General features: G+C 60.3%; 35 protein-coding genes, 2 tRNA genes and 1 other RNA gene (2 of these 38 cut by a window edge). 12 read left to right on the top strand and 26 right to left on the bottom strand.

Annotated elements, in window-relative coordinates; genetic code table 11:
* Together OHL14_RS15580 and OHL14_RS15575 are read right to left on the bottom strand one after the other, a co-directional pair.
* A protein-coding gene (locus OHL14_RS15580) for a pectinesterase family protein (protein ID WP_263380274.1) crosses the window boundary here: on the bottom strand, positions 1 to 3,903 show its beginning. The gene continues 8,175 nt to the left of window position 1, outside the view; 3,903 of the gene's 12,078 nt are visible here — the first part of the coding sequence; it begins with the start codon at positions 3,901 to 3,903; its stop codon lies off the left edge, out of view.
* 269 nt (positions 3,904 to 4,172) lie between these two features.
* Positions 4,173 to 7,952, bottom strand: coding sequence for a TonB-dependent receptor (locus OHL14_RS15575; RefSeq protein ID WP_263380273.1), 3,780 nt, complete (start codon positions 7,950 to 7,952; stop codon positions 4,173 to 4,175).
* A gap of 1,085 nt (positions 7,953 to 9,037) precedes the next feature.
* Between OHL14_RS15575 and OHL14_RS15570 the strand changes: the two genes are divergently transcribed.
* The 4 genes from OHL14_RS15570 (at position 9,038) to OHL14_RS15560 (ending at position 20,420) form a co-directional block, all read left to right on the top strand.
* Complete coding sequence (locus OHL14_RS15570) at positions 9,038 to 9,589, top strand: hypothetical protein (protein ID WP_263380272.1); 552 nt, start codon at positions 9,038 to 9,040, stop codon at positions 9,587 to 9,589.
* A gap of 20 nt (positions 9,590 to 9,609) precedes the next feature.
* Entirely contained in the window at positions 9,610 to 10,041 is a 432-nt protein-coding gene (locus OHL14_RS20265; RefSeq protein ID WP_396271402.1) for an NHL domain-containing protein, read from the top strand.
* 179 nt (positions 10,042 to 10,220) lie between these two features.
* Positions 10,221 to 19,802: an Ig-like domain repeat protein gene (locus OHL14_RS15565; protein ID WP_263380271.1), complete on the top strand. Its 9,582-nt coding sequence runs from the start codon at positions 10,221 to 10,223 to the stop codon at positions 19,800 to 19,802.
* A 12-nt stretch (positions 19,803 to 19,814) separates the two neighbouring features.
* Positions 19,815 to 20,420, top strand: a complete 606-nt coding sequence (locus OHL14_RS15560) for an outer membrane beta-barrel protein (protein WP_263380270.1) — start codon at positions 19,815 to 19,817, stop codon at positions 20,418 to 20,420.
* 115 nt (positions 20,421 to 20,535) lie between these two features.
* Here OHL14_RS15560 and ssrA read toward each other — a convergent pair.
* The 8 genes from ssrA to OHL14_RS15520 all read right to left on the bottom strand — a co-directional run bounded on the left by ssrA (position 20,536) and on the right by OHL14_RS15520 (position 26,008).
* Positions 20,536 to 20,889, bottom strand: a transfer-messenger RNA (tmRNA) gene (gene ssrA, locus OHL14_RS15555).
* A 155-nt stretch (positions 20,890 to 21,044) separates the two neighbouring features.
* Positions 21,045 to 21,464 (bottom strand): EamA family transporter, encoded by a 420-nt coding sequence (locus tag OHL14_RS15550; RefSeq protein WP_263380269.1) that lies wholly within the window; start codon positions 21,462 to 21,464, stop codon positions 21,045 to 21,047.
* A gap of 9 nt (positions 21,465 to 21,473) precedes the next feature.
* Complete coding sequence (locus tag OHL14_RS15545) at positions 21,474 to 21,923, bottom strand: CYCXC family (seleno)protein (RefSeq protein ID WP_263380268.1); 450 nt, start codon at positions 21,921 to 21,923, stop codon at positions 21,474 to 21,476.
* A complete protein-coding gene (locus OHL14_RS15540; RefSeq protein WP_263380267.1) occupies positions 21,920 to 22,531 on the bottom strand; it encodes a hypothetical protein in 612 nt (203 codons plus the stop codon). Before OHL14_RS15540 ends, OHL14_RS15545 begins: the two co-directional genes overlap by 4 nt.
* A gap of 316 nt (positions 22,532 to 22,847) precedes the next feature.
* A complete protein-coding gene (locus tag OHL14_RS15535; protein WP_263380266.1) occupies positions 22,848 to 23,309 on the bottom strand; it encodes a hypothetical protein in 462 nt (153 codons plus the stop codon).
* A 19-nt stretch (positions 23,310 to 23,328) separates the two neighbouring features.
* Positions 23,329 to 23,631 (bottom strand): 4a-hydroxytetrahydrobiopterin dehydratase, encoded by a 303-nt coding sequence (locus tag OHL14_RS15530; RefSeq protein ID WP_263380265.1) that lies wholly within the window; start codon positions 23,629 to 23,631, stop codon positions 23,329 to 23,331.
* A 2-nt stretch (positions 23,632 to 23,633) separates the two neighbouring features.
* Entirely contained in the window at positions 23,634 to 25,205 is a 1,572-nt protein-coding gene (gene glmU, locus OHL14_RS15525) for a bifunctional UDP-N-acetylglucosamine diphosphorylase/glucosamine-1-phosphate N-acetyltransferase GlmU (RefSeq protein ID WP_263380264.1), read from the bottom strand.
* Positions 25,206 to 25,375: 170 nt separating this feature from the next.
* A complete protein-coding gene (locus tag OHL14_RS15520) occupies positions 25,376 to 26,008 on the bottom strand; it encodes a TetR/AcrR family transcriptional regulator (protein WP_263380263.1) in 633 nt (210 codons plus the stop codon).
* A gap of 128 nt (positions 26,009 to 26,136) precedes the next feature.
* On the opposite strand from OHL14_RS15520, the gene OHL14_RS15515 reads away from it, so the two are divergent.
* Positions 26,137 to 27,012, top strand: coding sequence for an aldo/keto reductase family oxidoreductase (locus OHL14_RS15515; RefSeq protein ID WP_263380262.1), 876 nt, complete (start codon positions 26,137 to 26,139; stop codon positions 27,010 to 27,012).
* Between the two features lie 102 nt (positions 27,013 to 27,114).
* On the opposite strand, the gene OHL14_RS15510 is transcribed toward OHL14_RS15515, so the two are convergent.
* A complete protein-coding gene (locus OHL14_RS15510; protein ID WP_263380261.1) occupies positions 27,115 to 29,577 on the bottom strand; it encodes a RecQ family ATP-dependent DNA helicase in 2,463 nt (820 codons plus the stop codon).
* 235 nt (positions 29,578 to 29,812) lie between these two features.
* Between OHL14_RS15510 and OHL14_RS15505 the strand changes: the two genes are divergently transcribed.
* Positions 29,813 to 31,444: a S10 family peptidase gene (locus tag OHL14_RS15505; RefSeq protein WP_263380260.1), complete on the top strand. Its 1,632-nt coding sequence runs from the start codon at positions 29,813 to 29,815 to the stop codon at positions 31,442 to 31,444.
* Between the two features lie 191 nt (positions 31,445 to 31,635).
* On the opposite strand, the gene OHL14_RS15500 is transcribed toward OHL14_RS15505, so the two are convergent.
* The 3 genes from OHL14_RS15500 to OHL14_RS15490 form a co-directional block, all read right to left on the bottom strand.
* Positions 31,636 to 32,400 (bottom strand): TIGR03435 family protein, encoded by a 765-nt coding sequence (locus OHL14_RS15500; RefSeq protein ID WP_263380259.1) that lies wholly within the window; start codon positions 32,398 to 32,400, stop codon positions 31,636 to 31,638.
* Positions 32,401 to 32,496: 96 nt separating this feature from the next.
* A complete protein-coding gene (locus tag OHL14_RS15495; protein ID WP_263380258.1) occupies positions 32,497 to 33,270 on the bottom strand; it encodes a TIGR03435 family protein in 774 nt (257 codons plus the stop codon).
* Between the two features lie 165 nt (positions 33,271 to 33,435).
* Positions 33,436 to 36,078, bottom strand: coding sequence for a beta strand repeat-containing protein (locus OHL14_RS15490; protein ID WP_263380257.1), 2,643 nt, complete (start codon positions 36,076 to 36,078; stop codon positions 33,436 to 33,438).
* Between the two features lie 210 nt (positions 36,079 to 36,288).
* On the opposite strand from OHL14_RS15490, the gene OHL14_RS15485 reads away from it, so the two are divergent.
* A complete protein-coding gene (locus OHL14_RS15485) occupies positions 36,289 to 36,516 on the top strand; it encodes a hypothetical protein (protein ID WP_158822567.1) in 228 nt (75 codons plus the stop codon).
* A gap of 474 nt (positions 36,517 to 36,990) precedes the next feature.
* Complete coding sequence (gene ribB, locus OHL14_RS15480; RefSeq protein WP_263380256.1) at positions 36,991 to 38,184, top strand: 3,4-dihydroxy-2-butanone-4-phosphate synthase; 1,194 nt, start codon at positions 36,991 to 36,993, stop codon at positions 38,182 to 38,184.
* A gap of 14 nt (positions 38,185 to 38,198) precedes the next feature.
* Here the strand turns inward: ribB and OHL14_RS15475 are convergent, their stop codons facing one another.
* Both OHL14_RS15475 and OHL14_RS15470 read right to left on the bottom strand, forming a co-directional pair.
* A complete protein-coding gene (locus tag OHL14_RS15475; protein WP_263380255.1) occupies positions 38,199 to 44,039 on the bottom strand; it encodes a choice-of-anchor D domain-containing protein in 5,841 nt (1,946 codons plus the stop codon).
* A 236-nt stretch (positions 44,040 to 44,275) separates the two neighbouring features.
* Positions 44,276 to 44,905: an HAD family hydrolase gene (locus OHL14_RS15470; protein ID WP_263380254.1), complete on the bottom strand. Its 630-nt coding sequence runs from the start codon at positions 44,903 to 44,905 to the stop codon at positions 44,276 to 44,278.
* A gap of 61 nt (positions 44,906 to 44,966) precedes the next feature.
* On the opposite strand from OHL14_RS15470, the gene OHL14_RS15465 reads away from it, so the two are divergent.
* Positions 44,967 to 46,136 carry a pyridoxal phosphate-dependent aminotransferase gene (locus OHL14_RS15465; protein WP_263380253.1) on the top strand — a complete coding sequence of 390 codons (1,170 nt, stop codon included), beginning with the start codon at positions 44,967 to 44,969 and terminating at the stop codon, positions 46,134 to 46,136.
* A 3-nt stretch (positions 46,137 to 46,139) separates the two neighbouring features.
* Here the strand turns inward: OHL14_RS15465 and OHL14_RS15460 are convergent, their stop codons facing one another.
* The 3 genes from OHL14_RS15460 to OHL14_RS15450 all read right to left on the bottom strand — a co-directional run bounded on the left by OHL14_RS15460 (position 46,140) and on the right by OHL14_RS15450 (position 47,262).
* Positions 46,140 to 46,766: an MBL fold metallo-hydrolase gene (locus OHL14_RS15460; RefSeq protein WP_263380252.1), complete on the bottom strand. Its 627-nt coding sequence runs from the start codon at positions 46,764 to 46,766 to the stop codon at positions 46,140 to 46,142.
* Between the two features lie 71 nt (positions 46,767 to 46,837).
* Complete coding sequence (gene secG / locus OHL14_RS15455) at positions 46,838 to 47,128, bottom strand: preprotein translocase subunit SecG (protein ID WP_263380251.1); 291 nt, start codon at positions 47,126 to 47,128, stop codon at positions 46,838 to 46,840.
* Between the two features lie 49 nt (positions 47,129 to 47,177).
* Positions 47,178 to 47,262, bottom strand: a tRNA-Leu gene (locus OHL14_RS15450).
* A 102-nt stretch (positions 47,263 to 47,364) separates the two neighbouring features.
* On the opposite strand from OHL14_RS15450, the gene OHL14_RS15445 reads away from it, so the two are divergent.
* Entirely contained in the window at positions 47,365 to 48,312 is a 948-nt protein-coding gene (locus OHL14_RS15445) for an isoaspartyl peptidase/L-asparaginase family protein (RefSeq protein ID WP_263380250.1), read from the top strand.
* A 12-nt stretch (positions 48,313 to 48,324) separates the two neighbouring features.
* On the opposite strand, the gene OHL14_RS15440 is transcribed toward OHL14_RS15445, so the two are convergent.
* A complete protein-coding gene (locus OHL14_RS15440; RefSeq protein WP_263380249.1) occupies positions 48,325 to 49,020 on the bottom strand; it encodes an HAD family hydrolase in 696 nt (231 codons plus the stop codon).
* Between the two features lie 114 nt (positions 49,021 to 49,134).
* Here OHL14_RS15440 and OHL14_RS15435 point away from each other — a divergent pair, with 114 nt between their 5' ends.
* Positions 49,135 to 49,935, top strand: a complete 801-nt coding sequence (locus tag OHL14_RS15435) for a hypothetical protein (RefSeq protein WP_263380248.1) — start codon at positions 49,135 to 49,137, stop codon at positions 49,933 to 49,935.
* Here the strand turns inward: OHL14_RS15435 and OHL14_RS15430 are convergent.
* The 4 genes from OHL14_RS15430 to OHL14_RS15415 form a co-directional block, all read right to left on the bottom strand.
* Positions 49,932 to 52,310 (bottom strand): glycoside hydrolase family 31 protein, encoded by a 2,379-nt coding sequence (locus OHL14_RS15430; RefSeq protein ID WP_263380247.1) that lies wholly within the window; start codon positions 52,308 to 52,310, stop codon positions 49,932 to 49,934. The two genes, OHL14_RS15435 and OHL14_RS15430, sit on opposite strands and share 4 nt — an antisense overlap.
* 60 nt (positions 52,311 to 52,370) lie before the next feature.
* On the bottom strand, positions 52,371 to 52,649 hold the full coding sequence (locus OHL14_RS15425; protein ID WP_263380246.1) for a hypothetical protein: 279 nt from the start codon (positions 52,647 to 52,649) through the stop codon (positions 52,371 to 52,373).
* 125 nt (positions 52,650 to 52,774) lie between these two features.
* A tRNA-Ser gene (locus OHL14_RS15420) sits at positions 52,775 to 52,862 on the bottom strand.
* Positions 52,863 to 53,130: 268 nt separating this feature from the next.
* Entirely contained in the window at positions 53,131 to 55,734 is a 2,604-nt protein-coding gene (locus tag OHL14_RS15415; protein ID WP_263380245.1) for an aldo/keto reductase, read from the bottom strand.
* Between the two features lie 74 nt (positions 55,735 to 55,808).
* Between OHL14_RS15415 and OHL14_RS15410 the strand changes: the two genes are divergently transcribed.
* The gene (locus OHL14_RS15410) at positions 55,809 to 56,981 is read left to right on the top strand and encodes a glycosyltransferase family 4 protein (protein WP_263380244.1); all 1,173 of its coding nucleotides are present in this window, start codon (positions 55,809 to 55,811) and stop codon (positions 56,979 to 56,981) included.
* Here the strand turns inward: OHL14_RS15410 and thiS are convergent.
* Both thiS and thiD read right to left on the bottom strand, forming a co-directional pair.
* A complete protein-coding gene (gene thiS, locus OHL14_RS15405) occupies positions 56,978 to 57,205 on the bottom strand; it encodes a sulfur carrier protein ThiS (RefSeq protein WP_263380243.1) in 228 nt (75 codons plus the stop codon). The genes OHL14_RS15410 and thiS overlap by 4 nt on opposite strands.
* Before the next feature lie 10 nt (positions 57,206 to 57,215).
* On the bottom strand, positions 57,216 to 57,671 hold the 3' portion of the coding sequence (gene thiD / locus OHL14_RS15400; protein ID WP_263380242.1) for a bifunctional hydroxymethylpyrimidine kinase/phosphomethylpyrimidine kinase. The gene runs 339 nt beyond the window's last position; 456 of the gene's 795 nt are visible here — the last part of the coding sequence; the start codon falls outside the window, past its right edge; the stop codon is at positions 57,216 to 57,218.

The raw sequence follows: 57,671 nt of genomic DNA, 5'->3' as shown, positions 1-57,671 counted from the left end.
ATAGGTACCCGGCTTCAGATAGATTGCGCCGCCGGTAACAGGCAGCGCTGCCAGTGCTGCGGAAAGGCTCGTGTAGTTCCCAGTGCCGTCCGCTGCAACGACGTTGGTCGATGCACCCGCGCTTGGCGTCGCCGTCGCTTTCGTTACGGAGAAGCTGGTGATGGTCGCCGTGGACGGGGCGTAGTCGACAGAGTCGTTCGGGTAGAACGTGACCGCAAGCGCATAGCTCCCGATGCCGAGGTAACTTGATGCGTCGATGCCGGTCGCGGAACCACCTGCAGGAGTTGCGGTATAGACGTAGCTGCCTGCGATGGCCGGCATCACAGTAGCATCCAGCACACCGGTGCCGATGGCCTGGCTGACTTGCTGCGTCGTCGCGCTTGGCGTCCACGCCACAGAGGTCGGCACGGTCGCGATGGTAAAGCTCTGGGCTGTGCCAGAGTTCGAACCTGTGAAACTGCCGCTAGTGGCATACACCGCAGAGATGGTGTGGGAACCTGCAGTAAGCCCAGATAGAGTGACAGTCGCAACGCCATTGCTTCCGGAGGTCACCAATGTCGGGTTCGTCGTCGTAGAATCCACGGTGATGGCTACCGTTCCAGCAGGTGCAGCCGTACCGCTCGTGGGAGCGACTGTGACGGTGAATGTCACCTCCGTGCCGGTCGACGCATAGACGGGCACGGACGGGCTAGGAACGCTGACAGAGGTCGACGTCGCGACCGCGATACCCGAAAGGGTACCGGTCAAGGAAAGACTACCGAGTGTGGAAGACGACGGCAGAAAGCTGAGTGCATCGGTGACGCTACCGGAACCTCCGCCGACAAGCGTAGCTGAGAGTGTGCAGGCATCGCTGGCCGCAACCGCACCCAGAACGCTGTTTGTGAACGAGCAGCCATTAGATAAGCCCGCGACGACCGCGAAGTTTGTGGTGTTCGTCACCGGGTTCGAACCACTGGCGGCCTGATTGCCGACATCAGTCAGCGTGCCGGCGAAGGCTGTGCTTTCATCGGTGCCGAAGTTGTAGTTGACGGAGTTCCGCACCACCTCGGTCACGCTTGTGTTGTGCGCATCCGCGCTAAAGACGTCTCCCTTGCCATCCACTGCCAGGCCCACTGGAGTTGTAAGCCCGGTGAGGACGCTTACCGTCGTCGGGCCAGCGGTAGGTACCTCGATCACCGAAGCGCTAGCCTGATCTTGTACATAAACATCGCCCGCTGGATCGACAGCGACAGCGACGGGCGTGATGCCAGACAGCAACGTACTCTGCGTGTAGGCTCCAGTGACGCCGGGCGTCAGTTTATAGACAGCGCCTGCCGTCTTGTCCGCAACGTAGACGTTGCCGAGGCCATCAACCGCCAGCGAAACCGGATTGCTCAACCCAGTCACTACTGTTGTCTGGAACTGTGCCGTGTTTGCCACCTGCGAAAGGCGATATACGCTGGAGCCGCTTGCCTGGGAATCGGCGACGAAGAGATTCCCCGCCAGATCCACAGCAATTGCCTGTGGAGCCGCAGTACCTATGCCAGGTGTGTACGCAACCGTGGTCGCCGTCAGCGTCGAAGGCGCCGCTGCGGATGCCGGCGGGCCACTCACCTTCAACTCCTCGATAGTCGTCGTCCCCTTGCCAACGGCGAACACATCGCCAACCGCATCTACCGCAATTTGGCCAGGGTTTGTCGGCAGCGCTGTTGAGAGCGTATATGCAGCGCCACTGATCGATTCCACGATAGAGCCTGCCTGGCTGTCCATCGCGTAAACATTGCCCGCGCCATCCAGCGCTACGCCTGCAGGCACGATCGAACTGAAGACCGAGTTCGTCAACGGCGCAACCGCCGTGGCAACCCCTGCCTTCGTCGTCGAGGCATTGTCCAGCGCCAGTACGGAACCGGTCGCTGTACCGTTGAGCGCGACGTTGGCTATAGGGTTAGCCCAGGTGCCTGCAGGCAGCGCGATTGTCAACGTCGCCGACCGCGCACCAGCGGCAGAGGGAGTCGTCGTCACCGCAACGGTGCAATCGACCGAGAAGTCGCCGTTCTGCGCACAGGCAGGCGTCGCTGCTGTGAGATCTGCATTAGCCGAAAGCGTGGCCGTCGAGCCGGCTACCGTACCCGCTGCAGTCTGAGGCAGGTGGACCTGAAGCGTTTGGATCAGCGGCGTGCCCACGGTCTGTGCTGCAAGTCCCTGTGCCAGTATCTTGCGCACCAGCATGCCAGAGGTGTTGCTCGAAGCGTCATACAGATAGAGATTTCCCGAGCCGTCCGTCGCAATGCCAAGACCGTTATTGTTGGAGAACAGCGACTTCGCTGCCGGACACGCATCACTGTAAGCGCTGAGAGATTTCTGCCCACTGCTACCACTGCAGTAGCTACCAGCCGCAACATTCGTGCCCGAACTCAGCAGCAGACGAATGTACCCCGTATTGATGTCGTAAAACAGCACCTTGCTGGAATCGCCGATATAGACGTTGCCTTGCGGGCTGACGTCGAGCTTCGTCGTCGTGGTGTCCGAAACCGCCGTGTTCGTTCCCAGTGTCGGCGTCGCGCTAAGCGCAGTCGCTCCGCCACCGGCAAGCATGTAGATAAAACCTGGCTGAGGTGTCACACCCGTATTGTTGGTGCTGATCGCCTTCGCCATTGCTGCACCTGCCGTGCCTGCATTGGTGACGAAGAACACCCGCAGACCGTGAACCGGATCTGTGAAAAGCATGTTGCCCGCAGCATCAACACTCACGCCGCTGGTGTAGCCCGAAGATGCACTCACAGAGCTGAACTCGAATGGGCAGCCATCGCCGAGCGTATCAAGCGCCGTCCCCGTGTAAGCTGCGCCGTTCGTCGTGACCGAGCAGGACTGTGCCAGGGAAGTCGCGGTGCCACCCGTTCCCGTACCCGTTCCTGATGTGTTGACTACGGAGTACGCATAGCCCTGCGTCACTGACGCATAGTAAACACCCAGCGCCGCATACAGCGGATTCGTCCCGGTGAAATAGCTCGAGGTCTTAGGCCCGGCTACAACACGCGTCCTCGAAGAAGATGTATCCGCGAAGTAGACGTTGCCGTAGATATCTCCCCACGCACCCCGCGGAGCATCCACCTCGCCGCCGGCCGGCGAACAAGTGCCGACGCCAACCTGCGCCGCCTGGACATTGTCTGCACCGACTCCAGCCGTTGCGCCACCGCCGCTCGTGCCTACGCATCCCGCCACCAGTTCCATATAACCGATCTGCGCCGCCGAGCAGAGCGGGGAAGCCGTGCGGCACACAACGTGAACCAGGTTGTCGCTATACCCAGCCAGAAGCACGTTGCCATAGGGATCAATACCGATTCCGCGCTGTCCCTTGGTTACCGTCTGCGTCGCGGCAAGGCAGCCATCGCCTGCGGAGTCCTTCTTCGCCGAGCAGACTGCCCCATTGCCCGCCAGCGTCGTCATGATACCCGTGCTGCCATTCACCATGTGGATGATCGCATCCACATCATCGGCCACAAACACATTGCCGAACGCGTCCGCTACCACACCCCCGCGACCCGCTGCTCCAAAGATGCCATTCGTCGCAAGGCAGCCGTCACCGTAGGCATCGGTGGAGCGAACACCTGTCGCGAGGCCGGGGCACTGCGTACCGGAGGCCGCAGTCATCGGTGCGGACCCGGCGAGCGTAGTCATCGTGTACGGCAGCGCGATGGGAGATTGCGCCTCACCGGACAAAACAGCGATCAGCAGCAAGGACAAGATGGAAAAAACGCGGCGCGAAGTCAGCAGGAACATGGAAAACTCCAGACGCTCTTGTTGGTCATAGCTCAGTCCAAGACCACCCGCAGGAGAGAAGCCCCAGCGGAGATTTTGGCATTGCTGTAAAACAAGAATCGTGATCGGTCTGGCATCCTCCATGAACTCGCGAGGACTTGTCAAGCCATTTCCATGATCTGTATGACAGCTGTTTTTGCTGAAATAAGTTCTCTATAGGTATCAAATACGCCTTTATTTGGGGCGAAGACAAGGAGCTACAGCGACTCGGCCAGCTATGGCGGCCGCGCGTCTACCCTTTCGTTCTGACCGGACCTGCGTCGCATGCAGATGGCGCTGTTGGATAGCGATCAGATCAGGAAAGACGGGAGACAGCAGAAAGAGCCAGGGCGATTTCGCCCTGGCTCCCCGTCTACACCCGCCGCAACTCAACGCTAGAAGATGTACTTGCCCGAGAATTGCATCTGTCGCGGCTGCAAAAGTAATGCAGGAGTCGTGTTGCTGTTTAGATAGACCCCGAAATTCGGGCTCACACCGCTCGTCTGGACACTCGCAAAACGGTTCGTATTCAACACGTTGAACACCTCTGCCGAGATACGGAATTCCTGCTCTTTGAACGTGCGGAAACTCTTCGACAACCCATCGTCGATAGACAGGTAGCCGTCGGAACGGAAGTTGTTGCGCTGGCCGGATTCACCCACATATGCGGGCCGCAGGTTCGCGTTGGCCTGCGCCGAAGTGATGCCTTTCAGGGCTGTCTCCGTCTGTTCGGCCGCGATATAACGATGTCCGCCGGTTGGAATCGGTCCCGTCTGGACCATATTGCTGTTGAAGGCAAAGTTCGTGCCCCAGTTGTTCGAGTCAACCGCGCTGAACGGAAAACCCGAGCTGTAATGTACGACGCCATTCAGCTGGAAGCCATCAATCAGGCGATCCATCCAGGAGCCCGCATTGCTGAAGAACGGTTTGCCGCGACCAAACGGCAGAGGTGCAGTGTAGTTCGCTGTAATGTTATGCCGCACGTCGAAGTCCGATGGCGCGTACCACTGGTTCGGCGAAAAGGTGTTGATCACCGGGCTGCCGCCAGAACCATTTCGCTCAGGATCGGAACCTTCGTCGAGCGACTTCGAGAATGTATAGTTCACGTCATACTCAAGACCATAATGCAGTACCTGCCGCACCGAAAGTTGCAGTGCGTTATAGCTGCTGGTGCCGATCGTTGACTGCGCATAGACAGACGAAGTCTGCGGGAAAAAGAAGCGGAAGCTCTGTCCATTCGGCGACGCCGTCGGATCGGTGTCCGCCTGGAACAGGGCATTCGTCTCGTTTCCGCGGTTCGCAGCAAACACATCGTAATAAGCCTGAGCACCCGTGTAGTTCACACCCGAGACCGGGTCCTGATACGCAAAGTGCGGAAACACATTTTGGAAGAAGCCGCTGTTCTGAATCGCACCTACGGTCGTTCCCGCATCCACCATCTTGTCAAAGGCGGTTGCCGCTGCAAAGTATGTCTGGTTGCTGCCTGGGTCGTAGAAGTTGGTCGGCATCGCAACGTCGAGGTTCTGTACCAGGTGGCGGCCGAGGCGGCCCACATAGGAGGCCACGATATCGACGCTATGCGGTAGCTGGCGCTCCACAGTCAAGTTAAACGTCTCGGCGTAGGGCGTCTTCTGCTTATCGTTAATGCTGTAGTCGAAGGTGAAGGGGCTCTCCGCCGGCGTGAACGGCAGTGGCAATGCGCTTGTGGCTCCCTGCACGGAAGGTACATTGTGGTAGCCGGTGAAACGTGGGTTGGAGTTGATGTCCGTATACGTAGCCAGGTTCGTCTGCCCCAGTGAAAGCAGAGACTGTTGATTCGACTGGTAGGCATCGATCACACCGGCACCGAAGTGATCGTAGGAGATCGCAAAGCCGCCGCGAATCGATGTCTTGGCATCCGGGAACGCATAAGCAAAAGCGAGGCGCGGCGCGAAGTTGTACTTTTGCGGCGTCCAGAAGTTCGGCTGTCCGTTGGGCGAACCGGAGGCGCGGAAGCTGATGTCAGTGTCGTACGCAGAGCCCTTGGCCGCCGCACTAATACGGTCCGCGAGGAATGTGTTCAGTGATATGGTCGGTGCAATCTGCTGCCCGTCCTTCTCGTACGGCACGCCCAGATGCACATAGCGCAGACCGCCCGTTAGCGTCAGATGCGGGGTGACCTTCCACTGGTCTTGAACGTAGTATTCCTGCTCGACATTTTTATACGTGTGAGTCGGAATAACGCCAACGCCTTGCGGCACCAGCGAGTTGTTTTGCACCTTGAACTCTGTACCGGAGGTCGCCGTTTCCATCGCTCCGATGTTGGCGATGATGGCGTTGTTATACGAGCTGGCATAGGCATTTGCCACCTGGCCGCAATCCGCGCAGGAAAACGCACCGGGATCGTAGCTGCCGCCCTGGTTGGCAATCGCTGCCGTTGCCAGCAGATTCGGGCTCACTTGCGCCTCCGCCAGCAAGGGTGCATCGAAGTATTGGCCGTTAGAGAGCAGTGTGATGTTCACACCCGCCTGCACAATGTGGCGTCCATGAACATACGTAAAGTCATCGACGAAATTGCTCGTCTGCACCTTATACACCGTGCTGGTCGTCGCCGCCGTCAACGTGCTGAACGCTCCGAAGTTGACGAAGGGCTGGCTACCCGTTCCGCGACTCGCACTACCGAGGCTGGTGAAGCCATAGCGTGCGTTGTTCGTCATTCGGTCGTTGATGTTCCAGGTGTGCCCTGCGCTGATGCCCTTGTTGTTGCCGAAGACATTTGACGCAGCGGGCAGGCCAGGGAACTGCAGCGGCGTCGCCTGATTGTCACTCTGCAGGTTGCCGCGCACAAACAAAAGTTGCTTAGACGTGATGTTGTAATCGAGACGAACGATGTTCGTAATCTGATGAATGGGCGAAGGAGAGGTGAAGTTGTAGATGCCAGTGTTGTAGGGATCAGCCGCACCGGGAGCGTTCGCGAGAGGGAACTGCTTGAAGTACGCGATCGCGGCCGCATTCGTCGCCGGCGCATAGCAGGTCGTAGTAGCGCAGTTTGAGTCCGACGCACGCCCGTCGAGTTGGGCAATGTCCGTTGGCGTCAGCGTCTTCAATATCGTGCTGTTCTGGCAGCCGGGAGAAGTCGTCGGGCAGGCCTCATACACCACATTTCCCGTGTAGAGACCGCCGCCGCCGAACACCGAAGGAACGGTTTCACTCACCGGCACATCGCTCGCCTGCTTGAAGCCTTCATACGCACCGAAGAAGAACAGCTTGTCCTTCTTGATAGGCAGACCCAGCGAAGCGCCATAGGTGTGCTGCAACACCTTCGCCGCGATGTTGGGCGTTCCAGAGTTCAGCTGTCCCTGCTTGATGAACCAATTATTCGCCGTTGTCCCCGGATCTCGATAGTACTCATATGCGCTGCCATGAAAGTTGTTCGTACCGCTTCGCGTCACCAGCGAAACCTGCGCGCCGGAGGAACGACCCGCATCAGCGTTAGCATTCGTCGTCGTCACACGAAACTCTTCTACCGAGTCACGCGTGGACCGCAGCGCTCCGTTGAAAGCGTAGCCGAATACCTGATCGTTGTTATCTACACCATCCAGCGTAATGTTCGTCTGGTCCTGCCGAGCTCCATTAACAACGCCCGTACGGGGATCTGTATTCAGACCACCCGTCTGCGCTCCGCTATCGATTGCCAGAACACCCGGCTGAAGCGAGAGCAGGTAGGTCACATTGTTCGCCAGGTAGGGCAGATTCTGGACCTGCGCACTGTCGAAGGCCTTGCCCAGAGTCGCGTCGGTGGAGTTTAACTGCGCCAGCGTTGTCTCGACGTTCACGACCTCCGTAGTTCCGGCCTTCAGCTTGAAGTTCAAGATGCGCGGTGTCGCCACCAACAACTCTACCTTCTCCACCTCAGGCGAAAAGGCTGCGGCACTTACCGTCACGGTGTAACTGCCGGGGGTGACCTGATCAAAGCTGTACGCGCCACCCGAATCGGACTTCACCACCTTCACAAACCCGATGTCAGGCTTGCTCAACTCCACCGCCACCTCGGGAATTAACGCTCCCGTCGGATCGGTCACGATACCACTCAGGCGCGTCGTATTCGTCTGGGCAACGATCGTCGCGGGAACAAGAACCGCCAGTATAAGAGCGAAGATCAGAGGACAATACTGCCGAATCGGTCGAACGTGCATGGGATCTCCTGGAGATGAAGGACGAGGTGAAAATTGGTGGCGCTCGAATGGCATCGAGTCGGGAATCTCGTTATGTCAGAACGCCCGGCCTGCAATCGGGGGAGGCCGTCCGGTCTGCAAGAAGGCGCAGAAGCGTCACGCTTGGTCGATGTTCGAGGCAATTCCGCTGGATTCACGGGGAATCCAGGAATAAAGAGCTCACTCTCGCTTCTATCGTGGTTCGATTATGAGCACACGATCCTGACAAATCAACAGAACCGCCGCTCTCCTATGGGTTGCATAAGCAATCTCCATACCGGCCCCTTATCCGTTGACGGATCCTGCGCCAGGAGGGGTTGTGGGCTCATGTTTCGAGGGTCTCCGCCGATAGACACTCTTCAGACGAGAGCACTCCCCGACTAGGCTCAGTGGAAACTTTCGTCATGGATGGAAAGGGAAGTGTCTACTCGCGGGTCACGTTAGGTCGCCGAAACCCATGTCTTTCAGAAATCGCTCAGAGGAGAAGAATGACGAGCCCACGCTCTACGATCGAAAGGAAGACTCTGCGTCGAGATATCTAAAAATGCGAGCCCAAAATGGGCACGCGTTTTTATAGCTGTGGGCGTCGGTCATTTTCCAATGAAATTGATCTGAATCAATTTCTATAGTTCACAGATTGAGTACTGTCAGTTTTGCCAACCAGGAATAACGTGTAACACCTTCATAGGGATAACCCTTATGGGCATTTTTAGTAAGTTATTTTTTTATTCGTAAATCCAGAAGGTACAGGTACACGTTTCGACAATAGATTTTGCGAATAGTTTTTTTGGCTCAGATTCGAATGCTAGCGCCCTTTATCTCGCGATAAATAGTTGAGTTGGTTCACGCCTTTTCGAGCTTAGCCCGGTTGTTATACGTGGATTTATTTTACGTAGTTCTGACGTTGTATTTTGCACTTTCTTACATCGTTATGTTTGGACGCTTCAGCTATTAATTCGTTTCGCAAAAGTAAGTCGGTATTACTTTCGCAGGTGGGTGTCTAAGTCTAAAAACTGAATTCCTTGTTGTTCTTTTTGCCGTACTGCCGATCTGGAGATATCTACGCCATGCGGATTGCGCACTCTCTCAAGTCTCTTGCGTCTTATATCGATGCCCTGCTGGTCTCCTCGTTGACGACGAAACAGAGAGACATCTCACCTCTGGCGCTACCCCTTTCGGCACACAGCCTCGAACGTCCATCGCGCCATCCACAGCAGAACTGCGCCTTATGGGCGGACTCGTGCAGGACCGCGCTTCCGGAACCCGCGCCCCAGAACCTCGCCGCACGCGTCCTTCTATGGACCCTCTGCACCGGGCTGCTGATCGCATCGCTTCCACCGGCTGTTCTGGCGCAGAACATCGTCGTCGTGCCCACCATCCATACCATCGCTGGAAGCGGCACCACAGGCAACGGAGCCGATGGCATCCAGGCCACCCAGACGCAGATCAATAACGCGCAGGAGACGGCCATCGATCGCGCCGGCAATGTCTTCTTCAATGATTTCGGAACCAGCCGTGTGCGTCGCGTCGATGCCATCACCGGCATCGTAACCACCGTCGCGGCAACGGCACTTCTGGATATAACGGTGATAACAAGGCCGCTACATCTGCTGAGCTAAACTTTCCCGAGGGTCTTTCGATCGACTCCTCCGGCAACCTTTACGTCGCAGATAAGCAGAACTGCCGTATTCGAGAGGTTGTTGCTGCAACCGGCCTCATCAAGACCGTAGCTGGCAACGGCACCTGCGGGTATACCGGGGACGGCGCGGCCGCCACGTCCGCCCAGATCAACTTCGCCACCGGAGTCGCCATTGACTCGGTCGGCAATATCTACATTGCGGACCAGGGCAACGATCGCATTCGCAAGGTCACCCTTGCTACCGGGGTCATCAGTACGATTGCTGGAACAGGGACTGCGGGGTATAACGGCGACAATATCGCCGCTACCAGCGCTCAGCTTGAGTATCCCTTCGGCGTTCGGGTCGACCCCAAGAACAATATTACTTCTCGGATGAGGCTGGCTTCCGGATCCGTCGTATCGATGCCACTACCGGGACCATCACCACCGTAGCCGGAAATGGGACACAGGGGTTCACCGGTGATGGCGGCGCCGCAACCAGCGCTGAGATCAATACCGCCACCGCCAAAGGGGCAACCGGAGGCGCTTCGATCGATGTCGACCCTGTCGACGACCTCATCATCGCTGACAAATATAACGAGCGCATCCGCATCGTAAAGTCATCTACTGGAGTGATACAAAGCTCAGCCGGCAATGGCACCGCAGGATATACCGGAGACGGCGGACCCGCCATTCAGGCCGAGTTGAATCTGCCGCAAAAGCTGACCTATCTGCGAAAAACAGGTAGCTATCTCGAGTCGGAGTTCAGCGCGAGCGTCGTTCGAGAAATCGATCTGAATTTTCCCGTCTTTCCCACCACAGCTGTGGGTTCCACCAGCGCTGCGGTCACTTTATATATTCAGACGACGGCAGCAGTCGCAATCAACAGTGTTTCTGTCCCCACCTCACAGGGTGGGATACAGGAGTTTACAGTTGGAACCGTAGCAAACTGCACGCTGAGCACCACCGTCACCACACCCAACAACACGATTTGCCAGGTGCCAGTAACCTTCTCCCCCGAATACACGGGTGAGCGCGTGGCACGGCTACGGGTCGTTACGAGCACCGGCACGATAACCTTTCCCATAAGCGGCTACGCCACGGGTCCGCAGGTTGCGATCTCTCCTGGAACAACCTCCGCCTACGCAGGCACAGGGGCCTCCGGAAATTCGGGCAACGCTGCCGCGGCGACCGCGGCGACGCTTGCAACCCCCACAAAGTCAGCGATCGACTTCCAGGGCAATTTTTACATCGCCGATACGGCGAACAATGTCATCCGTAAGGTCACGGCTACTACGGGCGTCATCACCACCGTAGCGGGCAACGGCACCAAATGCGCGACGACAACGGCCGCTTGCGGAGACGGAGCTGCGGCAACCTCAGCCAACCTGAACGCACCGCTGGGCGTGGCCGTGGATGGCCTCGGGAATATTTACATCGCCGATACCGGCGACAACCGCATTCGTGTGGTGAACCAAATCACTGGCTTTATAAGCACCTTTGCGGGTACAGGCACAGCTTCCTATACGGGAGATCTGGGTCTGGCTGCAGCCGCGACCTTGAATGCCCCTGCTGGCGTGACCGTAGATGCCTTCGAAAACGTCTTCATTGTGGATACGGGCAACAACGCCATCCGACAAGTGGACACAGGTACGACCTTTATTAGCACTATCGCCGGTACAGGTACAAAGTGCACCTCTACAACAGCCACCTGCGGCGATGGCGGGGCTGCAACGGCTGCGACACTCAACGCACCTCAGTCGGTCGCAGCGGACCCATCCGATAACCTCTTCATCGCCGACACCGGCGACAACAGGATCCGCCTTCTTACCGCTTCTACCGGTATCTTGACGACCGTCGTGGGTACCGGAACCGCTGGTTATTCAGGTGATAAGGGAGTCGCCACCTCGGCGACTCTGAACACCCCCACCGACATCGACACAGACAGCGCGGACAATCTCTACATCGCGGATTCCGGTAACAACGCGATTCGTGTGGTCAGCGCTACCGCAAAGACGATCACCACCATCGCCGGCTCTGCTACTGCATGCAGTGCAGGCACCTCTGCCTGCGGTGATGGGAGTGCCTCGAGCCTCGCCACCTTCAACGCGCCCACCGGCATTATTCTCGACGGTGCAGACAATCTGTACATTACAGATTCCAAGGACAATCGTGTCCGCAAGATCAGCAGTACGGCCTCCACGCTGACCTTCGCCTCAACCACGATCGGCACCACCAGCTCAGACAGTCCGCGCACGATCAACGTCTTCAGCACAGGCACCACGACTGCCACCTTCCCCGTACCGTCTGCAGGCACCGATCCTTCTATCAGTACCGGGTTCAGTGTCTCGAATACCAGCACCTGCCCAAATCTCACTACCTCGAGCTCCACAGCTGGAACGCTCGCCTCCGGCTCCACCTGCGCCTACGGGATCAGCTTTGCACCCACGCAGATCGGCACCGTCACCGGCTCGATGAACGTTCAGGACAATAGCCTGAATGCCAGCCCTGCGACTCAGGTGGTCACGCTTAATGGCGTAGGTACCCAGGCCACCGCCTCGGTCGCGCTCACCTCCAGCGTGAACCCGAGCACCTACGGCCAGAGCACGACCTTCACCGTAACGCTTACCGGTGCCGATGGAACGCCGACCGCCGCGAGTGGAGTCCCGCTGACCTACACTCCGTCCGGTTCCACCACCGCCGTCTCGCTCGGCACAGCGACGGCGACCTCGACCGCAGGCGTCTACACCTTCACCACCTCGACACTCCCGGTGGGTACGGATAGCGTCGTCGCGACCTACGGCGGCAATACAAACTACGTTTCAGGCACGACCTCGAACACCGTGGCTCAGGTCGTCAACAAGGCCGTCGGCACCAACGACACACTCACCCTAAATCCGACGACCTCGACCTTCGGAGCGCCTGTTACTCTCACCGAGACCGTGTCCGCCGTCAACGGTGCTTGCCCCACCTCTACCGCCACGGCCACCTTCGTGGCCGGTGGTGTGACACTCGGCACCGCCACCTTCGTCGGATCTCCTGCTGGAAACCCCACCACCTGCGTCGCCACCATCACCACCACCGCGCTGCCGGTCGGTACCGACACCGTCACCGTGACCGCGCCCGCCGCGGGCAGCTTCGGTGCGATCTCCTCTACGACAACGGAGACGGTTGGAAGCGCCTCTGGCGCCGCCGACACTCTCACAGCGAACCCGACCAGCTCCACCTTCGGTTCGCCTGTCCAGTTGACCTTCACCGTACCGACGGTCGCCGGAGCCTCCGCTTCGCCGACGGGCACGGTTACCTTTACCAGTGGCGGCGTCACCCTTGGCACAGCGACGCTCTCCACCGTCGGTAGCGGCGCAAACGCCACCACTACCGCTACGTTGAGCACGTCGTCTCTACCTGTCGGCACCGACACGATCACCGCCACGTATCCTGGCAATGCCAACTACGCGGCTGCCAGCCCCTCACCCACCGCGACCGAAACAGTGACACCCGCCTCAGCCACCGGCACGCTCTCTGCAACGCCTGCCACCGGTGATACCTACGGTGCTCCGGTCACGCTTACCGAGACGATCGCTCCGATCAACGGCGTCTGCCCGACCTCTACGGTCACCTTCGCCAGCGGCGGCACGACGCTAGGCACGGGCACCTTCACGGGTATGCCTTCCACGAACCCGACCTCGTGTGTTGCGACCACGACGACGACGGTTCTGCCCGTCGGCACGGACTCCATCACGGCGACAGCTCCGGCGGGCGGCAGCTTCGGTGCCATCTCCTCTACGGCGAGTGAGGTTGTGGCAGCAGCGTCCGGCGCGAACGATACGCTGACCGCCAACCCGACGACCTCCGCCTACGGTTCCTCCGTCGTCCTCACCTTCACCGTACCGACCGTCGCCGGAGCCTCCGCCTCGCCGACCGGTACCGTCACCTTCACCAGTGGTGGCGTGACGCTCGGCACGGGCACGCTCTCGACCACCGGCACCGGCGCAAGCGCGGTCACCACCGCGACGCTCAGCACCTCGGCGCTGCCCGTTGGCACGGACACCATCACCGCAACCTATCCTGGCAACGCCAACTACGGGGCCGCCTCACCCGCTCCCACAGCCACTGAAACCGTGCTGCAGGGAACTGCGACCGGCACACTGACTGCGTCACCTGCGACGGGTGACACCTTCGGCGGGACTGTCACACTGACTGAAACCGTCGCTCCCATCAACGGTACCTGCCCGACCTCCACGGTGACCTTCGCGAGCGGTGGATCCACGCTCGGCACCGCCACCTTCACCGGCTCACCTGCCGCAAACCCGACCTCCTGCACCGCCACCACCTCGACGACAGCTCTGCCGGTCGGCACCAATACCATCACCGCCACCGCTCCGGCCGCTGGAAGCTTCAGCGCCGTCTCCTCCTCGACCTCGGAGACAGTCGGCGTGATCCCAAGCACCGGCGACAGCCTGGTCGCCAACCCGACCAGCTCCACCTTCGGCACCTCGGTGACGCTGACCTTCACCGTACCCACCGTCTCCGGAGCCACCGCTCCCACCGGCACCGTCACCTTCACCAGCGGCGGCGTTACGCTCGGCACGGGAACGCTCTCCACTACCGGCACCGGCGCGAGCGCCGTCACCACCGCCACGCTAAACACCTCGACTCTCCCCGTCGGCACCGACACCATCACCGCCAGCTACCCGGGTAACGCCAACTACGCCTCCGGCTCGGCTACGGCCACCGAGACAGTGACTCCCGCCAGTGGCTCCGGTACACTCACAGCCTCGCCTGCCACCGGTGACACCTTCGGTACGACCGTCACGCTCACCGAGACGGTTGCTCCCATCAACGGTGCCTGCCCCACAGCTACGGTGACCTTCGCTAGCGGAGGCACAACGCTCGGCACCGCAACCTTCACCGGAACGCCCGCCGCCAGCCCCACCTCCTGCGTAGCGACCGCGACGACGTCGGCTCTGCCCGTCGGAACTGACACCATCACCGCCACCGCACCGGCTGGCGGCAGCTTCGCAGCCATCTCGTCCTCCACCTCGGAGACGGTCGCTGCAGCTCCCAGCACCGGTGACAGCCTCACTCTCAACCCAACCAGCTCCACGTACGGAACCTCGGTCACGCTGACCTTCAGTATCCCGACCGTGACAGGCGCCACCGCCTCGCCGACCGGCATCGTCACCTTCACCAGCGGCGGCGTCACCCTGGGCACCGGCACACTCTCCACCACCGGCACCGGAGCCAGCGCCGTCACCACCGCCACGCTGAATACCTCAGTGCTGCCGGTCGGCACCGACACCGTCACCGCGACCTACCCCGGCAACGCGAACTACGCCTCCGGATCGGCCACGGCGACAGAAACCGTCGCTCCGGCCAGCGCCGCAGGTACCCTCACCGCGTCGCCAGCAACGGGCGTCACCTTTGGCTCAACCGTCACGCTGACTGAGACCATCGCTCCCATCAATGGCATGTGCCCGACGGCAGCAATCACCTTCGCCAGCAGCGGCACCACGCTCGGTACGGCCTCCTTCATCGGCTCGCCTGCCGGCAACCCGACTACTTGCACGGCCACCACCATCACCACCGCGCTCCCGGTAGGTACGGACGCCATCACCGCGATCGCTCCGGCCTCCGGAAGCTTCGACTCGATCTCGTCCTCCACGTCTGAGACCGTCGCTGCTGCACCTGGGGCAGGGGACACGCTCGTAGCCAACCCGACCAGCTCCACCTTCGGGACTTCGGTGTTGCTCACCTTCACCGTCCCGACCGTCTCTGGAGCTTCCGCTTCGCCGACCGGAACGGTGACCTTCACCAGCGGTGGAGTCACCCTCGGCACCGGTACGCTCTCCACCACCGGCACCGGCTCCAGTGCCGTCACCACCGCCACCCTTAACACCTCTGCACTGCCGGTAGGAACTGACACCGTCACCGCCAGCTACCCGGGTAACGCCAACTACGCCGCAGGTTCCGCCACGGCGACCGAGACCGTCACCCCTGCCAGCGCCACCGGAACGCTCATTGCCTCGCCAGCAACAGGTGATACCTTCGGTGCCTCTGTCACACTGACGGAGACGATCGCTCCCATCAACGGTGTCTGCCCCACCGCGACAGCAACGTTCGCGACCGGCGGCACCACCCTGGGTACCAGCGCCTTTAGCGGTGTACCTGCGACCAACCCGACAAGCTGCGTCGCCACCCTCACCACCACGGCGCTGCCGGTGGGCACAGATACCATTACCGCAACCGCTCCAGCTGCGGGCAGCTTCAGTGCGATCTCCTCCACCACCAACGAGACCGTCGCCGCCGCCTCTGGCGCGAGCGACACGCTCACAGCGAACCCGACCACCTCGGCTTACGGTTCCTCTGTAGCGCTCACCTTCACCGTGCCCACCGTCGCCGGAGCCTCCGCTTCGCCGACCGGCACCGTCACCTTCACCAACGGTTCCACCACGCTTGGTACCGCAAGCCTTACCACCACCGGTACGGGTGCCAGCGCTGTCACGACCGCAACGCTGAACACCTCAGTACTGCCGGTGGGCACGGATACCGTCAGCGCCAGCTACCCTGGCAACGCCAACTACGCGGCAGGCACCGCCACCGCCTCGGAGACAGTCACTCCGTCCACCCAGTCCGGTACGCTCACGGCCTCACCCGCTACCGGCGACACCTACGGCACCACGGTCACGCTCACCGAGACAATAGCGCCGGTCAATGGCATGTGCCCAACTGCCCCAGTCACCTTCTCGAGCGGTGGTGTCAGCCTTGGCACGAGCGTGTTCACTGGATCGCCTGCCGCGAACCCGACGACCTGCGTCGCATCACTTAGCACCTCCGCGCTGCCGGTCGGCACGGATACCATCACCGCTTCGGCTCCGGCGGCTGGCAGCTTCAGCGCCATCTCCTCCTCGGTCTCCGAGACGGTCGCGCTCGCTCCGAGCTCAGCCGATACCCTCACCGCTAACCCGGCAAGCTCTGTCTTCGGCTCTCCGGTCCTGCTCACCTTCACCGTCCCGACCATTGCCGGAGCCTCCGCCTCGCCGACTGGCACCGTGACCTTCTCGAACGGCTCCACCACACTCGGCACCGGAACTCTGAGCACCGCCGGCACCGGGGCAAACGCCATCACCACCGCCACGTTGACGACCTCCACCCTGCCTGTCGGTACGGACACCATTACGGCGACCTACCCTGGCAATGCCAACTATGCAGCCGGTTCTGCCACCGCGACCGAAACCGTCACCCCTGCCACGGCTAGCGGCACGCTCTCCGCTTCACCGGCAACGGGCGACACCTATGGCACCACCGTCACGCTGACGGAGTCCATCGCTCCGATCAACAACGTCTGCCCAACTTCAACTGTGACCTTCAGTAGTGGCGGCACCACGCTGGGCACAGGCAGCTTCACGCCGGACCCGGCAACTGGCACGCCGTTAGCCTGCATCGCGACGATTACCACCAACGTGCTGCCGGTAGGGACCGACACCATCAACGCGACGGCCCCGGCCAGTGGCAGCTTCAACGCGATCTCCTCCTCCACCACGGAGACCGTCGGTGTCGTCTCCGGTTCGACTGACTCGCTGACCGCGAACCCGGCGACCTCCAGCTTCGGCTCCCCGGTCCTGCTCACCTTCACGGTGCCGACCGTCGCGGGAGCTTCCACGCCGGCTACCGGAACGGTGACCTTCACCAGCGGCGGCGTCACCCTCGGCACCGGCAATCTCGGCACCGCCAACGGCATTACGACGGCGACACTGTCGACCTCCGTCCTGCCCGTCGGCACCGACAGCATCACAGCCACCTACCCCGGCAACGCCAACTACGCTGCCGGTTCGGCCACCGCGACTGAGACGGTCACAGCCGTCGCCGCGAATGGCACCCTGACCGCCTCACCGGCCACGGGTGACACCTTCGGCGCGACCGTTACGCTCACCGAAACCATCGCTCCCATCAACGGCGTCTGCCCCACCGCTACCGTGACCTTCGCTAGCGGCGGCATCACCCTCGGCACGGGCATCTTCTCAGCGATACCCGCTGGAGCTCCCACCGCCTGCGTCGCGACGACGACCACTTCCGCGCTGCCCGTAGGCACCGACACGATCACTGCTACCGCGCCTGCCGTCGGTAACTTCGGCGCCATCTCCTCCACCACCACCGAGCCGGTCGCCAGCGTCAGTGGCGCCACGGACACCCTCACGGCTAATCCGACGACCTCGGTCTTTGGCTCGCCTGTCCTCTTGACCTTCACCGTCCCAACCATCTCCGGAGCCTCTGCCCCGGCCACGGGTACGGTCACCTTCAGCAACGGCCCCACGACCCTGGGTACAGGAACCCTCAGCACAACCGGTGGCATCACCACCGCCACACTGAGCACCTCCGCGCTGCCCATCGGTCCTGATACCGTCACCGCCAGCTACCTTGGCAACGGCAACTACGGCGCATCAAGCCCGACCGCCGCGGTTACCGTAACCCCAGCCACCGCGACCGGTAGCCTGGCGATCTCCCCCGCTACGGGCGACACCTTCGGCATGACCGTCACACTCACCGAAACGATCGCTCCCATCAACGGCGTCTGCCCCACCGCTACCGTGTCCTTCGCCAGTGGCGGCGTCACCCTCGGCACGGGCACCTTCTCGCCAATGCCTGCCACGGGTACACCCACCTCCTGCGTCGCCGCTATCACCACAACGGCCCTGCCGGTAGGAACCGACACCGTCACCGCAACCGCTCCGGCCGCCGGGAACTTCACCGCCATTAGCTCCACGGCATCAGTGACCGTCGGCGCCGCCTCCGGCTCGGCAGACACGCTGACGCTCAACCCGACGAGCTCGGTCTTCGGCTCACCCGTCCTGCTCACCTTCACCGTGCCCCCCGTCACCGGAGCCTCCACCCCAGCGACCGGGACGGTCACCTTTACCAGCGGTGGCGTCACTCTCGGCACAGGAGCCCTCAGCACCTCTGGCGGAGTCACCACCGCTACGCTGACAACCTCCACCCTGCCTGTCGGAACGGACACCGTCACGGCCTCCTACCCCGGCAACGCCAGTTACGGTGCAGGCACCGCAACGGCGACTGAGGTCGTCAGCGCCGCCACCTCCACCGGCACACTCGCTGAGACCTCCACGGCTGGCAGCAGCTACGGCAGTCCGGTCACGCTCACCGAAACCATCGCTCCTATCAACGGAGTCTGCCCGACGGGCACGGTGACGTTCACCAGCGGCGGCGTCACTCTGGGTACCGGCGCCATCGCAGCGGTTCCCGCGACCGGCGCCCCAACCTCATGCGTCGCGACTACCGTCACCTCGGCGCTGCCCGTCGGCACCTCGACGGTAACCGCGACCTACCCTGGTAACGGCAACTTCGTCGCCATCACATCCACCACCAGCGTGACCGTCGCTGCCGCCTCGGGCGCAGCCGATACCCTCACCGCATCACCGACGACCGCACCCTTCGGTACGCCGATCACCCTGACCTTCACCATCCCGCCGATCTCCGGAGTCTCTTTCCTTCCGACCGGCATGGTGACCTTCACCAGCGGTGGCGTTACCCTCGGCACCGCGAACGTCTCCACAAACAATGGTGTCTCTACTGCCACCGTCACAACGACCGTGCTGCCTGTCGGTACAGACACCATCACAGCTACCTACGCGGGCTCTGCTAACTACGGAGCGTCCACCCTCACCACCACCGTTACGGTGACGACGAACGACTTCCAGATCGCTGCGACTCCGGCAAGTCAGACCGTCTACTCTGGCGGCACGGCGATCTACACCGTCTCGCTCTCAGAACTGACGACGCCATTCAACTCGCCCGTCACCCTCACGGCAACCGGCCTGCCTCCGGGCGCGACCGTAACGTTTGCCAACCCGACGTATGCACCGGGAGTTGGCCCAACCTCCACCACCATGACCATCGTGACGGCTCCGGTCCAGGCGCGCTCGCTCGTACCCGCCCAGCCCGGCAGCGCTGGTCGCACCCTGGGGATCTCCGTAGCCACGCTGTTTGGCTGCCTCCTCTTCGGTATGCGCAAGCGCCGCCTGCCAAGACTCCTCGCCCTGTGCCTCTTCGCACTCTTCAGTGCGGCGGCCTTCTCCACCATGGGTTGCGGTGTCAATACCGGCTTCGAGCTTCCTCCGAAGACGTACACGATCGTCGTCACCGGTACCAGCGGTGCGCTCACCCACTCAACCTCCGTCACGCTGACGATCAAGTAAGGGAGAACTTCAATGCAGAGCCTTCAGCAACGTCTCAAAATGATTCTTCCGCTTGTTCTGTTCGCCACGACCGGGCTCACCTCAAGAGCCCAGGTGGTGGAGCCTTTCAAGTCCGGGCATCCGATCGATGTTGGCGTGAACTACACCTACATCCACACCAACATCCTGTCTGGCTGCCAGTGCTTCTCCTTGAACGGCGGCGGTGCCGTCCTGCAGATCGGCCTGGCGCCGCACTGGTCGGGTATTGTCGACTTCACTGGCACCAGCCGTAGTGGCATCACGCAGGACAACTACAACCTCACCCAGTTCACCTATACCTTCGGTCTACGGTATGAGCCGCCCATCGAGCGCTATCGCGTTCGCCTCTTCGGCGACGCCCTCGCCGGCAGCTCCTACACATCAGGCAGCCTCTCACCTCAGAACGCTATCGGCGCCACCTCGACCGTCTTCGCTCTGCAGACGGGTGGAGGTTTGCTCGTCAGGCTCACCCCTCGGTTGCAGATCATGCCGGCCCAGGTCGAATACCTGCGCACGAACTTCCACAATCAGGCCGCCAATCATCAGAACGACGTCCGCGCCTCCGCCGGCATCCTCGTTCGCCTCGGCCACTCGCGGTAGGCGGCGAGCGCGGCTCTCCTCGTAGCAGGGAAGCAGATGACCAGCGAAAATACGCGTTAAAGCAGAAATGTCCCCACTGTGAGGTGGGGACATTTGACGTGTAAGTAAAATTTATTGGTGGAGGCGGTGGGAGTCGAACCCACGTCCGAAGAAACCAATAACAGAGAGCATTCATGCTTTTCCCGTATCATCTTTGTCTCGTGGTCGTTACTTAGAACGGGCGAAGACGTAAAAACCACCAGCCTGATTGATCTCGTCCTTGGCGCTCAGGCGGAGCCCCGCGGACCAGCCTACTGTGCGACGATTGGTATCCGCCCGTAGGCGAAGCGGAAGCAATCGGCTACTTATTTAATTAAGCAGCAAGCGCGAATTGAGGTTCGGCACTTATAGTTTTGTGAGCGATTACGGGTGTTCACACCCCGGCATGCCTCTCTGCCACAAGCAACCCCGTCGAAACCGTGACGCCCCCACTGAGGGAACTGGCACCAACATTGCCTTAGGCACTCAAAGAACTACCCTTAGTATACGCCCGCCAAATGAAGAGCGACTATTTTCATCCTGAGCGCAGCGAAGGACTTGCTATTGCTCGTTCCGACAAGTGCTACCGATGCACGGCACCGCACCCTACGCGAACGCCATCACCAATGCCCCAGCCGTAATCAGCCCTGCACCGACCACCTTCGCGGGCGTCATGCTCTCTCCAAAAAACACCCACCCAGCAATCACCACCAGCGCCACGCTCAGCTTGTCGATCGGCGCCACTCCACTCACTGGCCCCATCTGCAGCGCTCGAAAATAACACAGCCAGCTCAGCCCCGTACATATTCCAGACAGCACCAGAAATACCCAGCTCCGACGTCCGATCACAGGCAGCCCGCGATGCAGGTCCTGAGCCGCAACGATCGCCCACGTAAACACCAGAATCACACTCGTCCGAATAGCCGTTGCCAGATTGCTATCGATCTTCTCGACGCCCACCTTCGCCAGCAGGGCCGTCCCTGCCGCAAACAACGCCGACAACATCGCCCAGGCAATCCAACTCATGCTGCCTCCTTACTTCGCAGGCAGCGTGATCGTCTCGAGGTCGACCTTCATGAACTCCCCGCGCTCGATGCCCGCGCGAATCTGTGCTGGCGATTCTCCCCGCATCGTCTCGCGGTAGGTGTAGACGCCTTCCTTCATACACGTCTCACACACCGCACCATGCGTTCCTTCAAAGCAGCTATGCAGGCTGTTGTGTCCCATTGCACGGTCGCACCGGCAATAGCAGGGTTCCTGGTGCAGCACCGCCGGAACCTTCGCTGCCATCTTATAGGCAATCACCTGGTACCCATGTGTGAAGTAAGGCCCGGTCAACTCCTCACCATGCAGCAGGTGCGGCAATGCCCCCTTTGGAGGAGCCGTATTGAAGGCAGGCACATCGCTCCCAAGATCGGAGAACTGTGCCGAAGCCATCCCCACCGCCGCCAACGCCAACACCACACATCCGACTAAACGTCTCATCGCTGCACTCCTGATCCCTCCGATGATACGTCGCCACCCTTATGCTTGGCTGAAGACTCCGCAGGGAGCGGTGGTGCCACCGCAAAGTAGATGCGCATCTTCCCGCGTCCCAGCAGCGCCAGCCCGTTCCCCTTCACATCCCACGGCACCCAGCCCACCTCCTGCGCTACGCTGAAGCCCGCCCCATCCAGATGCTGAATCAGCCGGTCCTCCTGCGTTGCCACGACCACCATCTCCCTTCGTTTCTCAGCCCGCATCTGCGCCAGCAGGGAAGCCACTGGTACATCCTCGCCCACTGTCCAGACACTGTCTCGCAGCTCCCCTTGCCGCCCACCCCGCAGAGCCCACGCCAGCAGCCGGTCATCCACCACGACCTTCTCGCCGGGAGCCAGCGACTGCTCCACAGCCTCCCGCATCCCGCGCAGAGCCCCTTGCTGCTTTCGAAACTCGCGCATTCCCACCCAGCGCGCTAAAGCTCCTGTCACCAGCAGCAATCCGGCCAGCATCACCCACGCCAGCAGAGGAGTCGATCTCATCTCGATTTCGGAAGGGAACTGAACCTGCGCCTGCGTGGGTTCAAAAGGGAGGGTGCTGTTGCTGTCGCTCATGCCATCCATCATGACTTAAAAAAAAGGACGGCATGAACGGTCTTTTGTCCATGCCGGGAGGCCAGTGACGCAACTTGCTCTCGGCAGGTCGTGCCCGAGGAATCTTCGCTATAACCCACTTCCATAAAGTGGATCACCGCTAGAACTGTTATACCAGAATCCGGAGAAAAGTCCAACGCCCTGTGGAAAATATATCCATAACCCTCAATAACGTCCCATTTCTACTGTGAAACCGACCGATAGGTACTTCAAACTAACCAAATCTCATAGACTTGCCCGAATGAAACTCCATTTTGGAGGCGTCAGGAAGTCGAACCTAGGCTGCCACCTGCAGCACAGCCGTAAAATCGCCATCCGCATTCATCGGGTCGACGGCAATGGTTCCGCTCATCTTCGTTGCCGTCGGATCGACCGTCCCGGTCAGTCCGACCGTGATCGGCGTGCCTTGATAGTCCGAATTGAACGACCAGCTCAGGGTCTGATCCTTTACCGTGCCCGTCACGGGATGCGGCGTTGAGGTGCTGCCCGTGTTGTCCGTGCAAGTACCCGTAATCGCCTTATCGGCACCCAGTGTCAACGCGCAGGTCATCGCTACGGAAACACCCTGCACATCCCCCGTCACCTTCCAGGTGCCATTGGTCGGAATCACCGCCGTCGGGGGAGCCTGCGTCACCGGAGCCTGGCTCGTCGGAGCCGGAACTGCCGGAGTCGCCGCCTGCCCAAACGCCGTCATCGAAGCCGCCAGAAAAATGCTGCCTGCCACAAGATTCCTGATCATCTCTTCTATCCTCTCGATCTCAAGACTTCGTCTCTAACTCCTGTAGCAACGTACTGATCTTTCCCGCCATCTCGAGGTCCTTCTCGGTCACAGCGTTGAAAGCATCATGGGTTACCAGCGCGAGTCGTACCTTGTTATACCGGATATCGATGTCCGGGTGGTGAGCCTCTGCCTCTGCGAGTTCGCCCACTCGGTTCACAAAAGCCATCGCCGCCAGAAAGTCGGCAAAGGTAGCCAACCGTACCAGCTCATTGTTCTCGATGCCCCAGCCCGGCAACTTCGTCACCGCGTCTTCCAGTTCCTGCCCTTGAATCGGATTCATCACTACCTCACGCCTTTCTGCTTCGACCCTTTAGCTACGACCTTCGCCTTCACCGGTGAAGTCTTCTTCGCAGCTTTCTTCGCCGTGGACTTCTTCCCCACAGCCTTCGTCTTCGTGCCTGCCTTCGGAGTCACCACAATCGACGTCGCCGTTCCAGCCGCCGCCTTCTTGCGAGTCACCCACTCCGGCTTCGTCACCTGTCGGCTACGACCCAACGCAAGCGCCTCCGCTGGTACATCCTCTGTGATGCACGAACCCGCCGCAATGTACGCTCCCGCACCCACCGTCAGCGGAGCCACCAACGTCGAATCTGACCCCACAAACACTCCATCCCCAATCGTCGTCAAATGTTTGTTGACGCCGTCATAATTGCAGGTAATCGCCCCGGCCCCGACATTCACGCCCGCCCCAATCACGGCATCGCCCAGGTAGCTCAGATGGTTGGCCTTCGACCCCTTACCCATCTTCACCTTCTTCGTCTCCACAAAGTTCCCAACATGCGCCGCCTCGCCAATCTCCGACCCAGGCCGCAGATGCGCATACGGTCCCAGCAGAGCTCCATCGTCCACCTTCGCATCCTCCAGAATGCAGCCATGCCGCACCAGCACATTCTTCCCCAGCGTCGAACTCTGGATCACCGAGTAACTCCGCACCCGGCAGTCCTCGCCAATCACGGTCTTGCCCAGCAGCTGCACATACGGCTCGATCACCGTGTCCGGGCCCACAAACACCTGCGCATCGATCACGCACGTCTCCGGACGGAAGATCGTCACTCCCTGCGCCATCAGCTTCTCCGCCGTCGCCAGCCGCATCGCCGCATCCAGATGCATCATCTCCGCAATCGTATTCGCGCCCAGCACCTCATCTACGCTCTCGGCCTTCAGCGCAAACACCCGCTGCCCACCCTCCACAAGCAGGGCGGCAACATCGGTCAAATAAAACTCACCGCTGGCATTCTCATTCTTCAGCTTGTCGAGGTTCTCAAACAAAGCCGCCGTCTTGAAGCAATAGATCCCCGAATTGATCTCCGGCGACCCCGCATCTCCCGGCTTCAAATCCTTCTGCTCCACAATCGCAGCCACCTCATCCGACCCCGGGCTCATCCGGTTCACACGCCCATAGCCCTTCGGACTCGGCGGCACCGCCGTCAGAATCGTCATCGCCGCCTGCCGCTCCAGATGCATCTTCTTCAGCGCCGCCAGGGTCTCCGGCTTGATCAGCGGCACATCTCCCGACAGCACCAGCAGGTTCTCCGGCATCTCGTCTTCCCACCGGTCGCCAAAGTTCACCATCTGCTGCGCCTTCAGCATCTGCAACGCATGGCCGGTCCCGAGCTGCTTCGTCTGGTGTACGAACTGCACACCCGTCTCCTTCACCGCGTCGATGACCTTGTCCGACTCATGCCCCACGATGCAGTAAATCTCGCTCGGCTCCGCCACCGACCGCGCCGCCTCAATCACATGCATCAGCAGCGACTGCCCGCCGATCTCATGCAGCACCTTCGGCCTCTTGCTCTTCAGCCGAGTCCCTTTACCCGCCGCCAGAATCGCTACACCAAACTCACTCTTCGCCATTCCAAACCTTTCCTCGAAACCAATCTCTTCACCACAAGTAAGATGTGTCATCTAGACGGAGCGTAGCGCAGCGGAGAGACCTGCATCTTGCCGACCCGGCACCATGCCAACCCCTCCCAGCTCGTTCACTCTACGCTCCAAGGTGAACAGAACTGCGAGTTTCACTTGAACTACCCCACCCGGCAAGCCCCCGCATACGCCCGCACCAGAACGCGCAGCTCCTCCCGCGTTGCATCAAACTCCTTCACCGGATCAGCCGCCTCCAGCAGTCTCCGACTCGCCCCGGACATCGTCGCAAGAATCATCGAAGCCACCATGCCCGGCTCGCGCATCAACCCATCGCTCGCCGACTCCAGCATCGCCGTAATCGCCGCGCGCGATCGTCCACTCATCTCCTGCACAATCCGAACGCCATCAATATCTGAGCTCACCGCGTACAGCGCGACGCTCTCTTTGCCATCCCTCATCTTCGCCACCAAGAACGCATCCACCAACGCAACCGACATCTCCGCCAGCGTCGCCCCGCGCTGCTCCTGGCACACCTGCTCCACCGCGCCAAAGACCTCTTCCATGTGTCGCCGCAGCACAGCCTGCAGCAGGGAACTCTTATTTGGGAAATACTGGTACAGCGTTCCGACCGACACCCCGGCCCGCGCCGCCACCTTCGTCGTCGTCAGTTGCTCCTTGCCCACCGCCAGCAGAACCTGAAGGGTCGCCTGCAGAATCGCATCCACGCTCGCCGTCGATCGCGCCTGTACAGGCGATTTACGCGGCTCCAACACCTCTTGCATCGCTCGCGCCAAATGCGAACTCCTAACCTGAAGCTTCCTTCATCTAACCACAGGTACGGCAGTTAACATTGTCATCCTAAGGCGCAGCCGAAGGACATGCTTCACCGAACCACCACGAATCTAAGCAACAGGAGCACACATTGACCACCCACCTCGGCGGCACCTTCACCTTCCCGCAAACCTCCATCACGGTCAACCGCATGGGCTACGGAGCCATGCAGCTTGCCGGACCCCACGTCTTCGGCCCGCCCAAGGATCGCCCCGCCGCCCTCGCCGTCCTGCGCGAAGCCCTCGCCGCTGGCGTCGACCACATCGACACCTCCGACTTCTACGGCCCCCACGTCACGAACCAGATCATCAAGGAAGCCCTGCACCCCTACCCGAAGAACCTCACCATCGTCACCAAGGTGGGCGCCCGCCGCGGCGACGACGGCTCCTGGATCATGGATCGTACCCCCGAAGGTCTCACCCAGGGCATCCACGACAACCTCAAGAACCTCGGCCTCGAAGCCCTCGATATCGTCAATCTCCGCATGGGTGCCGTCGAAAAACCCGCTCCCGGCTCCATCGCCGAGCAGGTCCACGTCCTCGCCGACCTCAAAAAGCAGGGCCTCATCCGCCACATCGGCCTCAGCACCGTCAACGCTGAACAGCTCGCCGAGGCCCAGGCGATCACCCCCATCGTCTGCATCCAGAACATGTACAACGTCGCGAATCGCGAAGACGACGCCTTCATCGACTCGCTAGCAAAGCAGGGAATCGCTTACGTACCCTACTTCCCACTCGGAGGCTTCACCCCGCTCCAGTCCGGCGCTCTCGACAAGGTCGCCGCCGAACTGAGCGCCACCCCCATGCAGGTCGCCCTCGCCTGGCTGCTCCACCGCTCGCCGAACATCCTGCTCATCCCCGGCACCTCTTCGGTAGCCCACCTCAAGGAAAACCTGGCCGCCGCCTCCCTCCAACTGCCCCAGGATGCCCTCGCCGAGCTAGATGCCATCGGCACTACCGGCAAGTAGACAGGTTTCCCGCAAAGTACGAAAAGAAGAAGCCAAGTTTCGCTACGGTTGTCGTCGCGAAACTTGGCTCACTTTGCGCTCTTTGCGGGAGGTTTTCCGGACTTACAACCGGCAGATCCCAACCACCGCCGCCCCAAACTTATCCACCTTCTCGCTCCCCACTCCGCGAACCTCTTTCAACTCCCCGATCGTCTGAGGCTCCGCCACCGCAATCTCCCGCAGTACCGTATCGCTCAGCACAAAGAAGCTCGGCAGCCCCAACCGCTGAGCCTCCTCCTTCCGCCACACCTTCAGCTTCTCCTCCAGCGCGACCTGGTCCGCACTCAAGCTCAACACCACTGGAGCCGGCACACGAGGTACAGGAGCCGCCACAGCTCTGGGTCCCCCGTAGCCTGCCCTGAGCCCGTCGAAGGGTTTCGCTTCTGAGACATGGGATGGACTACCCCCACTCTTCACCGTAGCCGCAGCCGTCACGACCTTCTTGGCCACAGGGTTTGCCGCAACACTCTCCCCACGAATCGCCGCCAAGATCTCCGCCCCAAACCGATCCACCTTCGCCGGCCCCAGCCCCTTCACGCGATACAACTCTTCCATATTCTTTGGCTGTTCCATCGCCAGCGACCGCATCGTGCTGTCCGCAAACACCGTAAACGCAGGTGCATTGTTCTTCTTTGCCACCCCGCTCCGCCAGTGCCGCAGCCGAGTCTCGACCTCTTCCTCGTCCTTGCTCAGCCCGCGCTCCTGAACCGCGACCTTCTTCACCGCAGGAGCCGCCGCCTTCTTCTTGCTCCCCGAAGAGCGCCCACCCTCAAACGACTCCCGAATCCAAACCGTCGCCAGTGCCGCATCATCCGGATCGCGCCCCTCGAACGTCAGAGACGCCTTGCGATACGAGATCTCCTTGCCCTCATCATTCGTAAACGAATCCACCGCAATTGACACAAACCCAGCCCGCGCCAACCCCTCCAGCAGCTTGTCGAAGTAGCCGCGATCACTCGAGATTCTCAGGTCGGTAAACAGCTTCCCAACCGACTGGCCACGCCCTTCCAGCGCCTTCAGAATCCTTCGCAACTCCCCCAGCTCCGTCTTGCCCGGAGCATGTCCATCCGCCCCCGCACCCGACCCCGGCTGGCACACATCGCAGCGCCCGCATGGCCCCATCTTGTCCGTCGTATCGCCAAAGTGACGCACCAGCGCCACCATTCGGCACTGATGTCCCTCCGCAAACGCCACCATCCGATCGATCTGCGTCCGCCGCGCCTCCACCTGCGCGTCGTAGCCACTCTTCCACGTCGCCAGCCCGCGCTTGCCATCGCCCGCACGCACCAGCCCGCTCATATCCACCTCGGCCATGCCCAGTCCGTACAGCTTCTCGATCACCCGTTCCAGCGTCTCGCGCTCCATCGCGATCTTCTTCTTTCCTAGCTCGCGCTGCACCACCTCGACTTCGGTGAACTCTTCACCCAACACTGCAGCTACCTTCTCCAGGTCGCTCACCGCCGGATAGTTCTTGTCCAGAAAGAACTCCTGTGTCTTTCGATCCGCAAAGCTGTACATCAGCACCGTCCGCGAAGGCTTGCCATCGCGCCCGGCGCGTCCAATCTCCTGGTAGTACGCCTCGACGCTCCCCGGCAGCGCCACATGCACCACCGTCCGCACGTCGGCCTTATCGATGCCCATGCCGAACGCCACCGTCGCCACCACCACATCCAGCTTCCCGCCCTGGAAAGCCGTCTGTACGCGCTCACGCATGTCCGGCATCAGCCCCGCATGGTACGGAGCGGCAGAGAAGTGCTTCCCCAGCTTCCCGGCAATCTCCTCCGCATCCTTCCGTGACGACGCATACACAATCGCCGGACGGTTCGCAGCATCCTTCAGCAGCTTCGCCGTAAACTCCGCCCGCTGCGGCTTCGATAGCTCAACCGCCTCGACCGCCAGATTGTTCCGCCGAAACCCCGTAATAAAAATTGAAGGCGTCTGCAGGTTCAACTGCGCCGCAATGTCCTTCTGCACCGTCGGAGTCGCCGTCGCCGTCAGCGCAATGATCGGAGCCGGTCGCAGCTGCGGCAGATACTGCCCCAGCGTTCTGTAGTCCGGCCGAAAATCATGGCCCCACGCCGAGATGCAGTGGGCCTCATCGATCGCCACCAGCGCAGGCTTCCGCTTCGCAAGCATCTCTGGAAACCCCGGAACCCGCATACGCTCCGGCGCAATAAACAGAAAGTCCAGCTCGCCCGCAAGGTAGTCCCTGCACGCCTGCCGAGCCACATCCCGCCCCAGCCCCGAGTGCACCCGAGCTACCCGGCATCCCAGCGCACTCAGCTTCGTGGCCTGGTCATCCATCAGCGCAATCAGCGGAGAGATCACCAGCGCCGTTCCTCCTCGCGCCAGTGCCGGAAGCTGATAACACAAGCTCTTGCCCGCACCCGTCGGCATCACCAGCAGCACATCGTTCCCCGCCGCCGCAGCCTCGCAAACCTGCTGCTGATGCGGTCGAAACTCCCTGTGCCCAAACACACGGTGCAGTATCTCGGAAAGGCTCTCGGTTGGCGCAGGAAGGCTCATAGGACAATCGCTATCTTCGCACAACCTTCGCCCGCAGTTCTCACACAAAGGCTACCTCGCCACCAACCAGATACCCCGACCCTTCAGGGTCGGGTCTTATAGCCACATAGAAAGAATGGGCTTTAGCCCGAAGGTTTGCCTCTCTTCCTGAAACAACCATCAACTTTTCGCGTCTTATGCGCCACCTCTTGCGTCTACCCTCTCATCACCAACAGCTTTACTGGAGGAACTTCTCTTGGACCTACGCGCCCGCCTCGTCGCCGCTTCTGCGCTTGCATCCCTGTCACTCGGCTCACTGATGCTGCCCCTCACCCTCCGCGCACAGGAGACGCCCGCACCAGCCGCCGCTCGTCCTGACGCCGCAGCCGCCACTCCCCGCCAGCGCCCCGGCAACGGTGGAGGTGCCGCCGCCAACACCCCCGAGGGCGAACTTCCCATCCCGGCTGAGACCACCTCCGTCACGCATCATGACTGGTCAGCTGGAGGTCGCACCGTCCACTACACCGCTACCGCCGGCACTCTGTACGTCTACGGCGAAGGCCAGGACGCCAAGCCCATCGGCACCATGTTCTACACCGCCTACACCGAGGACGGCGCGCCCGCAAAGTCCCGCCCCGTCACCTTCCTCTACAACGGCGGCCCCGGCTCTGCCACCATCTGGCTGCACATGGGCTCCGTCGGCCCTATCCGCGTCGTCACCAAAAGCCCCGAAGCTTCCGGCGCTCCTCCCTATGAGTGGGTCCAGAACCAGTACAGCCTCATCGACAAGTCCGACCTCGTCTTCATCGACGCTCCGCTCACCGGCTACGGTCGCCTCGTCGGCAAGGGCAAAGCCACCGACTTCCAGGGCGTCGATCAGGACGTCCGCGCCTTCAACAAGTTCATCACCCGCTACATCACCCTCAACCAGCGCTGGTCCTCGCCCAAGTACCTCTTCGGCGAAAGCTATGGCACCCCGCGCTCCGCAGCCCTCGTCGCCTCGCTCAACAACGACGGCATCGCCTTCAACGGCGTCACGCTGCTCTCGTCGGTGCTCAACTACTTTGTCAACTCCCCCGGCTACGACCTTGATACCAAGCGCTATATCCCCAGCTACGCCGCCATCGCCTGGTACTACAAGAAGGTGCCGCAAACCGGCAGCATGAAGGACTTCGTCCAGAAGGCCCGCGAGTTCTCACGTGGCGAATACTCCACTGCTCTCGATCAGGGCGATATGCTTCCGCCCGCAGAGTTCGACGCCGTCGCCGCCAAGCTCGCCAGCTTCACCGGCCTCTCCGTCGAGTACTGCAAGCAGTCCAAGCTCCGCATCGAACCCACACGCTTCCGCAAGGAACTTCTCCGCGACAAGGGCGAGATCCTCGGCCGCTACGACGCCCGCTTCGACGGCGTAGATACCGACAACGTCGGCGAAACCCCCGGCTACGATCCCTCCGACACGGGCATCAACGGCGTCTACGTCGGCGCCTTCCACGAGTACCTCCAGACCGAGCTGAAGTACAACCCCAACACCGAGTACGATCTCCGCGCCCCCGGCGGCAACTGGGACTGGCACCACCGTCCCTCCGGCGCGCGCATGGGCGGCGGCGGTGGCGGCAACACCGGTCCCAACGAGCCCGACACCGTCCTCGATCTCTCCGACGCCATGCGCAAAAACCCCAGCCTCCGCGTCTTCTCAGCTAACGGCTGGTTCGATCTCGCCACCCCGTTCTTTGGCACAGAGCACGACCTCGCCCAGCTCATGCTCCCACCCGCGCAGCTAGGCAACGTCAAGTTCGGCTACTACCCCGCAGGCCACATGGTCTACCTCAACGTAGACGCCCTCAAGGAAATGCACGCAGACCTCGAAAAGTGGTACTCCGAAAAGTAATCTTCAACGCAACCCACAACTAACTACAGGGGCCGCAAGGCCCCTGTAGTTTGCTTTCCACCAATATCATCCAGGAATACTCATCCGTTGAAATTGTCCTGCCCCTGAGCGAAGTCGAAGGGGAAGGACCTGCTGTTTGCTCATAGCGGCACGCCTCTTCAAGGTTTATGAAATAAGCCAGATCTCAGCTCCTAATTCTCCGAAGGCTTCTCCAGTCTCTCCACCACCAGCACCTTCGCCATCCCTTTATCCGCACTCAGCTTCAATCCAAGCTGCTCCTGCACCGCCGTAAACAGGTCCACCAAATCCGCCTCGTCCGCCGCCACATCCGTCTTCCACTTCAGCGTGAAGTCGTACTTGCCGGCCAGCCCCGTCTTGTCCACTACCGGCCGGTCCTGCGAGTTCTGCATCGCCTTCGCAAACTTGTCCATCGACTCGTTCGTGTACTTCCAGAACTCGGACTTGCTGTTTACGCTGCCCGTCTCATCGTTGATCGCATCCGGATCGCCCTTGCTCTTTTCCAGCTTTGGCCCGCCCTTCGCCACCGTCAGCGTATAGATCGGCATCTCCCGCTGGTCCTCGTGGAACTTCAGCCCGAAGCGCTCCGCCAGCAGCTTCTGCACCATCTCCTGCAGCTGCGTAAAGTCAGGAGCCGCCGCAATGTCCGGCGTTCCATGAATGTCGAACCGCTCCGACATCCACGCAGGCCCATCCACGATCTGCTTCGCCTGCAGCCCATAGGCAAACATCAGCAGGTCCGTCACGCGCTCATTCTCGATAAAAATCCGATGTCCCTCCAGATGAAACCCTGCGCTCTGATCGTCAGGATTCGCCGGCCGAATCGTCGCCACCTCGAACACAGGGTGCGCTCCCTTCGGCATCCGCTCCGGCTCCTGAGCCCGCAGTCCCACCCCAGTCAACGCACCCAATACCGCCACCGCAACAAAGCTCTTCATCTCTGTTCTCCACCCTTCCTCAAAAGCCTGTTCTGTTATCTGCTCTTATCTCTTAGCTATTATCGGAACAAATACCGGACCGGCACCGGCACCCGCTCAATTCTCAGTTGGCTGCTCAAGATGGTCGATCACCATCACCTCGACCGCCGCCTTCACCGGCTCAAACTTCAATCCGAGCTGTTCTTTGATCGCGGTAAACATCGGCGGTGCGGCATTCGCATCTAGGCTCGGCGCGTCACCAAAGGTATAGGTCAGCTTAAAGTCGTACCGCCCCGTCAGCCCCGTCTGGTCCACCAAGGGTCGATCCATAAATAATTGTTTGATGACGAGGAAGTCCGCGACCGTACTGCTCGTATAGCTCTCCGTCCTTTCGGAGTCATTTCCGGAGGTCCGCTCTATCGGCTGCGCTCCTATATCTGCAGCAGCAATCAGCTTCGGGCCGCCTTTCAGCACCTGCAAGGCGTACGCCGGCATCTCCCGCGCCTCACGATGAAACTTCAATCCAAATCGCTCCGTCAGCAACTGACGCACCAGTTGCTGTTCCTGCGGTCTCGTCGCGTCCGTAGTCAGGTTCGTCGTGCCACTCATATCGAAGTGCTTCTCCAGCAGAGAGCCAGGCCCTTCCACAATCTGCCGTGGATTCACCGAGTAGGCGAAAGCAATCAGCTTGCCCACTGGCTGATCTTCCAGCTCAAACCTGTTCTTCTGGAAGCTGAAGTTGTTATGCATGACCGAAGCTGGATGCGGCCGCACCACCGCCACATCAATCGAGGCTCCGCTAGCCGCGATGGCCTGCGCGTTGGCTCCCAGGCTGGAAACCACGAGCAGGGAAGTCACAAGAAGTTCTTTACCGAGACAACCTTCGCGCATCGAACACCTCATTTCGCATGTTTTCCGGCTTAATAAAGAATACGAGGCCAGCAGGAAAAAGTTCCCGCTGGCCTCATCGAAGGGTCTTAGGCTGCTATGGCCACACTCTCGCGGGCCAATCCATGAAACAGCAAGCAACTCAAGCGAAACAGTAATACTTGTTCTTTACTGCACCGTAAGCGGAATCGTTGTCGTTACCGTCTGCGTAGCACCAGCCGCGGTCACCGTCACGCTGTAGGACCCCAGAGTTGTAGTGGACACTGAAGACTTGCTCCCGCTCCCGCCACACCCCGCAATTCCACCTGCTGCCAGCAGGCAGAGCACGCTTAAGAACAGAACTTTTCTCCGCCGTGGCACCAGCAGGAAGCCCAGCAACGCAGCAAATGCAATCAACGATGTAGGCAACCTGCTCCGTAGTTCCGCAACCGTCTTCGGCGTCGTCGTCACCGTTAATGTGCTCGTCGCTGCGGTAGAGCCTGATAGCTGCACCTGCGTAGGTGTCAGCGAACACGTCGGAGGATCGTTAGGCGTTGTGCCTGCCGTGCTGTAGGTCACAGCGCACGTAAGGTTTACCGCTCCGCTGAATCCTCCCGCACCTGACAGGCTGAGCGCCGTGCTGGTGGAACCTCCGGAAGCTGGCAGCGTGAGCGAGCTGCTGCCCGAACTCACCGCAAAAGAAACTCCTGTTCCACTCAGTGTCAGCGACTGCGTCGTTCCTGCTGTGGCATTGTCACTGACGGTCAGACTCCCGGTAGCTGCCCCGGTCACCGTCGGCGAGAACGTGACTGAGATCGTGCAGGATGATCCACCGGCCACGCTGTTGCCGCAGTTGTTTGTCTCGGCGAATCCGGCGCTTGCCGTGATGGACGTGATCGAAAGCGCCGCCTGCCCTCCGTTCGACAACATCACCATCTGGGCGGTGCTGGTCGTGCCGACCGTTGTGGCTGCAAAGGCGAGGCTCGACGCAGAGAGTACAGCCGTCGGGCCGGTTGGGGCCGTTCCCGTCAGGCTCGTCGTCGCAGACGCGCTGGCAGTAAACACCGCGTTCCCGGTGTAACTCGCCTCTACCAGATGACTGCCGCTGCCCGACGGGGCGATGCCGGTCGCAGTAGCTGTGGCCCTTTGACTGAGTTGAGAAAGCAGGACCGTAGCCGCACTGTTGCTCGCACTGGACAGGGGATTTTCATCCGCCACGACGATATCTGAAGTCGTGCTTCCATTCAGCGCGCCGACAGCCAGAGAGACAGGTGTCGTTCCGGTATTCAGCGCCGTTTGCGCTGTGAACCCTCCGTTGCCATTCCCAAACAACAGGCTCACCGTGTTGGAGCCGCCGTTCGTCACAGCAAGATCGGCGTTGCCATCTCCATTGAAATCCCCAACAGCAATCGCTGTCGGAGATGAGCCGGTCGGCGCGCTCGCGCTCGCGGTAAAGGTGCCGTCGCCTGCTCCCATCAGAATGGAGACAGTCGACGTCGCCGTATCGGTCACAGCAAGATCGGCGTTGCCGTCCCCATTGAAGTCGCCGATAGCGATGGCAGTAGGTGTCGTGCCTGCGTGCGTTCCAGCGTTCGGATAGAAATCGCCAACGCCGTCTTGCAGAAAGATGTCTATGGTGCCGTCGGAGTGTGCCACGGCTAGATCGAGCGCGCCGTGGCCGTTGAAGTCGCCCGCAGCGAGCGCTGTGATCGAAACGTTGCTGGTCGCATTCAGCGTGCCGCTGTTGAACGTACCGTCCCCGTTCCCAAGGAAGACGTTGAAGGCAGGTACGCCAAACGCTAGTCCCGCCACGATGAAATCCTGTTTCCCATCGTTATTAAAGTCGCCCGTGATTAGAGCGCTGATCTGTCCAATTCCAGCGGACATAGGACTTGCTGCCGTAAAGGTGCCACTGCCGTTGCCCTTATAGAGCAGAAGGTTGTTCGTTGTGGCACTGGTGTTGCTGACCGCGAGGATGTCTCCAGTGCCTCCGTTAGTAAATGTGTTCGCGACAATCAACTGGTTTCCTGTGAGCCCCGCATAGGTCTGCGTCGTTTGAAACGTTCCATCGCCTTTGCCGACCAGCACGTTGAGCGATCCCACTCCGCCACTCGCGGTAGTGCCGTTCGTGCCCACAGCGACGTCGAGAACTCCGTCTCCGTTCAAATCGCGCATAACGATGGATTGCGGCTGCGCTGCAGTGACAATCGATTGCGCGGTGCCCCACACGAGAGATGTAGTGGGAGTTCCAAGGGACGCGGTTCCCAGTGAAGTGTTCTGATTGCTGGTGTCGAGAAAGGAGACTGTGCCGGCTAGACCGCTCGTCAGACCGCTTCCGGTGACCGTCGCCTGAAGGGTATAGGCACCTGTGTTGCCGCTCTGCGAGATCGTGGTCGTCGTGGGCGCGCCGCTGACTGTGAGAGGCTGCGCCGTCGAGACGCTGCCTGCGTTCGTGGAGTTTCCGACAAATGCTGCTGTGTAACTGTGGGTACCCGGACCGGGAACGAACTTGAAGGTGGCTACACCGCTAGTGCTGAGCGAGGCCTCTCCCAGGCGATTGATGTCGGTGCAATGCGCCGCCGTGGCAACGCAGAACCGTACCAGGCCGCTCGATACAGGCACCGTGGACGCCGTGACGGTCGCGGTCAACGTGACAGCTGTACCGGAACTCACCGTGGTAACAGCTCCCGTACTGGCAGTGATCGCAAGAGTGCTCGTAGTGGGGGAGACGGTTACGGCGAGTGCCGGAGTAGCGGCGATCGCCACGCAGGCGAATGCCAGAGCGATCCGGGTGAACCCGGTAACACGGCGGGAAACCTGAGAGGGGGTCATATTCCTCCTTGGAGCTAAATGCTGTCTATATGGAATGGCGTGATCACACAGCAAAGTGCCTCATGGTGGCAAGACATTTAATTGGAAATCTTGAACTTGCGCCGCCAGCTACGGGGCAGGACACCCTTTCGTCGCCGGAACACCTGCAAAACAGTGGTAAACTAGAGTGTCGCGGCTAACAGCCGCCGGAATAGCGAGGAACTCCCTAACATGGCAAAGCGCCGCGGAAATCCCAACTGGGGTAAGCCCGAGCCCATCGGGCCGGTCGTCCCCACCATCACGTCTTTCGAGCAGGTCGTCAAAGAGTACAAGCTGACTCCCGACCAATACATCCGCTCCACGCGCCTCCGTGAGTGGGCCCGCCGCAACAAGAACTCCAAGTACATCCCCGAGGCTCTCCTCGAGGCCTGGGGCTTCGAGATCGAATCCACCCTCTAGGAAACACCCAAGGCGCTCTGAGACCCTCAGAGCGCCATTTTTACCCATATCGCTGGATGCCCCATGTCCCGTATCTGGGACATGGGTTAGCAGGATGTCCACGTAGCAAGCGTGGTGACCGAAACGACAAAAGCTACGGATCACAACAGGAAAGAGCCCGGCCGCCGAAACTGCTGTCAACCCCTCCGGCCCCATCGCAAACTCGCAAGCAACTCAAAACACGCCACATCCACACCAGAAAATAACTGGATGTTTGCCCCTTCCAACTGTCTAAAATAGAAGTAGAGGCAAAGTGACGGCAGAGTGTTATGTCACAGTCGCCAAAATACTTAGGGTGCTTTCGCTTCGAGACTTTGGGCGTAAGTTCTTTCCTTTCAAGATCCCCCGCCTCCAGTCTGAATCTAAGTCCTCTGTTTTCGAGACTATCGTCGAAAGCATGGGGGGTGGGGGAGGGGTGCAGCACAGGAGCACAGAATGTCCGAAGTGAAGACAGGATTCGTCACCGTCGAAGAAGCCATCGCAGAGTTCAAAGCTGGCCGCATGATCGTCGTCATCGACGATGAAGACCGCGAGAACGAAGGCGACCTTACGCTCGCCGCCGAGTTCTGCACCCCCGAAGCGATCAACTTCATGGCCAAGTTCGGCCGCGGCCTCATCTGCCTCACGCTCACCGAAGAGCGCGCCGACTATCTCCGCCTCGGCCCAATGACGCAGGACAACACCTCGCGCTTCGGCACCGCCTTCACCGAGTCCATCGAAGCCCGCGAAGGCGTTACGACAGGCATCTCGGCTGCCGATCGCGCTCACACGATCCAGGTCGCGATACGCCCGAACTCCAGCCCCAACGATCTAGCGCGTCCCGGCCATGTCTTCCCGCTTCGTGCCCGCAAGGGCGGAGTTCTCGTTCGTGCCGGACAGACCGAAGCCTCCGTCGATCTCGCCCGCATCGCAGGCCTCATTCCCGCCGGCGTCATCTGCGAGATCATGAACGAAGACGGCACCATGGCTCGGGTCGCTGACCTCATCGAGTTCTGCAAGACCCACTCGCTCAAGATGGTCACCGTCGCAGACCTGATTCGCTACCGCCTGCAGACGGAGCGTTACGTCCATCGCATCGGAGAAGCCCAGCTGCCCACGCAGCATGGAGACTTCCGCATGATCGCCTACGAGACGCAGCCAGGCATCGGCGACGAAACAGCCGGATCACACTCCGCACTCGTCTTCGGCGACCTCAGCGGCTCGGACGAACCCGTGCTCGTGCGCGTCCACACACATTGCCTCACCGGCGGCATCTTCCACTCCACGCTCTGCAACTGCGCCGCCACAGTCGACGCCTCGCTCCGCGCCATCGCGGCGGCAGGTCGCGGCGCGCTGGTTTATCTGCACCAGACCACGCGCGGCTTTGGCATCTCGCGCACTGGGCCGAGCACGCGCCTCGTCTTCCATCGCAGCGAGCCTTCGGCCGATAAGGACGGAACCTGCCCACCGAAAGATCCGCAACGCATCCTCCGCGAGGTCGGTCTCGGGGGCCAGATTCTCTCCGATCTCGGCATCACCAAGATCCGCCTGCTCACCAACCAGCCCACGCACGTTCCAGCGCTGCAGGGTTTCGGCATCGAGATCGTAGAGCGAGTCCCCATCGATATCGCAGCCACACAAGCGAAGTAACGACGCGATCAGGTCTACTGCACCACCAGATTCAACGTCACCGTAGAGCTGATCGCCGCTCCACCCGTCGCACTCGCGGTCACTTGGTATTGATACGTGCCAGCAGGCGTGTTCACCGTCGTGCTGCTTCCAGAGCCGGTAGTCGAGCCGCTTCCGCAACCGATCAGACTCGCCGAAGCGATCAGCAGCATCGCTCGCCGCCGCGGTCGTCGCCACAGCAGCAGCGGAAGCAACAACACCGGCGTCATCCCCGCTATCCGCAAGGCGGCGCTCACCGTAGAGATCGTCGCTGTCGTCCCCACTGCACCTCCGTTCACCGTCAGCAGCGGCGATAGCAGCGAGCAGCTGGCATAACTGCCCGCATGCACCGCAACACAGGTCAACGCCACATTGCCTGCAAACCCGTTCAGTGGACCTAACAGCAGCGCATAGCTCGCTGGCTGACCACTTGCCACGGTCACCGTCGCCACGCTGCCACCGTTCACCGTCAACACAAACGTCCCCACCGCTGCTCCGGTCCCGTTCAGCGCAACCACCAGCGGCCCCGCAGGATCGGAGCTGCCGACAGTCAGGCTGGCTGCGCGAGCGCCCGTAGCGGCCGGTGTAAACGTCAAAGTCTCCACGCAGCTAGTACCCGCTGCGAGCGTCGCGGCGCAGGGGACATTCACTACAAAATCGCCAGCGTTCAAGCCGCTCAGCGTGTTCGTCAGACCTGTCAGCGCGGAGGTTCCGACGTTGGAAACCGTCAGCGTAAGGCTGCTGGAAGCTCCGACTGTCACGCTGCCATAATTCAGCGTCGCGGGTGCTGCCTGCAACGAAGGTGCAAGTCCTGTACCAGCAAGCGCAACCGTCAACGGCAGCTGGGTCGTGTCGTTCGTCAGGCTCAGCGTTCCATTCTGCAGACCACTCGCAACGGGAGCGAATGTCACCGACAAGACGCACGAGGCACCCGCAGCCAGGGTCGAACCGAGCGGCGGACAGGTTCCAGTCGTCACACTGAACGCACCACCCGCGCTCAACCCTGTGAAGGTCACCGGAGACGGAGCGTCATTCGTCACACTCACCGTCAGCGTTGCCGAAACACCGACGAGCACCGTGCCAAAATTCAACGATGTCGCCCCAAGACTCAGCGGCGACGCGATCGAGGTGCCCAGCAGGCTCACGTACTCCAGCGAATCCGTAGCATCCGTCTGAATCTCCAACGCTCCCGTTCGCAGCTGCGCCTCACTCGTTGTCGGGGCAAACCGGACACTCAGACTGCAACCGCTTCCTGGCAACAACGTTCCGCACGTGGAACTCGTCGTGAAGTCCGCAGGAGATAGCACGCCCAGCACATGGAGTCTCGTCATGCCGGTGTTCGTCAGCGTCAAGGTCTGCGCGGTGGAGGCACTTCCCACCTGTGTATTCGCAAACGTAAGCGCGCGGTTGCTCAACGCATACGTGGCGAGTACCGCTGAGCTTGCCGGGTTACTGGAAATCACCGGCAGTACCAGCCCCGTCATCGCCACAAGATCCGGGCTGGTGATCGCATCGCTTTCAATGCTTAACGACTCCGCATCGTTGCGCGTTCCCCCTGCAGCCGAACCAATGCTCAACTCATAGATTGGCGCATAAGTGATCGTCACGGTGCAGCTCGCCGCCGCCGCCAACGTTCCTCCGCAGTTAGTCGTGGAAAGAAATGGCGGGGCGCTCGATATGCGGCGAATCGTCAGCGGTCCTGTTCCACTATTGGTCAGCGTCAACACCTGCTGCGCACTCTGGCCCGAGGTCACCTGCCCAAACATCAGCGGCGAGTAGGGAATCGTCCCTCCCGTGATGGTCAGCGCACCGCTGCCACTGCCGTAGCCCTGCAGATAGGCCAGAGCCTGTGTGGTCGTCAGGCCGTCGATGGAGACGCCTTGTGCGAGGACCGTACCTGTCTGCAAGCCGGTTTCCACTGGAGCGAAGCTAGCTGAAAAATTACAGCTTGCGCCAATGGAGAGCGTCGCGCATGACGCAGCGGACGCCAGCGGGAACTGTCGCGCCATCGCCAGCGTGATATTGAGCTGCTTGCCCGAGAGGTTATTCAGCGTGTACTCGATCGTCTGTCCTACGCTTCCAATCGAGGTGGCTCCGTAGTTTGTCTCCGCAGGTAAGAGCTCCAAGCCAGCGTTCTGCGCGGTGTAGGCCCCAAACAATGGAACGGTGTATGTGGCGCTCAATGACTGACCGTTGAGGATCATGCTCGTCGGGATCGACAATACGGCGGAGACTGTTGCCGTGACGGGGGTGAAGCTCGCGATAACGCTGCAGGTTGCTCCCACGGCGAGCGTAGAGCAATCGGAGCTGATCGCGAAGCTGGGGTCGGAGACTGACAAAGCTCCAATCGAGATTGAGCTACTGCTCAGGTTACTCAGCGTAATTGTCTGCATCGTTGCAGAGCTGTTGGGTACGCTGGCAAAGTTCAACGCGCTTGGGCTGATAGCAAGGCCAGTGCTGGCGACGCCGTATCCGCTGAGTTTTGCTGTCGAGGTGCCAGCGGAGGTCGTAACGATCAGTTCACCATTTCGATCCCCGATAGTTGTCGGACTGAAGTTCACCTGCACGAAGCAGCTCGCCGTCGCCAGCAGCTGTCCAGCGCAAGGGGTACCGCCGGTAGTGTTGGTCGCAAGAGTAAAGTCTCCACTCACGCTGACAGACTGGATCGTTGCAGTCGTCGCAGGAGCGATCAGATTGGAGAGCGTGAAGGTCATTGCGCCAGAACTGCTGCCAACCATCGTCGCTCCGGCGTTCAGCGTGCCAGGCGTGAATACCAGGCCCTGAACCGGCGAGGACGTGGCTGTTACCGCCAACACGTACGGATTGCCACCGTTGACAGAAGTTATCGACACGACGCCGCTGGCAGACTGCGCCGCAGGTGAAAGGTACTGCACGCCGAGCCAGCAACTACCGCAACTCAGCGTTGCGGTGGAAGCGAACGCCTGCGGTGGCAGGCTGCCGTGGCCACTGCCGGTATCGGTCACCAGGGCCACGCCGAAGCCCGAACCCACTACGTTTATCGACAGGGAAGGAACTGAGAGCTGCACCTTGTACCAAGCCAGTGGTTCCCCGACGAAGGTCTGCCCCAGGCTGAGGATGCCGTTGCTCGCTGGCAGGATTGCAGTACCTGTGCCACTGAGGGCAACATACTGCGGAGTGAAGCCACTGCCTGCAGTGATGCTGAGCAGCCCTTGACGCAGCCCAGGCTGCGAAGGCGTAAAGCTGATAAGCGCCGTGCAGGATGCCGCAGCGGCGAGTACGGCAGGGCAGTTGCTAGTCTCGTTGAAGTCTCCGGCGAGAGCTATGGAAAGCGGAAAAGCACTGCTGCCAGTGTTGCTCAGCAGGACAGGCTGTGTGGTGCTGGAGATGCCAGTGACAGCCACTGCCGTTGCAAACGTGAGCTGCGTTGCTGATACAGAGAGACTGGGGTTGACGACTGCCGCTCCAATGCTCTGCATCGGCAAGGCATTACCGGTCAGCAGCACAGTCAGACCTTGATCGAGCGTAAACACTTGCGAGTCGGTGGCGGTCGTGCTCTGCGGGACGTAGCCGATGACCAACTGGCAGACGCTCTTCGGCTGCAGCGTTGCAGGGCAGCCATCCTCGATGTTGAACGGAGAGGTGGAGGGAAGCGTTGCTATGGCGTGCTCGACCGATGACATCGTGTTATTGGAGAGGTAGAGGTATCGCGGCAGGCGTACCCCATCCGCAATGTAGGTGCCGAAGTCTATCTCGCTGGCGGACAGGTTAAGCGCTGCAGCTTGGGTAAAACCAGTAATGCGCAGGTCACGGGGGCCAATCGTCCAGGCGGTCAGCACGGCGCCGTCGTCGGAGGCATTGCCAGACGCTGTAAGTCCGAGCGTGATCGTGCATGTCGCTCCGGCAGCAAGCAAGTGCTGGCCTGCGGAGGGGCCTGCGGCACAGGTAGTTGCGGTTTCGGCCATAGTGTATGCCGAGATGCTGCCGTCCTTCGTTGAAAGAAAAGTCTGCTGCTGTGAACTGAGGTTGGAGACTGTGACGGTCTGCGTGGCAACTCCGCTCGCGGCACTTACGATGCCGAAGTCTAGTTCCTCTGTACTGACAACGAGCGCATCCGGGGTAACTGTGGTTGAGGATAGCGGGAGGGTCTGCAACGCAGCATTGTTTGCGGATACGGAGAGCGTGCCGGGACCGGTGCCGCTTAGCGCGAGGTTGCAGAGGTTCGACGGTAAGAGCACGGTGCCGCAGTTGGTATTGATGGTGTAGCCCGTGGCCGTGATCGTCAGGCCGGTAGCTGAAACCGAGGAGAGATTGCGCAGCGTCAGGTTAGGCAGATCGCCTGCAGAGATGGCAGGTGCGGCTGCCGACATGGCGGTAGATATCTGCGCAAGGAAGGCTCCGTTGCCTGTGCAGCGGCTGTTGGTGCCGCACGCTGCGGCAGTGGGAAGCAAATCAGTCAGCGTGTTCGGCAAGAGAGCGTCGGGCGTTTGCACCAACGGGAACTCAACTATCTGCGTAGCGAGCAAGGACGCACTTAGGGAAGCTGTGAGTGTACCGGCGAGTGTGACGGTCGTTCCAGAGATCGCAGGTGCGGTAACGCTGCTCGTGAGGGAAGCATAGTTGAAGCTGTTCTTCGGCAAGCCACCAAAACGCATTGTCTGGTCGATGGTTCCGTTGCCCGTGACGTGAAGCAGATAACTATCGCCTGCGTTATAGTCAGGCGGTGTGACGCCGGGGAACAGCGGTACCGAGCTGGTCCCGGAGACCCAGGCATCGCCACTGACACCCGCTCGTATGGAGCTGCTGGAACCAGCGGTGAGCAGTACGCTCTGCGTGACGGACTGGCCGTCGGTCGGAATACGAAGCAGGGTCTGGTAGGTCGCCGAGGTCAGGGGCATCTCCACCGTGGCGATAGGGAACTGCCCTGAGGCCACGTTGCCCGTCAGCAGCAGCGAGCTGCTGGCGGCATCGAGATCCATGCCTGTCATGCCGCTACCTGCCAAAAAGGTGGAGAAGCTGAATGCACTGCCTGCGGGATTGAGCCGGCAGAGAAAACCCGAGCTGGAGTGGCCCGCTATGGGCAGAAGTTCAGGCTGAAGTGCATTGAGCGTGGGGAAGCCGTTGGCAGAGGTCGCCCCTGTGACGTATGCGTCGTCGGCCGAATCGGCCACGATCGCCGCAGGGAGAGTGCTGCCACCTGCGCCGGTGAGATATGTGGCATATTGCAGGGTCGTACCATCGGCACTGAAGCGCTCGACAAATCCGTTTTCTGTGGTGCCATTGGCGGGCGCTTGCTGAATCCCGGCAGCCGAAACGGGGAATGCATTATTGAATGTGATACCGGTGACGAAGACGCTATCTGCCGTAACGGCGAGGCTAACAGCGGAGGTGCGGCCCGCACCCAGGAAGCTGAGGAAGAGCAGGTTCAAGTTCGCGTCAAACTTCGCAAGGAACGAGTTGGTGGAGGTGTCGGCGGTGCTGGGGTAGGGAACAGCGCTTGTGCCATGCAACGCACCGCTGCTGCTCGTGCCGACGACGTATATCGAGCCATCCGCGGCAACAGACATCGCTACGCCGACATCGCCAGCAGCACCCGCGCTTGATTGCGCGAGTATGCTGGTAGCCGCTGCGTCGGTCTTCAGCAGGCGCAGGCCGTCGTGCTGATCGAGGAGCAAGTACAAGCTTCCATCGGGCGCATAGGCAGATGCGGTAAAACTTCCCTCGCCGGCAGAGGTTCGCAACCCCTGCCGCAAAACCTGTTGAGAGGTGTTCACCGGCTGGCCGACCATTTGAGCGAGCAGTTGGACTCCGCTGACGGAGAGCAGAGCGAAGGCCAGGATAAACGTTCTTCTTCTCATGAGTAAGGGCAAGGAGGGGCGCGTCCGGCTCTGTTGCTCCCCCTCCTCGTCCCATACAAATTGAAGATGACAGTTTCTCCTCTTCAAATCGAAGACGGATTGCATTGATCTCAGTCAAGCTGTGCCGAATTGGAACACCGCGGGCCAGATGCTTGCTCGTGAGCAAACATGGCTCGGCGCCAACGCGGCCTGCCTTCAGTGTCACAAGATCTGCCGGGTGGCGAATGCAGTGAGCTTTAGAGGGTCAGCAGATCACTGTAGCCTGCTGACTCCATCACAGCGAGGAAGCTTGGATAATCGACATACTGAATTGCCGCCATGCCTGCAGCTCTGGCTGCGGCGATATTCTCGGCTCGATCGTCGATGAAAAGTACCTCTGCGGGCGCTAAGCCGAGCCCAACCGCCGCGTGGCGATAGATCGCAGCATCCGGCTTTGCCATGCCCAGTCGATGCGAGAAGGTATGGTGATTGAAGTCGGCAAGCCAGGCAAAGCGCCGGAGGATGCCGGCCTCCATCTCGTCCCCGAGGTTGGAGAGTACACCTGTTTTGAAGCCTGCCCTCTGCAACCGTGCAGCCCAGGCGATCATCGGCTCGTTCGGCTCAGTCCACACGGCGGTGTCTGCGGCAATCAATTCGGCAAGCGTGGTGTCGTCCAGGTCTTCGCCAAGCGCTGCAGCGACGCGCTGCCAGTAGGCCACGCCTGAAAGGACGCCGCGATCATAGGCATCGCGCGAGGCCCAGTAGGCTGCGTGAAAGCTCTCGGCATCCGCATGGAGCAGCGTTTCCATCTGCTTCCAGGCAGCACCTACGGGAGGCCCGCTCAGCACCATGCCGTAATCGAAGAGGACTGCTTGAATAGGAGTCATTACTTGCTAGTCTATGCGCAGGCTTTCACCGCCGCTCGGCGGGTAGGATAAAGGTCTACTCATGAACTTCTCCGATCGCACCGCCTGGAACCTCACGGAAAACGAACTGACGCGGGCTGTCCGCGAGGCACGTCAGCAGGGGCGCATTCTGCTGGACCTGACAGTATCGAACCCAACGGCGTGCGGCTTCACGCGGACCGAAGATCTGCTTGCGCCACTCTCTGAGCCTGCGGCTGCATCGTATACGCCAGAGGCCTTCGGCATGGTCTCTGCGCGCGCAGCCGCGGCAGACTACTACCGCGATCATGGCGTGGCTATACCCCTGGAGCACATCTGCCTGACAACCTCCACGAGCGAGGCGTACAGCTATCTGTTTCGCTTGCTCTGCAACCCGGGAGACGAAGTGCTGGTAGCACGACCAAGCTATCCGCTGTTCGATTACATCGCTCAGCTGGACGACGTAGTGCTGCGGGAGTTTCCTCTGCAACATGATCCCAACGCGACGACGGACGATCACGCTGCATGGTCGATCGATCTGCAGATGCTGGAGCGCGGGATTGGACCGCGCACGCGCGCGATTATCCTGGTGCACCCTAACAATCCGACCGGCAGCTTCATCCTGGCGGAGGAGCGCGAGGCCGTGCAGCAGCTCTGCGATCGACATGGACTCGCGCTGATCGTGGATGAAGTGTTTCTTGACTACATGGTGACAACACCGCAGCCGACCTTTGCAGCGGAGACCTCAACTTGCTTGACGTTTGTGCTGAGTGGCCTGAGCAAGGTGTGCGCGCTGCCGCAGATGAAGTGTTCGTGGATCGTCAGCAGCGGGCCGGTTGCGATGCTGCGCGAGGCGCTGGCGCGGCTGGAGGTCATCGCTGACACGTTCCTTTCGATGAACGCTCCTATTCAAAACGCACTTCCGTTCTGGCTGGGTCAGCGTGAGGATATTCAGCGACAGATCCGAGCACGCATGCGTGAGAACCTGGGCACACTCGACCGGCTACTGCTCGGCACGTCGTCGCATCGCCTTTCGCTGCAGGGTGGATGGACAGCGATCCTGAGAGTCCCTCGAACGGTGGAAGGTGTGCCGTTTGTTGAGGCGGCGCTGGCGCAGGATGTGCTGGTCCAGCCGGGAGACTTCTATGGACTTCCAGAAGGTCGCGCGGTGCTCAGCTTGTTGACGCCGGCGGATGTCTGGCTGCGTGGGCTGCAAGCCCTACCGCTGGGCTAGATCTCAACGCAAGAATGGATTGTGTGCACGTTCGATGCCTATGGTCGTCTCCGGGCCATGGCCTGCGATGACTACAGTGTTCGCAGGCAAAGGAAGCAGTCGCTCCTTGATGCTCGCGATCAGCTTCGGAGCGCTGCCACCGGGGAAGTCAGTGCGGCCAACGCCTCCGGCGAACAACGTGTCGCCTGCGATCAGCAGGTCTTGTGTGGGTAGATGCAAACACAGGCTTCCTTCACTATGGCCCGGCGTGTGCAACACCGTGGCCTCAACACCTTTGATCGACACGACCTCGCCGTCAGCAGGGGAGTGGTCGGGCGGTTGCACGGTCGGCACTTCGAGGTTAAAAAGCGCAGCTTGCCAGTCCATGAGCGCGACCAGCGGCAGATCGTCCTGGTTGTAAAGGATAGGCGCCCCGGTGATCTGCTTGAGACTCTGTGCGCTGGCGATATGGTCGATGTGCGCGTGCGTGACGACGATCGTTTTTACCGTGAGTTGATGCTTGGCCAGCGTCGCCAGGATGCGGGGAATCTCGTAACCGGGATCGACGATGATGGCTTCTCGCGAAACCTCATCGCCCAGGATTGTGCAGTTACAGCCGAGCAGACCGACGACCAGGGTTTCACGAATCACGGAAGTACCTCTTACCCAAAGCAAAAGCGCAGGCTCGATGCCTGCGCTTCAGATGTTTCTAAACTGGATGACTACTTCTTTGCAGGAGTCGACTGAGAGGACATACCTGAGAGAACCGAACGGTGCGAGGAGTTCTTCGACATCACAACCGTCAAGCCGATGGAGGTGAGCATGAAGATGATGGCAGACCAGGTCGTGAGCTTCGTGAGGAGGTTGGACGCGCCGCGCGGACCGAAAGCCGTCTGCGAACCCTGACCACCAAATGCGCCGGCGAGATCAGCCGACTTGCCCTGCTGCAAAAGCACGACACCAATCAGGAAGAGGCACACAACCACGTGCACGATTACAAGGAGAATCATCATGACTTGCGAACAACCTTCACGCCGCCGAAGCGGCTAAACTCTAAAATTTTGGTGCGGAGGAGGGGACTTGAACCCCTATGCCTTGCGGCGCTAGCACCTCAAGCTAGTGCGTCTGCCAATTTCGCCACCTCCGCATGGAGCCTGACGAACAAATGTCTGCCAGGTGTGACGAGCAATCTGTTTTTGAGTATAGCATCACTCCGTTGTTGATAAAAGAGTGCTCTACACTGAGGCCTATGTCGAAGAAATTTGGGGCCTTCTGCCTCGCGCTCGGCCTTACACTTCCATCGTACTTTACCGCATCCGCACAAGCTGATTCTGCCTCTCCTACGACGGCACAACAAGCACCTCCTGGCAAATGGGTCATCCTGCTTCACGGGCGTGCCACTTCGCTACAACATGGCTCCCTCACCCCTGAGAAAGAGAAGTCTTACCGCGCTGCACTTGAGCTTGCCACGCAGGCCGCCGCACGCGTTCTGAACGCAAACGGCTCAGCAATCTCAGCGGTGGAGGCTGGTCTGCTTGTGCTTGAAGACGACCCGCAGTTTGCCGCGACAAGAACAAGTGGTCTTGAGGCGTCAATCATGGATGGCTCAACAACAAAGTCTGGCTCTGTGATCGGTGTGAAGACTACGAAACACCCGATCTCTCTGGCGAAGGCAGTCCTGTCTAAGTCGCAGAACCGCTCACTCAGCGGAGAAGAAGCAGATCAGTTCGCTACGAAGCAGGGTCTGACGCAGATACCAGCCTCAAGCTTTGTCGAAGACACATCAGACGGCGGCACTCTAGGCATGGTCGTTCGTGACCGAATGGGCGACCTGGCTGCTGGAACGACTGGCAAGAGTGCAGCGTCGGCGGCAAACGATCTGCCGCTGCTGACCGAGGAAACCTACGCATCGAATCGTTCCTGCGCGGTATCTTCAACCGGAACAGGCGAGGCGTTTCTCAAACTTCAGGTCGCGCGCAGCATCTGCGCGCTCGTGCAGTACACCGGGCTGAATCTGCAGCAGGCTGAGGATGAAGTGGTTCAGCGCCAGCTCAGCGGACTAAAGGGCGAGGGCGGCGTGATTGCCATCACTGCGGATGGCCAGCTCGCCTGGTCGTTCAATACGCAGGCGATGTTTCGCGTGCGGCTCGTAGAAGGCCGCGCCGAGCAGATCGGGATCTACAAGAACGAACCCTAATTCCAGATTCAACTAGAAATGGCCGAGCAGCTCAACGAAGCTTCCGAGTTCAAGCAGGCGTGACTCTCCGCGTGGCTGCTCGACGACCTCGTGCTCCAGCACCCACGTAAAGTCGTGTGGAATAAAGATGGCGTTCAGTCCGATAGCGAGTGACGGATTGATATCGGACTTTGGCGAGTTGCCGATCATCCACGTTTTTGCCGTTTCGAGCTTGTGACGGCTCACCAGCTCTGCGTACGCCGCTGGATTCTTCTCGGCGAGCACTTCCACCCCCGCAAAGTAGGGAGCAAGTCCGGAGCGCTCGAGCTTGTCCGTCTGCTCTTCGAGGTTGCCCTTGGTGACAAGGTAGAGCGTATGGCGCGACTTCAAGGCACGTAGTGTCTCATCCACAGATGGCAGTAGCTCGATCTCGCGGTCCGCAATCGAGCGCGCGAAGCTGACAATGCGTTCATGTTTCTCCGCCGTCATCGGTCCGTCACTGAGCTGCTCGAAGCATGCCACGAGCGAGCGCTGAAAGCTCTTCAGGCCGTAGCCAAACTCCGCAATCGTTGCGCGTTCGCAGTGGTTCAAATGCTCGCGCACCTCTTCGGAGGTGTGTACGCGGTGATCCAGATATGAAATGAAGGCGGTAATGGCCTGCTCAAAGTAGATGTTGTTCTCCCAAAGGGTGTCATCCGCGTCAAACAGCAGTGTCTGTTCCGTGTGCATTTTCGATGGTATCTCCTCTGTTTCATTGCTCATTCTAAGTCTTTACATCCGAATCCAGCCTTTACGCGTCTGATAAGAGATACCCGGCTCCGGCCACATGGAGAAACTGTCCACATGAAGAACGTCGCACTTCGCCTGGCTCTTGCCACTGCCATCTTTTCAAGTTTGTTCCCGTCTGCGCTTTCTGCGCAGACGCTGGAGGCAGCTACGCCAATGGAGTCGAGTTCGCTCCCGGAGGCACCCTCTGCCTCCATGGCCATCGGTGGCGATCCCCAGGCGACAACGAATGCCTCAGCGCAGGCTGGCCCTCAGCAGACCAAGCGCATCCTCGGCATCATCCCCAACTTCCGCTCTGTCAGCGCCGACGTGAAGCTACCGCCGCAGACGCCCGCGCAGAAATTCAAGACCGGTCTACAGGACAGCTTCGACTACTCGGCATTTATCTTTGTCGCCGCGCAGGCCGGTGTGGCGGATGCGGAAGGTTCCACGCATGAATTCAGCGATACAGGTGCATCCGGTGGAGTCGTGTATGGTCGCTACTTCTGGCACACCTTTGCCGACAACACCGGCGAGAACATGATGGTAGAGTCGGTCGTCCCAACTCTGACGCACGAAGATAGCCGTTACTACACTTTGGGTCACGGAAGCTATATCAAGCGGGCTGGCTACGCGTTGACGCGCGGCTTCGTGACGCGGACCGACAGCGGTAATGCAACCTTCAACGCGTCCGAGATCGTTGGAGCAGGCGCTGCCTCAGGCATCTCGTCGCTCTACTATCCTGGTTCCGATCGCACCTTCACCAAGGTGTATCAGCGTTGGATCACCGACGTAGCAATCGACAGCTTTACCTTCGCCGTGAAGGAGTTCTGGCCCGACGTAAATCACTCCCTGTTTCACCAGAAGACCGGCGACTAGCGCGTCGTCTTCGCAGTGACAACATCGATTGATTCAGCGGCCCCGGTGAAGTCTACCGGGGCTCCGCTGTGTGTGAGCTTGTGATCAGCGTCTGACCAGTGGAGATGCGTAAGCTCATAGGCTCCATGTTCGTAGGCGTAGGTCTTGCCATCATCACGGTAAAGTTCGAAGTCTCCGTTTGCTCCAGGATATACGCGAAGAGCCGCGATCTTCTGCACCTCGTTCGTACTCTCCACTGAAGAACCCATCGGCAGAATAGACCCGGCGCGAACGAAGAGCGGAATCGTGTCGATAGGTGCATCTACTGTGACGGACTGCCCTCCATGAACGCGCTCGTTCGTCCAGAAGTTGTACCAGTCGGTTCCCGCTGGCAGATAGACCTTGCGTGAGGTGCGACCCTGCTCCGTGACCGGAGCAACCAGCAGCGCTGGGCCAAACATGTATTCATCGCCGATGTCGGCCGTCTTCGGATCGTTTCCGAAGTCCATAAACAGTCCGCGCATAAACGGCGCACCTGTCTGGTTTGCGCGATAGCCCAAAGAGTAGATGTAAGGCATCAGCTGGTAGCGCAGCCGCAGATACTTCGCAAGAATCGGCTCAGCCTGTTTGCCGTACGACCACACTTCATTCTCAGGTCGGCTGCCGTGGGAGCGGAAGTTCGGCTGGAAGGCTCCGTACTCGAACCAGCGCACATAGAGCTCGGGGTAGTCATCATAACCACCAACCTCCGCCCGTGCGTCGGAGGGGTCGATGAGCACCGGGCGCTCCGGCTTATGAACGTTCGGCAGAAATTGCCAGCCGCCAATGTCCGTGCTCCAGTACGGCATGCCCGAAGCCACGAAGTTGATACCGGTCGAGACCTGCCGCTGCAGTACATCCCAACTGGGACCTATATCCGATGACCAGAAGATCGTACCGTTGTGCTGTGCGCCAAGATAGCTGTCTCGCGCTAAAATCAGAGCGCGCTCTGGCATATCCTTCCTCATGCCGTTGTAAAACGCCGCCGTGTGGAAGAGCGGATAGGTGTTGAAGAACTCCGTGCCGGGACCAACGTGAAAGTAGCTGCCATTGGGCGGAAGATCGGGCTCGGTCTCATCGGCCCAGAAGGCGTCGAAGCCTTTGGCAACATAGTTCTGCTTGATGATGCTCCAGTACCACTTCGCTGCGTCAGGGTTGGTGGTGTCGATGTCTGCTCCCGCGCGATCGTAGGGCAGACCGTTTGTCGCCGTGCCATCCGCTAGGTGCTCGAACCATCCATTCTTCAGGATTGTTGCGTAGTAGCGGTCCTCCGGCACGAACCGCGGCCATACGCTAATCATCGTGTGAAAGTTCATCGCGTGGAGTTGCTGGTTCATCGCGACAGGGTCGGGCCACTTTGTAGGGTCCATGTCCATCTCGCCCATCTTCGTGTAATGGAACCAGTCAATCACCAGATCGTCGATAGGCAGATGACGATCGCGATAGCCCTTCGCTACAGCCATCAGCTCCGCTTGGCTCGAGTACCGCTGTTTGCACTGGATGTAGCCATACGCTGACTTTGGCAACATGGGTACATCGCCGGTGAGCTTGCGATAGCCTTCGTAGATCTCGTCATAGGTGCTGCCAGCGATGACAAAGAACGACACGCGCTGGCCAACATCAGAGGTCCAACGTGTCTGGTCGCCCAGCGCAAAAGAAACTGTCGTACGCGAAGGATTGTCCCACACGATGCCATACCCCTTGTTCGTCACAACGAAGGGCACGCAGACGCTCTGGCCACCGGGAGCATCGTAGTCATGCGCGCAACGAACGACGTGGCCTCGGCGATCGAGATACCCTTCCTGATTCTGTCCAAGGCCGTAATAGTGCTCATCCTTCGGCGCTGCAAAGCTCGCCCCGACGCGATAGAACTCGTGGTCGGTCGGCCGCCGGTCGTACAGGATGTCATGATTGCCATCTTTATAATTCGGCACAGACATCTGCCAGCCCTGCATGTCCAGAAGTGTCCTGCCATCGGGCGTGGCAATGCTGATGCCGACATATGGCGTGGAACCGTTGAAAAACTTTGCGATATCCGCGCCTGTGCCTGTAGGTGCAGACGGACGGTTTTGCGGAGAGACTTCAACACGCATCCGCGAGGACTGCAATGTGTCGACGGCAGAGCCACTTACCACGTTCCAGCCGGAAACATCGTTATGCGCAAGGATCCCGTAGCCGGGTGCGGCGAGTGCCGACGCGCGATCGAGACTGAGCGATACATGCACGATGTTCGCGGCGTACGGTTCCACGACGACCGTAGCCTTATCGCGTGTAAGATCAAGCCTTTGCGCGCTTGCCGCAGGGAGGCTTACGAGGCTAAAAGCAACCAGAAGACGGAAAGTTCGGAGGAGGTTCATTCGCACGAACTATAGCAGGAAGGGAAGCTGCCAGTCCGAAACTGCAACCTCTATTGGTTCTTACTGTTTCGAAACCACACGGCTCAGTCGATGGGTGATGAAGAACCACATCGCCTGAACGGTTTCGGAAAGCCGAGCTCGCCGAAAGTTCATAGGCGTGTGGAAACCAGAGCGTCGGAGAGCGTCGTAATACTCCTGCCGGTAGGGGCTACGCAGTCCGCTCTTCCATGGCTTAGAGCCAGCGAAGTGAAGAATCCGTGGTGCCTGTATCAGCGCAGCCGCCCTTTCCAGCACCTCAGGATAGATGCGCTCCTGTGGCACGACCGGAATGGACCGCAAAGCTCCCAGCTGAACGCGTCGTCTCCCGTGAAAGTGTACAGCCCACCCGCCTGCCAACCGCAGAGGGGCTCACAAAGTCTTGTGTCTTAGTTTGATAACTCGGGGGGAAGTTGCGGGAGGGTGTATGGCGGAGAGACAGGGATTCGAACCCTGGATACCTTGCGGTATACACGCTTTCCAAGCGTGCGCCTTCAGCCACTCGGCCATCTCTCCGCTCAGGTACGGATGCAACTTCTTGATCTTACTACAAGCCTTCCAAGCCGTCATCCGCAGGACCTTTTACGACGTAAGATGAGTAGTTTCAGCAATAACGACGGGCGCTCGAGCCAACAGAAAGAGGCGCAGGTCTGATATCCCGGTCAGTGGTTACACACAGGCAAGATTAGAAAGTATGGACACAGCAGCACTTCAACTACGTCCGATAACACATATTCTGTACAGTGAAGATTGTGTAGCTGCTGAGCATCAATGTTCTCTCGCTCTACCCTCCATGTAAAGCTGCCCCGATGCCCAAGTCATTTTCCCGAATGAGCTTAGCCAGTCGCCCGGCGGCCTCGGCGAGATTGCTGTCTTCAGCTACAGTTACGTTTTCGTAGATGTGATGTTCGTGGGTCGTCGAAAACAATGTCATCGTGCCGGGGTGTTGGTCCAAGCTCGCTCGCAACAGCAGCCGCGACACCACAGAAGGCTCCTGCAGGTCCGCACCCACCATCTCTGACCACCACCATGCAAGTTGCGGTTCTGTCTTAAGTCGCTGGAGTAGCGTCGCTGCCGGTCGAACGAACGTCCGATAATGTATCCGCCTCGCATCCGGTAGCGACAGCTCCGGGCTGAAGATCGAATGTTCGAATTGCAGCACTGGAGCGTACGCCCGGCGTGTGCCATGCAGCTCAGCCACGCGCGCGGCCTCGCCACCGATGCCGAAGCCTCCAATCTTCCCTGCTGTCCGCGCGTCGTCTAGAAACCGCAGCAGATCGTCGTGTACCAGCTCCAGCCGCTCGGGCTCGTGCAAAAGAAACAGTTCGATCCGTTCCCTGCCCAGCGCGCGCAGGCTACGCTCCAGCGATGCTCGCGCGTTGGCGGAATTGAACTTTACCATGCCTGAGCCGCGTAGCAGCCTTGCTGCACCCGCGAGCGCACTCACACGTCGTCCGGCTGCGGTCATCGCTCGCTGCGCCAAATTCGGTGGCTCGATGCCAAACTTGGTCGTTACCGTCGCTTCGGGATGCTCGCGCAAAAACTCACCCAGCAGCCGCTCGCATTCGCCCTGACCATAGAGCCTGGCCGTATCGAAGTGCCGGATGCCCGCATCGTAGGCCGCAGCCAGCAATCGTAACGAAGTTGACCGGTCTGCCCCGGGGCCCAGGAGGTACGAGCAGCCGAAGCCCAGCTGCGGCGATGGCTTTGCAGACTTAACCAGACCAGCAACCGGAATCTCCACGCGGCGCATCGGCTCGCGCCGTTCAAGCGGCTGTGGCAGCCAGACTCCCTCACCCACTGCTTTCGCCCGAAGATGGTCGCCCAGCCTCGTCGCCAGCGCGAGGATCGTCAGCGTCGGGTTTGAAAAGCCGCCCGTCGGAAATACCGAGCTCGAACAGACGTATAGATTCTCTACTCCATGCACCTTCAGGTTGACATCGACGATTCCCAATCGCGGATCACTCGACATGCGCGTGCCGCCCATGTGGTGGTAGCTGTCCGAACACATGGAGCGAACCAGTTCGTCGTCCTCGAAGAAGCCCTTCGGAGGCGCCACCTTTGCGAAACGCCGAGCTGCAAAGACGGTCATCGCCCGCTTCACATACGTCCGGAGTGTCAGCAGCTCCAGTTCGGAGATCTGCCAGTCCACCTTCGCCCGTAACATTCCCAGCGCGTCGCGCTCCTCCGTGAGCGTGATGGCGCTGGCGGATCGCGGTGACTGCTCTGAATGAACGGACAGCATCAATCGCTTCCACCCTGGTCCGCCATCCGGTCGGTCGCCGAGCAGGCGCTGTTCAATAGCCTCCCATCCGATCCCCGGAAAGTACCGTGCAGCCTTCGCCCACTCGGCCACGCTCGGCCGTCTTCCCTTGCGGACAATCTCGCGTAGCATCACCATCGCCGCGTCACGTTCGGGATCATCCTTTCGCCACGGTCCGATCGTTCCCGCTACATTCAGCGAGCGAGCCTTCACCTGTTCTTGAAGACTTAGCCGAATCTTGTTGTGATAACGAAAGTTATCCAGACTCACATGGCCAAAGTAGCGCGCTACGGGCTGCGTCGACACTTCTCTAATTGGAATGCCGTTCAATGAGATGTGATCCTGAAAGTGCTGCCCCAGCAGGCCATTCCTCTGCCATGGTGCCTCACCTCCATCGACCGGTTGCAGTAGCAGACGGTTTGTCTCGATCCCGCCCAACGCCATCGCGTAGCGGTCCGCAGTCAGGACGACCTCAGTGCCTTCGTAGCCGCGAACCCGTACACCCACAACTGCGCTTTGCGTATCGTTCAGTACGAATCCCACAGCGTTCGCGTGATAGAGCCCTTGCAGTGCGCGAGAATCTCGCAGCTCCGACCGTCGCAGCACAGAAAAATCGCGCTCCGGACACCAGCGCGAGTACTCCATATGAAACTCTGGCCCTAGATCGCAGATCGAAAGCCCTAACCCGGCCCACACGCGATGATCTTCCCGCTCCACCCGTCGCAGGCCCGCGAACTGCAGGGCGCGCTCATAGTAAGGGGTGAGATCGGACTTCCTGATCGGCCAGCCGCTGCCCTTCAAATGCTTGCGCGGCTCGAAGTCGAAGTCTTCCAGTTCCAGCAGCTGTCCACCCCACTGCGTTGTGCTGCCCCCTAACGTGCGGAAGCGCCCCCGCGTCGTCCCTATGTAGCTATGCCCTGCCAGTTCCGTTCGGTAAAGCTCCTGGGATCGTGCCTCCAGATCAAGCCCACCCGCTTCAAGTAGAAGCACGCTCAACCCTTGTTCCGCAAGCTGCGTCGCCAGCAGAATCCCTGCGGCACCCGCGCCGATGATGCACACATTGGCCCTTCCCTGTCCCGGCAAACCCGGTACAGGGCTCTCGATACGCTCAAAGTCCTGAAGCATAGGAACGATTTTGACATACGCCGCCGCAACCTCTAAGTGACGGTAGGCACAGGCCAGCTTGTTACCATGCACAAGTGAAGATCACGCAGGCTGTCTTTGGAGTGTTCCATCACTTTGCGCTGGCGCGCGAGATGGAGCGGCGCGGCCATCTGCAGAAGATCTACTCCACCTGGCCGTGGGCGCGGCTGAAGCGCGAAGGCATCGTGCGCGAGAAGGTCGAGACCTTTCCCTGGCTACACACGCCGGAGACGATCCTGAATCGCACCGGCCTGCTGCCCCGGCGGCTTTCGGACGATCTAGGCGTGCAGAACGCGCTCCGCTTTGACGACTGGACCTATCGCCGCATCCCCGAGGACACAGACGCCCTGATCGCCATCGCCGGCGCCGCGTTGAAGACCGGGCAGATTGTGCAGCAACGCGGAGGCCAGTTTATCTGCGATCGCGGTTCAACTCATCAGCGCTACCAGGAGCAGCTCGTCAGCGACGAATATCGGCGCTGGGGAGTCAACTTACCTGTCTCCGACATCCGCGATACCCTGCGCGAAGAGGAGATCTACGCGGTCGCTGACGCCGTTACCGTGCCGTCCAGCTTCGCGCTGCAGTCGTATCTGGAGATGGGCGTGCCGCGCGGGAAGCTGCACGTCATCCCCTATGGCGCCGAACTCCGCGAGCTTCGAATGCCAGCCGACGCTCCACAGCGTAGCTCCAAGAACGGCTTCCATATCGTCTTCGCCGGAGCGGTCAGCCTTCGCAAGGGGGTGCCTTACCTGCTGCAAGCGTTCGCGCAATTGAAGGTGCCTGGCAAGAAGCTGCGGCTGGCCGGCTACATCGACCCGGATATCAAGCAGGTGCTGGGACGCTTACCAACCGACGACGTCGAGATCCTCGGCCCGCTACCACGTCCCCAGTTGATCGCCCTCATGCATGCGAGCGATGTGCTGGTACTTCCCTCCATCGAAGACGGCTTTGGGTTGGTGATGGCCGAGGCCATGGCCTGTGGCTGCGCCATCATCAGTTCCACGAATACCGGAGGCAGCGACCTCTATACCGATGGAGTCGAAGGCTATATCGTTCCTATCCGAGACCCCAAAGCCCTTGCAGATCGCCTTCAGCAGCTAGTCGAAAACCGCGATCTGCTGGCACGTATGCGACGCGCAGCCAAAGCGAAGGTCGCGCAGATTGGTGGCTGGAGCGATTACGGCGACCGCTGGGCCTCGCTACTTCAGGAACTGACCGGAAAAGGCTAAACCATGCCGCCACCCACAAAGTGGACGACTTCAATCTTGTCACCCTCCGCGACTGTCAATTCGGGCCATTGGGTCCGGGGCGCAATATCGCCATTCAACTCAACCGCGATGCGATCGGCCTTCAACTCCAGTTTCGCAAGCAGCTCGGCAAGCGGCGTCGGTGCCGAAAGATCTGGAAAGCTGCGGCTTTTGCCGTTGATCTGTAGTGTGAGTCCGGATTGCATGAGCTCTAGTCTACCGAAGCGGCCATAGAAGGTTTATGGGACCACGCCCACCACCAAGACCGGGCGCTCGACGCAAAGCCTCAGCGACATATGTTTTTGCAGCGCGGGCTGCGTCCAGAGCGGGTTTTCGAAGAATTAAGTTTGACAAAAAAGCTGTGGAAAAAGCACACCCTGTACCGTGTGTGGAGCGCGTCTCGATGTGCTCTCCCGGCAGGTGGTGAACTTCCCCGTTCGAGCTGTAAAAGAGGTCGATCGGTTGAGACTGATCGCCACCGGTAACTATCAGATTCAGAGAGGGATACATCCGCTGTAGTGCCCCTGCTGCCATCTCTGCTTCGGTCATGGATTGCACCTCCTGCGCGACCAGCAGGGCCAGTTCCGACCAGTTCGGGGTGATCCAGTCGACCCGAGGCAGCAGGCTCTCCTTGAACGCTTCGAGGGCCTCGGGCGCCAGAAGCGAAGCCCC

This window comes from Granulicella paludicola, from assembly GCF_025685545.1.
Classification (GTDB): domain Bacteria; phylum Acidobacteriota; class Terriglobia; order Terriglobales; family Acidobacteriaceae; genus Granulicella; species Granulicella paludicola.
This window is presented reverse-complemented; position numbering and strand designations above follow the sequence as displayed.

What these genes read in the sequence shown, in the direction of transcription:
- OHL14_RS15540 (WP_263380267.1), bottom strand. Translation starts at nt 22,531, where the DNA reads ATGAGCGACAGCAACAGCACCCTCCCTTTTGAACCCACGCAGGCGCAG.
- ribB (WP_263380256.1), top strand. Translation starts at nt 36,991, where the DNA reads ATGTCCGAAGTGAAGACAGGATTCGTCACCGTCGAAGAAGCCATCGCA.
- OHL14_RS15510 (WP_263380261.1), bottom strand. Translation starts at nt 29,577, where the DNA reads ATGAGCCTTCCTGCGCCAACCGAGAGCCTTTCCGAGATACTGCACCGT.
- OHL14_RS15475 (WP_263380255.1), bottom strand. Translation starts at nt 44,039, where the DNA reads ATGAGAAGAAGAACGTTTATCCTGGCCTTCGCTCTGCTCTCCGTCAGC.
- OHL14_RS15530 (WP_263380265.1), bottom strand. Translation starts at nt 23,631, where the DNA reads ATGAATCCGATTCAAGGGCAGGAACTGGAAGACGCGGTGACGAAGTTG.
- OHL14_RS15495 (WP_263380258.1), bottom strand. Translation starts at nt 33,270, where the DNA reads ATGCGCGAAGGTTGTCTCGGTAAAGAACTTCTTGTGACTTCCCTGCTC.
- secG (WP_263380251.1), bottom strand. Translation starts at nt 47,128, where the DNA reads ATGATGATTCTCCTTGTAATCGTGCACGTGGTTGTGTGCCTCTTCCTG.
- OHL14_RS15430 (WP_263380247.1), bottom strand. Translation starts at nt 52,310, where the DNA reads ATGAACCTCCTCCGAACTTTCCGTCTTCTGGTTGCTTTTAGCCTCGTA.
- OHL14_RS15415 (WP_263380245.1), bottom strand. Translation starts at nt 55,734, where the DNA reads ATGCTTCAGGACTTTGAGCGTATCGAGAGCCCTGTACCGGGTTTGCCG.
- OHL14_RS15445 (WP_263380250.1), top strand. Translation starts at nt 47,365, where the DNA reads ATGTCGAAGAAATTTGGGGCCTTCTGCCTCGCGCTCGGCCTTACACTT.
- OHL14_RS15560 (WP_263380270.1), top strand. Translation starts at nt 19,815, where the DNA reads ATGCAGAGCCTTCAGCAACGTCTCAAAATGATTCTTCCGCTTGTTCTG.
- OHL14_RS15545 (WP_263380268.1), bottom strand. Translation starts at nt 21,923, where the DNA reads ATGAGACGTTTAGTCGGATGTGTGGTGTTGGCGTTGGCGGCGGTGGGG.
- glmU (WP_263380264.1), bottom strand. Translation starts at nt 25,205, where the DNA reads ATGGCGAAGAGTGAGTTTGGTGTAGCGATTCTGGCGGCGGGTAAAGGG.
- OHL14_RS15575 (WP_263380273.1), bottom strand. Translation starts at nt 7,952, where the DNA reads ATGCACGTTCGACCGATTCGGCAGTATTGTCCTCTGATCTTCGCTCTT.
- thiS (WP_263380243.1), bottom strand. Translation starts at nt 57,205, where the DNA reads ATGCAATCCGGACTCACACTACAGATCAACGGCAAAAGCCGCAGCTTT.
- OHL14_RS15490 (WP_263380257.1), bottom strand. Translation starts at nt 36,078, where the DNA reads ATGACCCCCTCTCAGGTTTCCCGCCGTGTTACCGGGTTCACCCGGATC.
- OHL14_RS15465 (WP_263380253.1), top strand. Translation starts at nt 44,967, where the DNA reads ATGAACTTCTCCGATCGCACCGCCTGGAACCTCACGGAAAACGAACTG.
- OHL14_RS15440 (WP_263380249.1), bottom strand. Translation starts at nt 49,020, where the DNA reads ATGCACACGGAACAGACACTGCTGTTTGACGCGGATGACACCCTTTGG.
- OHL14_RS15435 (WP_263380248.1), top strand. Translation starts at nt 49,135, where the DNA reads ATGAAGAACGTCGCACTTCGCCTGGCTCTTGCCACTGCCATCTTTTCA.
- OHL14_RS15500 (WP_263380259.1), bottom strand. Translation starts at nt 32,400, where the DNA reads ATGAAGAGCTTTGTTGCGGTGGCGGTATTGGGTGCGTTGACTGGGGTG.
- OHL14_RS15570 (WP_263380272.1), top strand. Translation starts at nt 9,038, where the DNA reads ATGCGGATTGCGCACTCTCTCAAGTCTCTTGCGTCTTATATCGATGCC.
- OHL14_RS15470 (WP_263380254.1), bottom strand. Translation starts at nt 44,905, where the DNA reads ATGACTCCTATTCAAGCAGTCCTCTTCGATTACGGCATGGTGCTGAGC.
- OHL14_RS15485 (WP_158822567.1), top strand. Translation starts at nt 36,289, where the DNA reads ATGGCAAAGCGCCGCGGAAATCCCAACTGGGGTAAGCCCGAGCCCATC.
- OHL14_RS15550 (WP_263380269.1), bottom strand. Translation starts at nt 21,464, where the DNA reads ATGAGTTGGATTGCCTGGGCGATGTTGTCGGCGTTGTTTGCGGCAGGG.
- OHL14_RS15535 (WP_263380266.1), bottom strand. Translation starts at nt 23,309, where the DNA reads ATGATCAGGAATCTTGTGGCAGGCAGCATTTTTCTGGCGGCTTCGATG.